59 protein-coding genes (2 of these 59 only partly in view) are annotated in these 56,352 nt (G+C 53.0%); 43 read left to right on the top strand and 16 right to left on the bottom strand.

Annotated elements, in window-relative coordinates:
- From D467_RS0110095 to D467_RS19165, 4 genes are all read left to right on the top strand, one after another.
- On the top strand, positions 1-618 hold the 3' portion of the coding sequence (locus tag D467_RS0110095; RefSeq protein WP_018917399.1) for a cobalamin-binding protein. The gene continues 306 nt to the left of window position 1, outside the view; the window shows 618 of its 924 coding nt (coding positions 307-924); its start codon lies beyond the left edge, outside the window; its stop codon occupies positions 616-618.
- A complete protein-coding gene (locus tag D467_RS0110090; RefSeq protein WP_018917398.1) occupies positions 618-1,601 on the top strand; it encodes a FecCD family ABC transporter permease in 984 nt (327 codons plus the stop codon). Before D467_RS0110095 ends, D467_RS0110090 begins: the two co-directional genes overlap by 1 nt.
- Positions 1,601-2,365, top strand: coding sequence for an ABC transporter ATP-binding protein (locus tag D467_RS0110085; RefSeq protein WP_018917397.1), 765 nt, complete (start codon positions 1,601-1,603; stop codon positions 2,363-2,365). Before D467_RS0110090 ends, D467_RS0110085 begins: the two co-directional genes overlap by 1 nt.
- Positions 2,366-2,599: 234 nt before the next feature.
- The gene (locus tag D467_RS19165; RefSeq protein ID WP_018917396.1) at positions 2,600-3,211 is read left to right on the top strand and encodes a Yip1 family protein; all 612 of its coding nucleotides are present in this window, start codon (positions 2,600-2,602) and stop codon (positions 3,209-3,211) included.
- A gap of 183 nt (positions 3,212-3,394) precedes the next feature.
- On the opposite strand, the gene D467_RS0110075 is transcribed toward D467_RS19165, so the two are convergent.
- The 3 genes from D467_RS0110075 to D467_RS0110065 form a co-directional block, all read right to left on the bottom strand.
- Positions 3,395-4,282 carry an NAD-dependent epimerase/dehydratase family protein gene (locus D467_RS0110075; RefSeq protein ID WP_018917395.1) on the bottom strand — a complete coding sequence of 296 codons (888 nt, stop codon included), beginning with the start codon at positions 4,280-4,282 and terminating at the stop codon, positions 3,395-3,397.
- Between the two features lie 80 nt (positions 4,283-4,362).
- The gene (locus D467_RS0110070; RefSeq protein ID WP_018917394.1) at positions 4,363-5,127 is read right to left on the bottom strand and encodes an ABC transporter ATP-binding protein; all 765 of its coding nucleotides are present in this window, start codon (positions 5,125-5,127) and stop codon (positions 4,363-4,365) included.
- The gene (locus D467_RS0110065; RefSeq protein ID WP_018917393.1) at positions 5,124-6,179 is read right to left on the bottom strand and encodes a FecCD family ABC transporter permease; all 1,056 of its coding nucleotides are present in this window, start codon (positions 6,177-6,179) and stop codon (positions 5,124-5,126) included. Before D467_RS0110065 ends, D467_RS0110070 begins: the two co-directional genes overlap by 4 nt.
- Positions 6,180-6,581: 402 nt before the next feature.
- On the opposite strand from D467_RS0110065, the gene D467_RS0110060 reads away from it, so the two are divergent.
- Genes D467_RS0110060 through cobJ form a run of 9 tightly spaced genes read left to right on the top strand, consistent with a single transcriptional unit; the run spans position 6,582 to position 18,514 of the window.
- Positions 6,582-8,312 carry an AAA family ATPase gene (locus D467_RS0110060; protein WP_018917392.1) on the top strand — a complete coding sequence of 577 codons (1,731 nt, stop codon included), beginning with the start codon at positions 6,582-6,584 and terminating at the stop codon, positions 8,310-8,312.
- A complete protein-coding gene (gene cobO / locus D467_RS0110055; protein ID WP_018917391.1) occupies positions 8,309-8,902 on the top strand; it encodes a cob(I)yrinic acid a,c-diamide adenosyltransferase in 594 nt (197 codons plus the stop codon). Before D467_RS0110060 ends, cobO begins: the two co-directional genes overlap by 4 nt.
- Entirely contained in the window at positions 8,902-10,290 is a 1,389-nt protein-coding gene (locus D467_RS0110050) for a cobyrinic acid a,c-diamide synthase CobB (protein ID WP_018917390.1), read from the top strand. Before cobO ends, D467_RS0110050 begins: the two co-directional genes overlap by 1 nt.
- Positions 10,277-11,389, top strand: coding sequence for a cobalamin biosynthesis protein CobW (gene cobW / locus D467_RS0110045; protein WP_018917389.1), 1,113 nt, complete (start codon positions 10,277-10,279; stop codon positions 11,387-11,389). The genes D467_RS0110050 and cobW overlap by 14 nt, the downstream gene beginning before the upstream one ends.
- Entirely contained in the window at positions 11,389-15,249 is a 3,861-nt protein-coding gene (cobN, locus tag D467_RS0110040; protein WP_018917388.1) for a cobaltochelatase subunit CobN, read from the top strand. The genes cobW and cobN overlap by 1 nt, the downstream gene beginning before the upstream one ends.
- Complete coding sequence (locus tag D467_RS0110035) at positions 15,246-16,415, top strand: ferredoxin-like domain-containing protein (protein ID WP_018917387.1); 1,170 nt, start codon at positions 15,246-15,248, stop codon at positions 16,413-16,415. Before cobN ends, D467_RS0110035 begins: the two co-directional genes overlap by 4 nt.
- The gene (locus D467_RS0110030; protein ID WP_018917386.1) at positions 16,405-17,034 is read left to right on the top strand and encodes a precorrin-8X methylmutase; all 630 of its coding nucleotides are present in this window, start codon (positions 16,405-16,407) and stop codon (positions 17,032-17,034) included. Before D467_RS0110035 ends, D467_RS0110030 begins: the two co-directional genes overlap by 11 nt.
- Positions 17,031-17,768 carry a precorrin-2 C(20)-methyltransferase gene (locus D467_RS0110025; protein ID WP_018917385.1) on the top strand — a complete coding sequence of 246 codons (738 nt, stop codon included), beginning with the start codon at positions 17,031-17,033 and terminating at the stop codon, positions 17,766-17,768. Before D467_RS0110030 ends, D467_RS0110025 begins: the two co-directional genes overlap by 4 nt.
- Positions 17,765-18,514, top strand: a complete 750-nt coding sequence (gene cobJ / locus D467_RS0110020; RefSeq protein WP_018917384.1) for a precorrin-3B C(17)-methyltransferase — start codon at positions 17,765-17,767, stop codon at positions 18,512-18,514. The genes D467_RS0110025 and cobJ overlap by 4 nt, the downstream gene beginning before the upstream one ends.
- On the opposite strand, the gene D467_RS0110015 is transcribed toward cobJ, so the two are convergent.
- A complete protein-coding gene (locus D467_RS0110015) occupies positions 18,515-19,252 on the bottom strand; it encodes a cobalt-precorrin-6A reductase (protein WP_018917383.1) in 738 nt (245 codons plus the stop codon).
- Between D467_RS0110015 and D467_RS0110010 the strand changes: the two genes are divergently transcribed.
- From D467_RS0110010 to rho, 10 genes are all read left to right on the top strand, one after another.
- Positions 19,251-20,459 (top strand): bifunctional cobalt-precorrin-7 (C(5))-methyltransferase/cobalt-precorrin-6B (C(15))-methyltransferase, encoded by a 1,209-nt coding sequence (locus tag D467_RS0110010; protein WP_018917382.1) that lies wholly within the window; start codon positions 19,251-19,253, stop codon positions 20,457-20,459. The two genes, D467_RS0110015 and D467_RS0110010, sit on opposite strands and share 2 nt — an antisense overlap.
- Positions 20,456-20,854, top strand: coding sequence for a cobalamin biosynthesis protein (locus tag D467_RS0110005; RefSeq protein ID WP_018917381.1), 399 nt, complete (start codon positions 20,456-20,458; stop codon positions 20,852-20,854). Before D467_RS0110010 ends, D467_RS0110005 begins: the two co-directional genes overlap by 4 nt.
- Entirely contained in the window at positions 20,851-21,648 is a 798-nt protein-coding gene (gene cobM, locus D467_RS0110000) for a precorrin-4 C(11)-methyltransferase (protein ID WP_018917380.1), read from the top strand. The genes D467_RS0110005 and cobM overlap by 4 nt, the downstream gene beginning before the upstream one ends.
- Positions 21,645-22,409, top strand: coding sequence for a precorrin-6A synthase (deacetylating) (gene cobF, locus D467_RS0109995; RefSeq protein WP_018917379.1), 765 nt, complete (start codon positions 21,645-21,647; stop codon positions 22,407-22,409). The genes cobM and cobF overlap by 4 nt, the downstream gene beginning before the upstream one ends.
- Before the next feature lie 79 nt (positions 22,410-22,488).
- Positions 22,489-22,929 carry a YtoQ family protein gene (locus tag D467_RS0109990; protein WP_018917378.1) on the top strand — a complete coding sequence of 147 codons (441 nt, stop codon included), beginning with the start codon at positions 22,489-22,491 and terminating at the stop codon, positions 22,927-22,929.
- 678 nt (positions 22,930-23,607) lie between these two features.
- Positions 23,608-29,220 (top strand): P-loop domain-containing protein, encoded by a 5,613-nt coding sequence (locus D467_RS0109985; RefSeq protein ID WP_167324154.1) that lies wholly within the window; start codon positions 23,608-23,610, stop codon positions 29,218-29,220.
- A 703-nt stretch (positions 29,221-29,923) separates the two neighbouring features.
- Positions 29,924-30,886 carry a hypothetical protein gene (locus D467_RS0109970; protein ID WP_018917374.1) on the top strand — a complete coding sequence of 321 codons (963 nt, stop codon included), beginning with the start codon at positions 29,924-29,926 and terminating at the stop codon, positions 30,884-30,886.
- Positions 30,887-30,971: 85 nt separating this feature from the next.
- On the top strand, positions 30,972-31,400 hold the full coding sequence (locus D467_RS0109965) for a hypothetical protein (RefSeq protein WP_018917373.1): 429 nt from the start codon (positions 30,972-30,974) through the stop codon (positions 31,398-31,400).
- A gap of 97 nt (positions 31,401-31,497) precedes the next feature.
- Positions 31,498-31,896, top strand: coding sequence for a GFA family protein (locus D467_RS0109960; protein ID WP_026285707.1), 399 nt, complete (start codon positions 31,498-31,500; stop codon positions 31,894-31,896).
- Between the two features lie 86 nt (positions 31,897-31,982).
- Positions 31,983-32,939 (top strand): transcription termination factor Rho, encoded by a 957-nt coding sequence (rho, locus tag D467_RS19155; RefSeq protein ID WP_018917371.1) that lies wholly within the window; start codon positions 31,983-31,985, stop codon positions 32,937-32,939.
- A gap of 128 nt (positions 32,940-33,067) precedes the next feature.
- Here the strand turns inward: rho and D467_RS0109950 are convergent, their stop codons facing one another.
- Together D467_RS0109950 and soxR are read right to left on the bottom strand one after the other, a co-directional pair.
- On the bottom strand, positions 33,068-34,255 hold the full coding sequence (locus D467_RS0109950; RefSeq protein WP_018917370.1) for a DEAD/DEAH box helicase: 1,188 nt from the start codon (positions 34,253-34,255) through the stop codon (positions 33,068-33,070).
- 298 nt (positions 34,256-34,553) lie between these two features.
- The gene (gene soxR / locus D467_RS0109945) at positions 34,554-35,012 is read right to left on the bottom strand and encodes a redox-sensitive transcriptional activator SoxR (protein WP_018917369.1); all 459 of its coding nucleotides are present in this window, start codon (positions 35,010-35,012) and stop codon (positions 34,554-34,556) included.
- Positions 35,013-35,107: 95 nt separating this feature from the next.
- Between soxR and D467_RS0109940 the strand changes: the two genes are divergently transcribed.
- The 14 genes from D467_RS0109940 (at position 35,108) to D467_RS0109870 (ending at position 43,554) form a co-directional block, all read left to right on the top strand.
- Positions 35,108-35,533: a VOC family protein gene (locus tag D467_RS0109940; protein WP_018917368.1), complete on the top strand. Its 426-nt coding sequence runs from the start codon at positions 35,108-35,110 to the stop codon at positions 35,531-35,533.
- Positions 35,534-35,578: 45 nt separating this feature from the next.
- On the top strand, positions 35,579-36,139 hold the full coding sequence (locus tag D467_RS0109935; protein ID WP_018917367.1) for a flavodoxin family protein: 561 nt from the start codon (positions 35,579-35,581) through the stop codon (positions 36,137-36,139).
- Positions 36,140-36,821: 682 nt separating this feature from the next.
- Complete coding sequence (locus D467_RS0109925) at positions 36,822-37,376, top strand: GNAT family N-acetyltransferase (protein WP_018917365.1); 555 nt, start codon at positions 36,822-36,824, stop codon at positions 37,374-37,376.
- Positions 37,377-37,453: 77 nt separating this feature from the next.
- Positions 37,454-37,771: a quaternary ammonium compound efflux SMR transporter SugE gene (sugE, locus tag D467_RS0109920; RefSeq protein WP_018917364.1), complete on the top strand. Its 318-nt coding sequence runs from the start codon at positions 37,454-37,456 to the stop codon at positions 37,769-37,771.
- 218 nt (positions 37,772-37,989) lie between these two features.
- Positions 37,990-38,367, top strand: coding sequence for a VOC family protein (locus tag D467_RS0109915; protein WP_018917363.1), 378 nt, complete (start codon positions 37,990-37,992; stop codon positions 38,365-38,367).
- A gap of 40 nt (positions 38,368-38,407) precedes the next feature.
- Positions 38,408-39,151 carry a class I SAM-dependent DNA methyltransferase gene (locus tag D467_RS0109910; RefSeq protein WP_018917362.1) on the top strand — a complete coding sequence of 248 codons (744 nt, stop codon included), beginning with the start codon at positions 38,408-38,410 and terminating at the stop codon, positions 39,149-39,151.
- Positions 39,152-39,200: 49 nt separating this feature from the next.
- The gene (locus D467_RS0109905) at positions 39,201-39,647 is read left to right on the top strand and encodes a GNAT family N-acetyltransferase (protein ID WP_018917361.1); all 447 of its coding nucleotides are present in this window, start codon (positions 39,201-39,203) and stop codon (positions 39,645-39,647) included.
- 61 nt (positions 39,648-39,708) lie between these two features.
- Positions 39,709-40,182: a L,D-transpeptidase family protein gene (locus D467_RS0109900; RefSeq protein ID WP_018917360.1), complete on the top strand. Its 474-nt coding sequence runs from the start codon at positions 39,709-39,711 to the stop codon at positions 40,180-40,182.
- A 64-nt stretch (positions 40,183-40,246) separates the two neighbouring features.
- Entirely contained in the window at positions 40,247-40,522 is a 276-nt protein-coding gene (locus D467_RS0109895) for a putative quinol monooxygenase (protein ID WP_018917359.1), read from the top strand.
- 187 nt (positions 40,523-40,709) lie between these two features.
- On the top strand, positions 40,710-41,132 hold the full coding sequence (locus D467_RS0109890) for a hypothetical protein (protein ID WP_018917358.1): 423 nt from the start codon (positions 40,710-40,712) through the stop codon (positions 41,130-41,132).
- Positions 41,133-41,220: 88 nt separating this feature from the next.
- Positions 41,221-41,700, top strand: coding sequence for a YehS family protein (locus tag D467_RS0109885; protein WP_018917357.1), 480 nt, complete (start codon positions 41,221-41,223; stop codon positions 41,698-41,700).
- Between the two features lie 188 nt (positions 41,701-41,888).
- The gene (locus D467_RS0109880) at positions 41,889-42,620 is read left to right on the top strand and encodes a glucose 1-dehydrogenase (protein ID WP_018917356.1); all 732 of its coding nucleotides are present in this window, start codon (positions 41,889-41,891) and stop codon (positions 42,618-42,620) included.
- 48 nt (positions 42,621-42,668) lie between these two features.
- Positions 42,669-43,067 (top strand): fosfomycin resistance glutathione transferase, encoded by a 399-nt coding sequence (gene fos / locus D467_RS0109875; protein WP_018917355.1) that lies wholly within the window; start codon positions 42,669-42,671, stop codon positions 43,065-43,067.
- Positions 43,068-43,149: 82 nt separating this feature from the next.
- Complete coding sequence (locus D467_RS0109870; protein WP_018917354.1) at positions 43,150-43,554, top strand: DUF4019 domain-containing protein; 405 nt, start codon at positions 43,150-43,152, stop codon at positions 43,552-43,554.
- Between the two features lie 45 nt (positions 43,555-43,599).
- Here D467_RS0109870 and D467_RS0109865 read toward each other — a convergent pair whose 3' ends face one another.
- The 4 genes from D467_RS0109865 to D467_RS0109850 form a co-directional block, all read right to left on the bottom strand.
- On the bottom strand, positions 43,600-44,343 hold the full coding sequence (locus D467_RS0109865) for a class I SAM-dependent DNA methyltransferase (RefSeq protein ID WP_026285705.1): 744 nt from the start codon (positions 44,341-44,343) through the stop codon (positions 43,600-43,602).
- Positions 44,344-44,448: 105 nt separating this feature from the next.
- Positions 44,449-44,637 carry a YrhK family protein gene (locus D467_RS0109860; protein WP_018917352.1) on the bottom strand — a complete coding sequence of 63 codons (189 nt, stop codon included), beginning with the start codon at positions 44,635-44,637 and terminating at the stop codon, positions 44,449-44,451.
- Complete coding sequence (locus D467_RS0109855; RefSeq protein ID WP_018917351.1) at positions 44,637-45,089, bottom strand: carboxymuconolactone decarboxylase family protein; 453 nt, start codon at positions 45,087-45,089, stop codon at positions 44,637-44,639. Before D467_RS0109855 ends, D467_RS0109860 begins: the two co-directional genes overlap by 1 nt.
- A gap of 51 nt (positions 45,090-45,140) precedes the next feature.
- Positions 45,141-45,944, bottom strand: a complete 804-nt coding sequence (locus tag D467_RS0109850) for a helix-turn-helix transcriptional regulator (RefSeq protein WP_018917350.1) — start codon at positions 45,942-45,944, stop codon at positions 45,141-45,143.
- A 152-nt stretch (positions 45,945-46,096) separates the two neighbouring features.
- On the opposite strand from D467_RS0109850, the gene D467_RS0109845 reads away from it, so the two are divergent.
- The gene (locus D467_RS0109845) at positions 46,097-46,519 is read left to right on the top strand and encodes an MAPEG family protein (protein ID WP_018917349.1); all 423 of its coding nucleotides are present in this window, start codon (positions 46,097-46,099) and stop codon (positions 46,517-46,519) included.
- A gap of 26 nt (positions 46,520-46,545) precedes the next feature.
- Here D467_RS0109845 and D467_RS0109840 read toward each other — a convergent pair whose 3' ends face one another.
- Both D467_RS0109840 and D467_RS0109835 read right to left on the bottom strand, forming a co-directional pair.
- Positions 46,546-47,529, bottom strand: coding sequence for a GlxA family transcriptional regulator (locus D467_RS0109840; protein WP_018917348.1), 984 nt, complete (start codon positions 47,527-47,529; stop codon positions 46,546-46,548).
- Positions 47,504-48,070: an isochorismatase family protein gene (locus D467_RS0109835; RefSeq protein ID WP_018917347.1), complete on the bottom strand. Its 567-nt coding sequence runs from the start codon at positions 48,068-48,070 to the stop codon at positions 47,504-47,506. The genes D467_RS0109840 and D467_RS0109835 overlap by 26 nt, the downstream gene beginning before the upstream one ends.
- A 186-nt stretch (positions 48,071-48,256) precedes the next feature.
- Between D467_RS0109835 and D467_RS0109830 the strand changes: the two genes are divergently transcribed.
- Positions 48,257-48,574, top strand: coding sequence for an antibiotic biosynthesis monooxygenase family protein (locus D467_RS0109830; RefSeq protein WP_018917346.1), 318 nt, complete (start codon positions 48,257-48,259; stop codon positions 48,572-48,574).
- A 6-nt stretch (positions 48,575-48,580) separates the two neighbouring features.
- On the opposite strand, the gene D467_RS0109825 is transcribed toward D467_RS0109830, so the two are convergent.
- Complete coding sequence (locus D467_RS0109825; protein WP_018917345.1) at positions 48,581-49,183, bottom strand: YqaA family protein; 603 nt, start codon at positions 49,181-49,183, stop codon at positions 48,581-48,583.
- A gap of 8 nt (positions 49,184-49,191) precedes the next feature.
- Entirely contained in the window at positions 49,192-50,007 is an 816-nt protein-coding gene (locus tag D467_RS0109820) for a DUF1206 domain-containing protein (protein ID WP_018917344.1), read from the bottom strand.
- 165 nt (positions 50,008-50,172) lie between these two features.
- Between D467_RS0109820 and D467_RS0109815 the strand changes: the two genes are divergently transcribed.
- Positions 50,173-51,015: an AraC family transcriptional regulator gene (locus D467_RS0109815; protein WP_018917343.1), complete on the top strand. Its 843-nt coding sequence runs from the start codon at positions 50,173-50,175 to the stop codon at positions 51,013-51,015.
- On the opposite strand, the gene D467_RS0109810 is transcribed toward D467_RS0109815, so the two are convergent.
- The gene (locus tag D467_RS0109810; RefSeq protein ID WP_018917342.1) at positions 51,004-51,597 is read right to left on the bottom strand and encodes a LysE family translocator; all 594 of its coding nucleotides are present in this window, start codon (positions 51,595-51,597) and stop codon (positions 51,004-51,006) included. The two genes, D467_RS0109815 and D467_RS0109810, sit on opposite strands and share 12 nt — an antisense overlap.
- A gap of 193 nt (positions 51,598-51,790) precedes the next feature.
- Here D467_RS0109810 and D467_RS0109805 point away from each other — a divergent pair, with 193 nt between their 5' ends.
- Both D467_RS0109805 and D467_RS0109800 read left to right on the top strand, forming a co-directional pair.
- Positions 51,791-52,654 (top strand): methylated-DNA--[protein]-cysteine S-methyltransferase, encoded by an 864-nt coding sequence (locus tag D467_RS0109805; RefSeq protein WP_018917341.1) that lies wholly within the window; start codon positions 51,791-51,793, stop codon positions 52,652-52,654.
- A gap of 33 nt (positions 52,655-52,687) precedes the next feature.
- Positions 52,688-53,200, top strand: a complete 513-nt coding sequence (locus D467_RS0109800) for an O-acetyl-ADP-ribose deacetylase (protein WP_018917340.1) — start codon at positions 52,688-52,690, stop codon at positions 53,198-53,200.
- 10 nt (positions 53,201-53,210) lie between these two features.
- Here the strand turns inward: D467_RS0109800 and D467_RS0109795 are convergent, their stop codons facing one another.
- Positions 53,211-54,131 carry a glutaminase gene (locus tag D467_RS0109795; protein WP_018917339.1) on the bottom strand — a complete coding sequence of 307 codons (921 nt, stop codon included), beginning with the start codon at positions 54,129-54,131 and terminating at the stop codon, positions 53,211-53,213.
- A 588-nt stretch (positions 54,132-54,719) separates the two neighbouring features.
- Between D467_RS0109795 and D467_RS0109790 the strand changes: the two genes are divergently transcribed.
- Positions 54,720-56,352, top strand: partial view of a S8 family serine peptidase gene (locus D467_RS0109790; RefSeq protein WP_026285703.1) — the 5' portion only. The gene runs 578 nt beyond the window's last position; 1,633 of the gene's 2,211 nt are visible here — the first part of the coding sequence; its start codon is at positions 54,720-54,722; its stop codon lies off the right edge, out of view.

The following is a 56,352-nucleotide window of genomic DNA, read 5'->3' as shown; positions in this document are numbered from 1 at the left end:
TTGATAAGCCTTGCGCCTGACCTGGTCGTTGGCTGGGTCACGGGCAATCCAGCCGAGCAGTTGGAAACGCTGGAAGCGTTAGGCCTATCGGTTTTTTATATTGAGCCCCGCACAATTGAGGGCGTGGCCAGCACGATTGAGCGCATAGCGCGATTGGCCGGTACCGAAGCCGCCGGGCAGCGTGTCGCTGATGGTTTTCGGCGCCAGATGGTAGCGCTTGAAAATCAATATGAACACCGTGAGCCGGTCAGTACGTTTTACCAGGTGTGGGACGAGCCGCTTATGAGCGTTAATGACCAGCATCTTATTGGTCAGGTCATTCAGCTGTGCGGCGGGTTTAACGTGGTGGGAGAACAGTCACGTTTAGTACCACGCCTTGATGATGAGGCCGTGCTGGCAGCCAATCCTGAAGCTATCGTGGCTGGTGGGATGGGTGAAGAGAACCGTCACTGGCTGACCCACTGGGAGCAGTATCCGTACCTTACGGCGGTGATCAATAACCATCTGTTCTTTGTACCGCCTTCGCTTATTCAGCGCCCGACGCCGCGCATGGTACAAGGTGCCAAGATTCTGTGTGACCAGCTGGATAGCGTTCGCCGAATGCGTGGGGCGAGGTAATGAGGAAAGTAGCGCAAGGCAGCCTAAGTGCGCCCTTGGGAGTGCTTGTCCTTGCCGCGCTAATCGCTTTGCTGTTTGCCGTGAGTATTGGCAGCGCCTCCCTCTCAGTTGCTCAACTGTGGGCAGTTGCCCAGGGGCAGGGCGAGCTTTTAGCCAGCACGCTGGTCTGGGAGCTGCGTTTGCCTCGAGCGCTTTCGGCGTTTGCTGTGGGTGGCTTGCTGGCGGTAGCCGGAGCGCTGATGCAAGTACTGCTGCGCAACCCTTTGGCTGATCCTTACGTGCTGGGGCTTTCTGGCGGAGCCTCTATTGGCGCGCTGGCAGCCATGCTGGTGGGTCTGGGCGGGTTCCTGGTATCGGGGGCGGCATTTGTTGGCGCGCTGTTTTCAACGCTGTTGGTGTTTGGTTTGGCGCATGGCCGCGGCGGCTGGAGCCCTGCAAGGCTGCTGTTAACCGGGGTGGTAGTCGCTTCAGGTTGGGGGGCTGTGATTACGTTGATGCTGGCGATGAGCCCTGCCGAGCGTCTGCCGGGCATGCTGTATTGGCTGATGGGCGATCTTTCCTATGCGCGTACCCCCTGGCCGCCGCTTTTACTGCTGCTGGCAGTATGCCTGCTGCTGGTACCTTTGGGGCGAAGTCTCAACGTGCTGGCCCGTGGCGCACCCCAGGCTGCTGCACTGGGGGTTAACGTGCGCCCGCTGGAGTGGGGTATCTACATTCTTGCCAGCCTGCTGACGGCAGCGGCGGTCACCACCGCAGGCAGCATCGGGTTTGTGGGTCTTGTGGTGCCCCATATGCTGCGTTTGCTATTAGGCAACGATCAGCGGCTTATTCTACCCGCCTGCGCGCTGGCGGGCGGCACGCTGCTGGTGTTGGCCGATACCTTAGCGCGCACCATGATTGCCCCTGAACAGCTGCCGGTTGGGGTGATTACCGCGCTTTTGGGCGTGCCCACGTTTTTGTTTCTGCTCCACCGGAGCCGCTAATGAGCATATTGACCACTCAGCAGTTGGTGATCGATGTGCCTAATCGCCCAGGCGGAACACCGCTGAATTTAACCATTCAACCAGGGCAAGTATGGGGCGTACTAGGGCCCAACGGGGCGGGTAAAACTACACTTCTGCACACTCTGGCGGGGTTACGAGCGCCGCGCTCCGGGAGCGTTCATCTCAACGAAGCACCGCTTGCCAGCCTACGTCGCCGCCAGGTCGCGCAAACGTTAGGGGTCGTGTTTCAGGAGCGAATGGATAGCTTTCCGGCTACGGTGATGGAAACGGCGCTGATTGGCCGCCATCCGTTTCTTTCCGCTTGGCAGCGGGAAAGTGGCGCTGACTACACCCTTGCAGAGCAGGCGTTGGCCCGCCTGGATATCGCTTCCTTACGCGAGCGGCTGGTCAATACGCTTTCCGGGGGCGAGCGCCAGCGCGTTGCTCTGGCCACGGTGCTTACTCAAGCTCCCGCTATCTGGCTTGCCGATGAGCCGACCAATCACTTGGATCTTCATCACCAAAGTGCCGTCATGGCGTTAATGGCCGAGCAGGCGGCAAGCGGCAAAAGTGTGGTGATGTGCCTGCATGATCTTAATTTAGCCGCCCGCTGGTGCGACCAGATACTGCTTCTGTACCCTGATGGGGAAGCCAAGTGGGGCCCACAAGAAAGGCTGCTAACCGCCGGTACGCTCGAAGCGCTCTACCGTCAGCGGCTCATGGTCGTTGAGGTCAATGGTGCGCCGGTATTTGTACCGATATAGAGGACACAGCGCTGTCGCTAAACGCGTGAGGGGGAGTAACGGTTGGCAGAAAAATATCTTTACTGAACAGCGGCCATTAAGCGTCATAAATAGACCTGGTGATCTACACTAAAAGTGGGTTTGGGCCTTGATGATTGACCCCACTGATCATCACCTGATCTCAAGTCTGATCCCAGCAGCTGGTCCCAGGTGCTGGTTTCAAGTGCTATGCCTTTGCATTAGCGGGAGGTCGTTATGATCCACCATGTTTGGGGGCTCCTCCATCATCCTGACGTAGAGTGGCATAAAATCAGTGACGAGCATGAATCCGTCAGCCATCTCTATGCCCACCATGTGCTTATTCTGGCGGCTATACCTGTGGTCTGTGCGCTAATCGGCACGACCCGTCTGGGTTGGACCTATGGCGGTATCGATACCTATAAAGTCTCTATTACCAATGGCCTGGCGCTAGGTGTTGCGTTCTATGCGCTGATGTTAGTGGCCGTTGGTTTGGTCGGCAATGTGATTTACTGGCTAGCCCGCAAGCTGGAGAGCCGTCCTAGCCGCCGCGACTGTATTATTTTCGCGGGATACATTGCCACGCCGATGTTTCTGAGCGGTGTTTTTGCGCTTTATCCGGTTTTCTGGTTTTGCATGTTGGGCATAGTGATTGGCCTACTTTACAGCGCTTACCTGCTCTACAAGGGAACGCCCAGTTTCCTGGGTATCAGCCATAAGCGTGGCTTTATCATGTCAACCGCGACGCTATGCATCGGCGTGCTGGTATTAGAAGTGCTGCTTGCGATCGTTGTGCTGCTATGGAGCATGGGATCTGAACACAGCGTGGTGTGGCGGTTCTTACGATAGCAAAATAGATAGCAAGATAGATGGCCCCGGAGGTGCAGTCAGCAGCACTACGCACGAGGCATATTGCCAAGCGCGTAGTCCTCATGCACTGATCAGGAATCTTACAGGGAATCCTTTTCTGAGATAGTGAGGCGAGATAGTGAGATGAGAAAGTAAGACAAGAAAGTAAGACGTGTTGATTTACTACTCCAGCTCAGCTCGCCAAGAGTGACGCGGTTCGAAACCCACCAGGCGCCGCGCTTTGTCGATACTGTAGAACGTCTCATATTCTCCCATTGCGTGCTGTACAGGTACGCCAGGATAGAAGCGCTCAATCACCTGGGCATTGGTAAGCCCTACCGATAGATCCTCATTGGCGACGTTAAACACCTCGTAACCCAAGCCATCCGTTTTCAGACAGCAGTCGACCATCTGACCCAAGTCGCGGGCATCAATATAGGCGAAGATGTTGCGTCGGCGCAGCGCCGGGTTATCCATATACGCCGGGAAGTTTTGGCGGTACTCGTGAGGCTCGATCACGTTATTGATACGCAGGGCGTAAATGTCGATGCCTGAGCGCGCTTGAAACGAACGCGCGGTTACTTCGTTGACTACCTTGCTCATGGCGTAGCTGTCTTGCGGCACAGTGGGGTGCTCTTCATCGATAGGCAGGTAGTCTGGCAGCTTCTCGCCATCGGCAAAGCAGATGCCGTAGGTGGTTTCGCTGGAGGCAAAGATTATCTTGGGGATGCCCAGCCGGGTGGCAGCATCCAGAATATGGTAGGTGCTTAGCGTATTGATACGGTAGGTTTCGTTATCCGGGCGGTGCAGAATGGCGGGGATAGCGGCAAAGTGAACGATGGCATCGTAGCGTGGCATTCCAGTGCCCGGCTCCAGCTCATCGAAAGTGGCGTAAGCTTGGCACGCATTGAACACTTGGCCCGCGTCGGTCAAGTCTACCTTCAGCGTGGTGATGCCCGGCACATCGGACGCTACCCAGTCCAGATTGGTGATGCTGTGACCCTGGTCGCGCAAATACGCGGTCGCATGACGGCCAGCCTTGCCACTACCACCGGTAAACAAAATACGCATGTGGAGTTCCCGTTTATTGTAAGAGTTCGTTACAAGAACCCACACCTTAGCAAAGAAAGCGTTATACCGCCGAAAAGCGTTTAAACCGCGCTTCTAAAACGCATGATCCGTTTGCCGTCAATGGGATCATCCAGCACGTGGGCATACACACCGAACGTCTCTTGTAAGCGCTCGGTAGTCAGCACGTCATGTGGCTGGCCGCTGGCGATCAGGCGTCCACCGTCCATCACGCCAATACGGTCGCACTCCATGGCCTGATTCAGATCGTGCAGGGAAATTACCACGGTGATGGGCAGCTGCCTGACCAGCTCAAGAATCGACAGCTGGTGGCGAATATCCAGGTGGTTGGTGGGCTCATCCAGCAGGAGGATTTTGGGCTGCTGGGCAAGCGCCCGGGCAATATGCACGCGCTGGCGCTCGCCGCCGGAAAGCGTGTGCCAGAGCCGGTCCGCCATATGCGCCATATCTACATCGCTCAGCGCCTGATCCACAATGGCGTCATCCTGAGCTGACCACGGGCGCAGCGCCGAAAGGAACGGCGTTCGGCCCAGCCCCACGACCTGGCGCACGTGGATCCTGTCGGTGGTTTCCGCCTGTTGCTCAACCAGCGCGATGGATTGCGCGATATGCCGCTGGCGCATTTTGGCAATCGACCGGTCGTTTATATGTACGCGGCCTGTTTTAGGTTTATTCAAACCTGCCAGCAGGCGTAATAGCGTAGTTTTACCGGAGCCGTTCGGGCCAATCAGGCCGAAGGTCTGGCCGGGCGCTACATCAAGACAAACGTCTTCTAACAGCGTGCGCCCATGTACGCTCCACCCCAGCTGTTGTGCAGTTAATTTCATCGGTTCCTCGTGCCGCGCACAAGAATCAACGCAAAGGCCGGCGCGCCAATCAACGAGGTAATCACCCCAATCGGCAGTACCTGGCCGGGCACCAGAATGCGCGAAAGAATATCTGAGCCAATCAAAAACACGGCGCCAGCAAGTGCCGAAGCGGGCACCAAACGAGTATGTTGGGTACCCACGATAAAACGCATGGCATGGGGAATTACCAAGCCAACAAAACCAATAGCGCCGACCATCGATACCATAATGGCTGTGACCAGCGCCACCGCGATAATTAATAACCCGCGGGTCGGGCGAACGGCGATGCCCATGGAAGCCGCGCTGTCGGCGCCAAAGGTAAAGGCATCCAATGCGCGGCGGTGCCAAAGGCAAATCAACAGGCCGCCCAAGGCCGCTGGGAGAGCAATCATCACATCAGCCCAGCGCACGCCGGAAAGATTGCCCAGTAGCCAGAACATAATGCCGCGCGCCTGCTCGGCACTGGCCGACTTGGTAATGATGAAGGCGGTGAGCGCATTAAACAGCTGAGAACCTGCAATACCCGCCAGAATGATGGCCCCGGCCGCCTGAGTACTGCGCCCACCGCCGGTCCCGCTGCTGGCCGCATGGGCAAGCAGTACTACCAAACCAAATGCAAGTCCCGCTCCGGCAAATGCTCCGGCAGATAAGGTGAAAGCCCCCGCGCCAAGGCCCGCCACCGTAACGGCTACGGCACCGGTTGAGGCGCCGGCCGAAATACCCATCAAGTAGGGGTCAGCCAAGGGGTTGCGCAGTAACGCCTGGAGCACAACTCCGGCCAGCGCCAGCGCGGTGCCGCAGCACGCCGCAACGATGGCGCGGCTTAGCCGGTAGTTCCAGATAATCCCAGCATCGATACGATCAACGGCGTAGTTAGCACCCAGAAGATGATTAGCCAATACCTTGAGAATCGTATCCACGGGAATCGCCGTTTCACCAATCGCCGTACCGGCAAGCAGCGCGATCAGCAGCACCAAGGGCGCAAGCCAAAGCCAGTGCGCCTGAGTGCGAGCCATCGGGGCGCTTTGCATGGCAATGGCTTTCATTGTGTGAAAGGCGTATTAAATAGGGCGGGGGCGAACTTCATGAGATGGTGTTCCGGGTACCGATGGACATAAAGCTCGACAGACTGCCGAAGACGAGAGGATAAAACACTAAAAAACCTTTGATATTGACGACTTGCTGAAGTGGCGAGGTGGCTTCCACCTGACGCCATCCTCTATAATGCGCGGTTATTGTAGCCACTTTCACGGGGTTTGGCTCTATCGTTATTCTCGTGTCAGGGATGAATAACTTTCACGTGTATTGCAGTGTCCATGCGCTGCTTAATGTATTAGTTTTACCCGCTTGTAAAGTATGCGCTTTACGCGCTTGTTGCGGCTCTCAGTCGCTCAATATCTTCTTGTTAAATCAAGTCAATGTTCCTTTTACCCATGGTGATGCCTGTGGTTGAGTTTCCCTTTACCGCCGTCGTCGGCCAGGCATCGCTTAAGAAAGCGCTGCTTTTAAACGTAATCAACCCGCGCATTGGCGGGGTGCTGATTAGCGGCCCGCGAGGCAGCGCAAAATCAACCCTCGCCCGCGCGCTGGCGGCACTGCTGCCCGAATCTGACAAGGGCGGCAAGTCGCCGTTTGTGACCTTGCCGCTAGGCGCCAGTGAAGACCGCCTGACCGGCAGCCTGGACCTGCAAAAGGTATTGAACGAACGCGAAGCCACCTTTCATGAAGGGCTTTTGGCCAGAGCGCATGGCGGCGTTTTGTACGTTGATGAAGTCAATCTGCTCGCCGATACCCTAGTCGACCTGCTGCTGGATGTAGCCGCAAGTGGGGTCAATATCGTTGAGCGCGACGGTATCAGCCACTCTCACGCGGCGCGTTTTAGCCTGATTGGCACCATGAACCCGGATGAAGGCGAGCTGCGCCCGCAGTTGCTCGACCGGTTTGGCCTCTGCCTTGAACAGCCCGCTTCAATGAGTATCGAAGAGCGCATCGCCATTGTGCAGCAGCGCGATGCCTTCGACCGTGACCCCGAAAGCTTTATTGCCGACTACGCTGCAGAGCAGTCAGCCCTGCGTGAACGTATCGAGCAGGCGCGCCGCACGCTTGCTGCCGTTACCGCACCTGACTGGGTTTACGCGCACATCGCCAGGCGATGTGAAGAGGCAGGCGTTGAAGGCCTGCGGGCCGATGTTACCTGGCACCGTGCCGCTCAGGCCCATGCCGCTTGGCGGGGGGGCGATACGATCACCCAGGACGATGTCGATACCATTGAGCCTTGGGTATTGGCCCATAGGCGTACGCATGAATCTTCCACACCGCCACCGACACCGCCAACAACGCCGCCGTCTTCGTCCACGCCAAATGAAAAGCCTTCTGGCGGTCAATCGTCTGCCGGTGGGCATTCAGGCGAGCAGGGGCAGTGGGGCGCCATGCCGCCCATCGCGCAGAACATGCTGGATAGCCAGCCGCTGAATCTCCCTGCGCTTACACCCATCAACCGGCCTGCGGCTAAGCAGCTGCTTTCACTTGGCGGTACGCGTAAGGGCACCGAGTTAGGCCAGGGGCGAGCTAATAAACCACCTTCGTCTACCTCTCGCCCCGACTGGTTCGCCACGCTGATCGCCAATCGTGGTCAGTGGCCCTGGCGGCAGTTGCGTTATCAAAAAGCGCGCACTGGGCAGCCGGTGCTGCACCTGGTACTGCTGGACACCTCCGGCTCGACGCTGGGTAAGCGCCTGTTGGGCCAGGCCAAGGGCTGGGTGGATAGCCTGACCCGCCAGGCATACAGCGCTCGCGAGCAGATGGCCGTGCTGGGATTTGGCAACAATACGGTGACACCGCTACTCACCCGCCAGCGTGCGCCCAAAAGCCTGGAGGCTACGCTAAACAGTGCCGGTGGCGGGGGCGGTACGCCGCTGCGTAAAGCGGTTGAGGAGGCAGGAAAGTTGATTCGTCAGTGGCAGCGGCGTGAACCCGGCCTTCATATACGTACCTACTTGATCACCGATGGGCGCACTCGCGAATCCGTTGCAGACCTGCCAACGCTTGGCGATTGTGTAGTGATGGATACCGAACACTCATTTGTAAAACGCGGCCAGGCGTCGCGCCTTGCCCAGCAGCTGGGCGCCTTGTATTGGGCACTGCCCACCCAGGAGTCAGCATGAGCGATAGCAATCACCAAAACCGCATGCAGCGCAAAAAAGAGGTGGTCGATGAGCGCATCAGTCGCGCGACTGAAGAGCGCGGGGTATTAATCCTGCTCAAAGGCAACGGCAAGGGTAAAAGCAGCTCGGCGCTCGGTACGCTGGCGCGCTCGCTGGGGCATGGTCAAAAAGGCGCGGTCATTCAGTTCATTAAAGGGCGGCGTGAAACCGGCGAATACCTGTTCTTTCGCGATCACCCAAGGCTTGACTGGCACATCATGGGCCAGGGCTTTACCTGGGAAACCCAGGACCGCGAGCGCGATATTCAAGCCGCCGAAGCTGCCTGGGAAATCGCCAAGGGCCTGTTGGAAGACCCGGCCTACAACATCATCGTGCTGGACGAAATGAGCTACATGTTCAAGTACGGCTACCTGGACCCGGTGCCGGTGGTAGAAGCTTTGCAGCGCCGCCCGGCGCATCAGAATGTGATTATTACCGGGCGCACCATGGCGCAGCCGCTTCAGGAAATTGCCGACACTATCAGCATCGTTCAGGATGAGCGCCATGCGTTTCGCGGCGGCGTTAAAGCCCAGGCGGGGATCGAGTACTGATGAGTACACCTTCTACCCGCTGCCCCGCGCTGTTTATTTCAGCACCTGCCTCAGGTCAGGGCAAAACCACGGTAACCGCCGGGCTTGCGCGGCTGCTGCGCAATCAGGGCAAGGTGGTGCGGGTATTTAAAACCGGGCCGGACTACCTGGACCCGCAAATACTCGCCCAGGCCTCTGGCCAACCGGTTGACCAGCTCGATTTATGGATGGCAGGCGAAGCCTACTGCCGCCAGCGCTTTTATGAAGCCGCTGTTGAAGCCGATTTGATTCTCGTGGAAGGCGCCATGGGCCTGTTTGACGGCGAGCCTTCCAGTGCCGATTTAGCCGCGCTGTTCGGCATTCCCATGGCCATCGTGATGGATGTTAAAGGCATGGCCCAAACAGCCGCTGCACTGGTAACGGGGCTGGCTGGCTTTCGTGACGACATTCAAATTGCCGGGCTGATTGCCAATAACTGCGGCTCCCAGCGCCACCGGGAGCTGATTGAAGGCGCGCTGCCCGCAGCCATTCCTTTTTTAGCTGCCGTACCGCGTGACCCTGAGCTGGCACTTCCCGAGCGTCATCTGGGCCTGGTGCAGGCGGAAGAGATTCGCGACGATCTGGAAATTCGCTTTGAAGCCGCGGCGCAGGCGCTGGAAGCCGCAGGGCTGTTGGACGCGCTCGCCACGCTTTCGCCGGTCAGCTTTAGTGCTTCTACTGAGGCGCTTCCTGCTGTGCCGCAGGCACTGGCTGGGCAGACAGTAGGCGTGGCCCGCGATGCGGCGTTCAGCTTTATTTATCAGGCCAACCTGGACCTGCTGGCGCAGATGGGTGCGCAGGTGCGCTTTTTCTCACCACTGAGCGATGCCGAACTACCCGAGTGCGATGCCCTTTGGCTACCTGGCGGCTACCCGGAGCTTCATGCGCAGGCGCTTGCGGCGAATACCGCCATGCGCGATGCCATTAACGGCTTCTTTAGCGCGGGTAAACCCATCCTCGCCGAGTGTGGTGGCATGCTGTATAGCCTGGAAACGCTAACCGACTATGCCGAGAACACTCACCCCATGCTCGGCTTACTGCCGGGGCACGGTGCCATGCGTGGGCGGCGCGGCTGCCAGGGCATGCAGACCGCCGAGCTGCCCGAAGGGCCGGTTCGTGGCCATGCCCATCACCGCTCGATGGCCGAGCAAATGCCTGAACCGATGGCTTACGGGCGCCGCCAGCGCCACCCCGCGCCTGGCGAGCCGATCTACCGTGCCGGTCGCTTAACGGCGACGTACTTACACCTGTTTTTCCCGAATAATCCTGCTGCGGTAGCGCGTCTGCTTAGCCTCGGTCTTGGCAACGATTCAGCGCAGGCCACGGCCGCAAGCCCCCAAATTGAGGAATCCTCGCATGCAGTTAAATAAAATTCCCGCCACGGTTGTGACTGGCTTTCTAGGTAGCGGCAAGACCACGTTGCTGGCCAATATTCTGCGCCAGATTACCGGCAAGCGGATTGCCGTGATCGTCAATGAGTTTGGCGAGCAGGATATCGACTCAAGCCTGCTGCGTAGCTGTGCGCTAGGTTGTGAAGACGGAGCTGAAGAGGGCGAGCAAGTCGACGCCGGTGAAGACGGCAGTATTTACGAGCTGGCCAATGGCTGCATTTGCTGCACGGTAGAAGAAGAGTTTTTGCCGGTGATGAAAAAGCTGGTGGCGCGGCGTGATGATATCGACCACATCCTGATCGAGACCAGCGGGCTGGCCTTGCCCAAGCCGCTGGTGCAGGCGTTTAACTGGCCGGAAGTCCGCCAGCACTGCACCGTGGATGCCATTATCACCGTGATCGACGGACCTGCCGTAGCCGCTGGCCGGTTTGCCAACGACGAAGGAAAAGTGGCCGCCCAGCGGCTGGCCGATGATAGCCTGGACCACGACCCCAGCCTGCGCGAACTGCTGGATGACCAGCTAAGCGCGGCGGATTTAGTGCTGGTCAGTAAAACCGACCTGCTGAACGCCGACGAAAAAGCCCGGGTTGAAGCGCTGGTACAGGCGCGGGTGTCCGCATCGGTCAAAACGCTGTTTATCGACCAAACGCTAGCGACTGACACGGCCCAGCTGGAAGCCCTGATGGGCATTGGTGCGGCCAGTGAAGAGCATATTGACAAGATTACCAACCATCACGACAAGCACCATGCCGAAGGCGCCCACCACGACCACGCCCACGATAACTTTGATTCCTGCGTCATTACGCTGGGCGAAGTCGATGGCGATGAGCTGGCGGCCAGGCTTCAACAACTGCTGAAAACCCAGGAGATCTATCGCGCCAAGGGTTTTGCGGCCATTCCCGGTAAGCCCATGCGCCGAGTCATCCAGGCCGTTGGCGAGCGCCTGGACGGCTATTTTGACCGTTTGTGGCGCCAGGACGAGGCGCGCCAAACACAGCTGGTGATTATTGGTAAAACGCTGAACAGCGATGAAATCCATAAGGCGCTGGCCAGCGCTGAGACGTCGGTAAGCGCCTGATGCATCTTTTCGCCGCCAAACCGGGGGGCTTTGTTGATGATGAAGGCATCATCGACCTGCAGCAAAGCCCTGCCGAGGTTGTCATTATGTCCGCCGCTGACAGTAACTTGTCGGCGTTGGCCCAAGCGGTTGATCGCCTGGGCGATGACTACCCCTCGGTGCGGCTGGCGAACTGGATGAACCTGGTGAAACCGGCGGCGTTTGATCTTTACGAATACCGCGTGCTGGAAAAGGCCCGGCTGGTGGTGGTGTCACTGCTGGGTGGAAAGGGCTATTGGCAGTACGGCTACGAGCGGCTTCTGGCCTGGGCGGCTGCCAAGCCCGAGCGCCAGCTGATTTTGGTGCCCGGCTGCGACGCCCCGGACGATGCTTTGCTTGAAGACTCAAGCATAGCCTTTGACGATGCCTATCGCGTGTGGCGCTATTTACGCGAAGGCGGCGTGGACAACGCCGAGCAGCTGCTGCGCTTTATCGGAAGTGAATGCCTAGCGCACGAGTGTCTAACACATGAGTACTTGGCGCATGAGTATGCGTGGCAAGAGCCTAAAGTGATTCCGGCGGCGGTAATTTACGCACCCCAAGCCAACGGTCAGCAGGCGGTCAGCCTAAGCGAATGGCACAAGCAGCGTATTGCAGAGCGCCCGGTGTGCTTGTTGCTATTTTATAGAAGCCACCTGCAGGGTGCGAATACCGCTGTGCTCGACGGCATGATCGACGCGCTGAAAGCCGAAGGGCTTGAGCCGTTAGCCGTCGCGGTGGCCTCTTTAAAAGAAGGCCACTGCATCGCGTTTGCCAACCATCTCATCGAGCAAACTGGCGCTATGCTGGTGGTCAATACCACCAGCTTTTCAGTAAACCGTACCGCCGATGACGCCACTGCCGCAGATGAACTGGGCAGTAATCTTCATGAAAGCCTTTTTGTCGGGCGGCCCGTCGTACTTCAGGCGATACTCGCCAGCAGCACTTTGGATGACTGGCAGGGCATGGCCGCAGGCCTGCATAGCCGGGATGTTGCCATGCAGGTAGTGCTACCCGAAATGGACGGGCGGATTATCACCCGCGCCGTTGGGTTTAAAGCTGAGGCGCACTATAACGCCCGCGCCCAGCTCTCAGTTACGCACCACACGCTGCACCCGGAACGCGCTGCCTTTGTGGCCAAACTGGCTCGGCGGTTTTGCGCGCTGCGCCAAACGCCCAACGCCCAAAAGCGCGTCGCGCTGATTATGGCCAACTACCCCAATCGCGATGGGCGTATCGGTAACGGGGTAGGGCTGGATACACCGGCCTCTACGCTGCAAATTCTAAACGCTCTGAAAAGTGCCGGTTATCCGCTAAGCCAGTTGCCGGAAAGCGGCGATGCGCTGATTCGCCTGCTCCAGGGCGCGGTTACTAACGATCATGACAGTCTCGATCAGCGTGCCTGCTGGCAAAGTATTAGCGTTGAGGATTATCTGGCCTGGTTTCAAACCCTGCCCGCCGCGCTTCAAAAAACGATATGGACCCGCTGGGGCGCGCCGCAAGACGACCCCAAATGCCGTCAGGGGCGGCTGATGATTTCGGGTATCCGCTTTGGCGAAACCTTCGTGGGCATCCAGCCCGAGCGCGACTTTATTGATGACCTGACCCAGTCCTTCCACGATATGGAGCTGGCGCCGCCGCATAGCTACCTGGCGTTTTACCTCTGGCTGCGCGAGCACTATCAGGTCGAGGCGGTTATTCATGTGGGCAAGCACGGTAATCTTGAGTGGCTGCCGGGTAAAAGCACCGCGCTAAGCGCCGAATGCTGGCCGGATATCGCGCTCGGGCCGATGCCGCATTTCTACCCGTTTATTGTCAACGACCCCGGCGAAGGCGCCCAGGCCAAGCGCAGAAGCCAGGCGGTAATTATCGACCACCTGATGCCGCCGCTGGCGCGCGCTGAACTTTACGGACCCATGGCCGAGCTTGAAGCGCTTACCGATGAGTATTATCAGGCGCTGGATATGGACCCGCGTCGCGAAGCGCTGATTCGCGAGCAGATACTTTTGCATCTGCGGGCAACTGGCATCGATCAGGAGCTTGCCCACGCGGTGAACAGCAGTTGTGACAGCGAAATTCTCAACGAGCTGGACACCTTTTTGTGCGATATCAAGGAAGCTCAGATTCGCCACGGCCTGCATATACTGGGCACGCTTCCGCCCGAGGAGAAACGGGCGGCTACGCTGGTAGCCCTGTTAAGGCTGCCGCGTGGTGAAGCGGTGGCAAGCCGTGGCTTGCTGCACAATCTGGCTGCTGACCTGGCGCTGGGGGAAGACTTCGATCCGCTGGCGGCGGGCAGCGAGCCTTGGCTTGGTCCTAAACCGGCTGTGCTGGCAGGCAAACTAACCACTGCCTGGCGAACCGGCGCCGATACTCGCGAGCGGCTGGAGCTGCTTGGTGAAGAGCTGGTGGCCGACTATGTGCTGGCCCAAGGGGATTTGGCCGCGCTTGCCCAGGTGTATCCCGCCACGGTCGAGCAGCTTAAATTTGCCCGCGAGCAGCTGTGGGCCGCCATGCAGCAGGGCGTAAAGATGGAGATTGGCTCGCTGCTGGATGGGCTTGAGGGAATTTTCGTACCCGCCGGGCCGAGCGGTGCGCCGAGCCGGGGGCGGTTGGATACGCTGCCCACCGGGCGCAACTTTTTCAGCGTAGATAACCGCTCGATCCCATCGCCCGCCGCCTGGACGCTGGGTGAAAAATCCGCCCAGGCGTTTGTCGAACGCTACCTGCAGGATCACGGTGACTACCCGCGCCGCTTGGGGCTCTCCATCTGGGGGACCGCGACCATGCGCACCGGCGGCGACGATATCGCCCAGGCCTTTGCGCTGATGGGCGTGCGGCCCAAGTGGTCATTGGGTTCTCAGCGGGTGATCGATTTTGAAGTAATCCCTTCGATGCTGCTTAACCGCCCACGGGTAGATGTCACGCTGCGCGTATCGGGGTTCTTTCGCGATGCCTTCCCCAACGTGATTCGCCTGTTTGATGCCGCCGTGCAAGCGGTTGCCAACTATGCAGAACCAGGTGATAGCAACACCATTCGTGCTGCCGTGCTTGAACGTCAGCACGCCCTTGAAGCTCAAGGGGTGAGTGCCGAAATGGCCGCCCAGGAAGCGAGCTACCGTATTTTTGGCAGCAAGCCTGGCGAGTATGGGGCAGGCCTGAACCGGCTGATTGAAAACCGTAGCTGGGGCGATGCCGATGACCTGGCTGAAGCCTACCTGGGCACCGGTGCCTACGCTTACGGGCAGTTTGCGGATTCCGGCACCGCCGCACGCGGCGCCTTTGAGCAGCAGATCAAAGGGCTGGATGCGGTGATGCAGAATCAGGATAACCGCGAGCACGATATTCTCGATTCCAACAGCTACTACGCTTTTCAGGGCGGCATGGCTAACGCCACCCGCGCGCTTGCCGGCCAGGCGCCGGAGATCTATCACGCCGACCACGCCAACCCCGCCGTACCCAAAATTCGCACGCTCAAAGAGGAGCTTGCGCGGGTCATTCGCTCGCGCGTGTTGAACCCAAAGTGGATCAACGCCATGCGCGAACACGGCTACAAGGGCGCGTTTGAGATGGCCGCCACGGTCGACTACCTGTTTGCTTACGACGCCACCACGGATTTGGTGGCGGATTACCAGTACGCCCAGGTGAGCGAAGCGCTGGTGCTTGATGAGGCTAATCAGCAGTTTTTACGTGAGCATAACCCCGCAGCCCTTGAAGAGATGGCCGAGCGGTTGCTGGAAGCCGCCCAGCGCGGCATGTGGCAAGAACCCGGCGAGCACGGCGACGCGCTGCAAGACCTGCTGCTGGAAATGGACGAAGCCAGGGAAACCGCCAGTTTATGAGCACTAGTCCGCTGATCAAAGGCTGGTGCCCCGGCGCCTGGCGGCCCATGGAAACCGGCGATGGCTGGCTTGTACGCGTGCGCCCACCGCTCGGGCAGCTTTCCAAGGTGCAGGTGCTCGCGCTGTGCGACGCAGCAGAAACCTTCGGCAACGGGCTGATTGAACTAACCAGCCGCGCCAATATTCAGCTGCGCGGCGTCTCAGAAAGCACATGGCCGCTGCTAATGGATTTTTTGATGGCGCATGAATTGGTCAGCGCGGACCCAACCATTGAGCAGCAGCCTCAGTGCCTGCTGGCGCCCGGCTGGCAGGTGGGCGATGACACGCATCAACTTGCCTGCTTGTTACAGGCGCGAGGCAACGAACTGGCCGCGATGCCCAGCAAAGTCGGTATTGCCATTGATGCGGGTGAGTTAGCGGTACTGGGAGATACCGCCGCTGATTTTCGAGTTGAGCGCTCAATCGACGGCGGGCTGATAGTGCGCGCCGAAGGCCAGCCCTGCGGTACGCCGGTGGGCTCTATTGAGGCTGCCGTTGAGCATTTAATACGCCTGACGCACTGGTTTGTAGAAAGCGGCGGAAATGACGCCGGTCGGATGCAGCGGCATAAAGTGCCGCTTCCCGCGTGGTCACCTGCTAAAATGCGCCCCGCAAGCGCTTGTGTAAGTGCGGGTGAAATGCCAGGCGCGGCGTTGGCGCTTGGCAAGCATCAAACGGGCATGGTTTACGGGTTGCCGTTTGGCCGCGCAGCCGCCGCTGCATTGCGGGCAGCGGTAACACCTGCGGCGGTGAGCCATGTGCGGGTAACGCCGTGGCGACGGTTATGGGTCAAGGGCGCAAGTGAGCCGGTTAAAGGGTTGATCAATGATAACCAGGATACGCGCTTATTGATGGATGCCTGCCCCGGCGCGCCTTACTGCGCCCAGGCAAGCGTTGCTACCCAGCTGCTGGCCAAGCGGTTAGCGCCCGACGTTAAAAGACATAGCGTTCATATATCCGGCTGCGCCAAGGGGTGCGCCCGCCGTTCATCGGCCGATGTGTGCCTGGTCGGTCAGGCAGGCCGATTTAATCTTATTGTTAAGGGTGGTGCCCAGAGCACGCCCGTTAAGACAGGCCTCACCGAGACTGAGGTCGTCGAATATTTGGAGAGTTTGGGTGCCCTATAAGTACGAAACAAGTGGCCCGGCGATTTACCGGGAATCCTTCGCGATTATCCGCAGCGAGGCCGACCTTGCGCGCTTTTCAGCCGAGGAAGAGACCGTTGCCGTGCGCATGATTCACGCCGCCGGGCTTGTCGAGTTGGCCGCGCATATTCACTTTCAAAATGACGCGGTCAATAAAGCGCGTTCAGCACTCGAACGCGGCGCGCCGATTCTTTGTGATGCACGCATGGTGTCTGAAGGCATCACCCGCAAGCGGCTGCCGGCCAATAACGAGATTATTTGCACCCTGAACGATGAGCGTACCCTACACCTCGCCCAGGAAATGGCTAACACCCGTTCGGCCGCGGCGCTTGAATTATGGCGCCCGCATTTAGAAGGCGCCGTGGTGGCAATTGGCAACGCACCCACCGCGCTGTTTCATCTTTTGAACATGCTGGAAGACCCAAACTGCCCGCGCCCAGCGGCGGTAATCGGCTGCCCGGTAGGCTTTGTAGGCGCCTCTGAGTCCAAGGAAGCGCTGTGGGCAACATCTGAAATTCCCAGCTGCATCGTACGTGGCCGCTTGGGTGGCAGTGCAGTAACGGTCGCGGCCATCAACGCCATGGCGGATCGCGTCGAATGACTCAGGCATCCACACAAGGCACGGTTTACGGCGTTGGCCTAGGGCCAGGTAGCCAGGACTTGATGAGCGTGCGCGCCGACCGGCTGATTCGTGGCGCTACACATATCGCCTATTTTCGTAAAAAGGGCCGCAAGGGCCATGCGCGCAGCATTGTTGAAGGCCTGTTAGCCCCCGGCACCATTGAGCTGCCCATGGAGTACCCGGTCACCACGGAAATTCCCTTCGACGACCCGCAGTACAACGCGCTGCTCTCAGAGTTTTACTCGCGATGCGTGGCCCAACTGATCGAGATAGCCAACGCCGGTTGCAACGTGGTGGTGCTCTGTGAAGGCGACCCGTTCTTCTACGGCTCGTTTATGCACCTATATACGCGGCTGCTGAATCAGGTGCCGGTATCGGTAGTGCCGGGTATTACCGGCATGTCGGCCGCCTGGACGGCGACCGGGCAGCCTATCACTTGGGGCGACGATATTCTCACCGTGCTGATGGGCACGCTGCCGGAAGAAACGCTCGTTAAACATATCGCTGATACCGACGCGCTGGTGGTCATGAAGATTGGGCGCAACCTGAACAAGCTACGCCGAGCGCTTAAACACGCGGGCCGGGGAGATCAGGCGTGGTTGATTGAGTACGCCGCCATGGAGCAGCAGCGCGTGTTGCCGTTGGTAGACGTTGGCGAGAGCGTGCCTTACTTCTCGATTGTGCTGATTCACGGCAACGGGAGGCGCCCATGAGCGGCTGGCTAAAAATTGTCGGCCTGGGGCCGGGCGCGGATGCGATGATTACCCCGGAAGTAACGGCCGCGCTTAGTGACGCCACGGACGTGGTGGGCTACGTACCCTACGTGAACCGAGTAGCACCGCGCGATGGCCTGACCCGCCACGGCTCAGACAACCGCGAAGAGATTCGCCGTGCCGAGCAGGCATTACAGCTGGCGCTTGAAGGGCATCGAGTCGTGGTGGTTTCCTCTGGCGACCCCGGCGTATTTGCCATGGCATCCGCGGTGTTTGAAGCGCTGGAGGCGGGCGATGCCGTGTGGCGCGCACTGGATATTCAGGTGATGCCAGGAATTTCTGCCATGCTCGCGGCCAGCGCCCGTGCGGGTGCACCGCTGGGGCATGACTTCTGCTGCATCAATTTATCTGACAATTTGAAGCCTTGGGCGCTGATCGAAAAGCGCCTGCGCCTGGCGGCGGAAGCGGATTTTGCGATGGCGTTTTATAACCCGCGCTCAAAATCGCGCCCGGTAGGGTTTGAGCGCACCCTAGAAGTGCTGCGCGAGGCGTGTGAGCCTGAACGGTTAATCATCTTCGCCCGCGCGGTTTCAACGCCTGACGAATCAATCCGCGTAACGGCCTTAAAAGACGCCACACCGGAAATGGCGGATATGCGCACGCTGGTGATTGTTGGCTCCCGGCAAACCCGGCTGATCGAGCGAGACGGCGAGCCGCTGGTGTATACGCCGCGTTCGGCGCTTTGATCAGGAACGATCGTTAAGCCAGGCAAGCACCTGATCAACGCTATGCACTTCATGGCGAGCGGGCAGCGCCGGGCGGTCAATCATGACGACCAGCACGCCAAGCGCGCGAGCGGCGTCAAGTTTTGAAACGGCACCTTCGCCGCCGGCGTTTTTGCACACGATGCGCTCGATACGCTGAGTTTTGAATAGTGCTAAATCGCCTTCCAGCGTGAACGGGCCTCTGTCCACCGTGGTGGTGAAATGGGCAAGCGGCGGCGGGGCGGTTGGCTCGTCAACCAGACGAAGCACATAGTGGTGTTGAGGCTGCGCGGCAAACGCGGCAAGGTGCATGCGGCCGATGGCGAGCAGCACGCGCTGGGGCGGGCCCTCAAGGGCGCTAACCGCATCTTCAATGCTCGCCACGCTCTGCCAGTCATCATGAGCGGTGGGCGCCCAGGCCGGGCGCGTCAGGGCAATCGCCGGTACGCCGGTTTGCTGGGCGGCGGCCAACACGTTATAGCTCATCTGCGTGGCAAACGGGTGGGTCGCATCAATAATATGAGTAATGCGCTGTTGGGTAATAAAAGCCGCCAAACCGTCGGCGCCGCCGAAACCGCCCACGCGGGTGGGCAGGGGTTGTGTTTTAGGCGTTTTAACGCGGCCTGCATAGCTGAAGATGGCGGGGATGCCGCGCTGACTAACGGCGCAGGCTAGCGCACTGGCCTCGCTCGTACCCCCAAGAATCAGGACGTTTATCATGGCAGAGGTTAACAAGGCTCCGTGGCTCACACTGTTAGGTTGGGGGGAGAGTGGCACAGCGGGCCTGACAGCGGCAAGCCGCGAGCAGCTTGAGCGTGCCGAGATCGTGTTTGGTGCCCGCCGTCACCTGCGCCTGCTTCCCCCGTTAAACGCGGATATCCGCGAGTGGCCGGTACCGTTTGCTGACGGCATTCCCGCACTACTCAACGAGCGCGGCCGCCGGGTGGTCATGCTGGTATCCAATGATCCGTTCTGGTTCGGGGCGGGCACCAGCCTGGCGCGCCACGTAGACGCCAGCGAATGGGTCGCCGTGCCATCGCCCTCGACCTTCAGCCTGGCGGCGGCCCGCTTAGGCTGGCCGCTTGAGCGCTGCACCTGCCTGGGCCTGCACGCCAAACCGCTCACCCGCATTCGGCCCTACCTGCAAGGCGGCCGGCGCCTGCTGGTGCTGTTGCGCGATGGCAGCGCCGTGGCTGAATTGGCCGCGCTAGTGAAAACATTCGGCTTTGCGGATTCTCAACTCCACGTGCTGGAAGCCCTGGTCGGTGCGGATGAGCGCATCCGCAAGCTGCGCATGGATGACTCGCTACCTGACGATATCGCCCACCCGGTGGCGGTAGGTATTGAAGTCGCCGGCAACGGCCCCGCGCTTCCCTTAACGCCCGGCTTGGCCGATAGTTTTTTTGAACACGACGGGCAGATCACCAAGCAGGCCGTGCGCAGCCTGACGCTTTGCGCACTTGCCCCCAGGTTTGGGGAGCGGCTGTGGGATATCGGCACTGGCTCTGGCTCCATCGCCATTGAGTGGCTGCTGGCCCACCCGGATAATCAGGCCATCGGCTTCGAGCAGCACCCAGAGCGCGCCGCCCGGGCACGCCGCAACGCAGAAAACCTGGGGGTCGATTGGCTGGAAGTAAACGAAGGCCGCGCCCCGGAGGTACTTGAGAATGCACCACTGCCCGATGCGGTGTTTATCGGCGGTGGGCTTTCTCAGAAACTGCTGGACGCTTTATGGCAGGTGTTGCCCCACGGCACGCGGGTGGTGGCCAATGCGGTCACCCTGGAATCCGAAGCCTTGCTTGCCCACTGGCAGCAACAGGCGGGCGGCGAGCTGCTGCGCCTGGAACTGGCCCACGCCGCCCCCATGGGCACGCGCCGAGGCTGGAAATCCAGCTACCCGATCGTGCAGTGGCGCGGCGTTCGATGACTACGCAAACAATAGCGATGAATGTGGCAGGTTTCGGCTTTCGCCGGCAGGCAACGCGTGAGTCGCTTGAACAGGCGCTAGATCAGTTGATTGCCGAGTACGGCCCTATTGATCAGTTGGCGGCAGCGCGCAGCATGCTGCCCCTGGTTCAAGCGTTAGGGAGCAACCTTAACATATTGGTAATCGGCGTACCGGACGAAGCATTACCCAGCGCCACCACGCTGACGCATTCCGCCTATAGCCTGCGCGAAAAAGGTACCGGCAGCGTGGCCGAAGCCGTGGCGCTGCTGGCCGCAGGCCACGGGGCGCGGCTTTTAGGTCCACGCATGGTTTCAGACGATAGAAAGGCCACGGCCGCGGTGGCGACCACAGCGGCGCAAGGAGTAGGATTATGACGGTTCATTTTATTGGCGCAGGCCCCGGCGCGCCGGATCTACTCACGCTGCGCGGGCGCGATTTGATTGCCGCCTGCCCGGTGTGCCTATACGCAGGTTCCTTGGTGCCCGAGCAGATTCTCGAGCACTGCCCCGAAGGCGCGCGCATCATCAACACCGCGCCGCTGTCACTCGATGACATCATGCAGGAAATTCAAACCGCCCACGCCGCAGGCCAGGATATTGCCCGGCTGCACTCCGGCGATTTATCGGTGTGGTCCGCCATGGGCGAACAGCTGCGTCGCCTGCGGGCGCTGGATATTCCCTACAGCGTCACCCCCGGCGTGCCTTCCTTTGCGGCGGCGGCGGCGACGCTTGGCCAGGAGCTCACGCTACCCGGCGTAGCGCAGTCCGTGGTGCTGACCCGCACGCCGGGCCGGGCCAGCGCCATGTCGGAAGCTGAAACGCTTGCCAACTTTGCCCGCACGGGGGCAACGCTTGCCATTCACCTCTCCATCCACAACCTGGCCCAGGTGGTGGAAAGCCTGACGCCCCATTACGGTAAAGAGTGCCCGGTGGCGATTGTATGGCGGGCCAGCTGGCCGGATGAGCACGTGGTGCGCGGACGCTTATCCACGGTGGAATCGCTGATCGACCACACGCTCCAGCGCACGGCGCTGATTCTGGTAGGGCCGGTACTCGAATCCGACAACTTTCAGGAAAGCAGCCTGTACGCGGTAGGTTACGACCGCCGCTTTCGCCCCCAGTCCGCCGATTCGCCGTTTGCCAGTAGCGATGAAGAGGGCAGCGTATGATCACGCTCTCGCTGATCGGCATTGGCACCGGCAACGTTGACCACGTAACACTCGCGGCAGTGCGTGCCCTCAACGAGGCCGAAGTGATTCTGCTACCCCGTAAGGGTGAAGCAAAATCAGACCTTATCGACCTGCGCCGCGTGCTGTGTGAACAGCTCCTTAATGACACGGCCAGCACACGTATCGTCGAGTTCGATTTACCCACCCGCGATTCCAAGTGCGCGTACCTAAGCGCAGTAGACGAGTGGCATAACGCCATTGCCAGCGTGTGGGCCGAGCTGATGGATAAGCACCTGTCAAACGGCGGGCGTGTAGGAATGCTGGTATGGGGCGACCCTTCGCTTTATGACAGCAGCCTGCGCATCGCTAAACGCCTGACCGATAGCGGCCGCGCCGTTGAGGTCAAGGTAGTGCCGGGCATCACCAGCCTGCAAGTGCTCACCGCCGAGCATAAAATCCCCCTTAACGCGCTCGCCGAGCCAATCCAAATAACCACCGGCCGCCGCCTGCGCGAACGCGGCTGGCCGAGCGATGCTGCTACGGTTGCCGTAATGCTCGACAGTGGCGGGGCGTTTACCACGCTGCCGCAAGACGACACCTATATCTGGTGGGGCGCCTACCTGGGCATGGATAAACAGTGCCTGATCAAAGGCCCGCTAAGCGAGGTAAGCGACGAGATTATCGAGCACCGCGCAGCGCTGCGTGAAGCGCACGGCTGGATTATGGATATCTATCTACTAGCCAAACAGCCGCTACTGTAACGTCGGTATGAAATTGGAATGTTTTTCCATAAAATGGCTTTACAGAGTTACCTGATAGTCAGCATCCAAGGAGCAAGCCATGAGCTTTTACGTCTACCTTTCCGGCGAGATTCACACCGACTGGCGCGACGAAATCCAGCGCGGCGCAGAAGCCGCAGGCCTGGATATCGTCTTTACCGCCCCAGTCACTGACCACGACGCCTCTGACGCAGCAGGCGATCACCTAGGCGAGCAGAGCAACCAGTTCTGGCGTGACCACCAATCCTCCAAGGTCAACGCCATCCGCACCCGCACGCTGATCGAACAAAGTGACTTGGTAGTCGTGCGCTTCGGCGACAAATACAAACAGTGGAACGCCGCGTTTGATGCGGGTTACTGCTCCGCACTAGCAAAGCCCTACATCACCCTGCACAGCGAAGATATCGTTCATCCGCTGAAAGAAGTAGATGCCGGTGCGCAGGCCTGGTGCACCACCACCGACCAGGTAGTGGAAACCCTCAAGTACGTGCTCAAAGCGTAAGCCAGACCCAAAAATACCCTGCAGGCCTTCACGGCCTGCAGCCTCCGCTTTCCCCAACCCAGCCAACACACCGCCCCCCGCGTAGGAGCACGCTTCAGCGCGCGACGATTACGCCACAGCAGCCAGCAACCCCGTAGCGCGGCGTAACGATTTGGCGAGGCACGAGCCAATAAGGCACCCGCGAAGGGCAGCGCTAGCTGCCCCGATGCCTTCACAATTAACGCATCATCCTACCGCTCTCTATAAACAGGTGTCACTACTTACCGAACGTCCCAAATCAGAACTATCTCTACGACCTATTGCTAAGCGGCGTCATCAAATTACCACGTGACCGAAGGTAAATTTGTGAATAGAGTATGATTGAAATGAGCAAAACGAGCAGGCACGCGAATAATTAATATGCTGCCTGGGAGTTTTGAGAAACTATATGAAACAGTGAGTTATGTTTTTTGTGTAGGCTGTATAACATCAAGGAAGGTGCTGGCGCGTTTATTGATGTTATGTGGCTGGGCGTATAATCATTGTTAGCGAGCCGAAGTCATAAGGAGGATACTTCTTTTGGTCACAACCTCCAAAATTAAACCATCGCAACTAACTCGCGTTGGGTACACGTACCAAGACCTTATGTGTATTCGTACACTGATAAATTGGTTTCACAAACCAGAGAAGTATCAATGGATGAGCATAGAGGGTAATCAAGGGCTTGGCCATGTAAAGAGCCTTGATGATATTATTTGCTTTACAGTCAGTGGAGAATATGAGCTCTACCAAGTCAAATTCACAATTGATTCTGAACGTGAAGATTTGCGTTTAGATTTTGACTGGCTACTCAAGAAAAAGGGCAATGGCACATCTCTTATAGAAAAATGGTCAGCCGACATCGAGAAGTTTGGTACTTCTAGCACAATATCCATTGCCAAGCTTATTACAAACAGAATGCCTGACCAGATTGTTTCACATTGTCTAAAAGAAGACAAAATAGACTACTCCCTCATACCCGATGATATTAAGTCCAAAATATCTGGCCAGCTAGGAACAGAACAAAAGGCTAGGAATTTTTTCGCAACACTAATTTTTGAACATAGCCAAAAGACGATTGACGACTTAGAACTTAAACTACATGACTCGCTTGTACCAGACCATGCTAGCAATGAAAGCTGGCTCCAATTATTGAAAGCTATTGAACGCTGGGCTACAAGAAAAAACGAACCATCACCAGATGGCAAAATTTATCTTAGACATATAAACGAAATCTTATCTCTGGGAACTAGAAAAACAATTTCCCAATTTTTTGAAATTCCAGGAGGATATACACCTCCCACAGACGATTTTCATACCGAAATATTGAATAGAACAGCCAAGCAGGGTAGTTCAATTATCTCAGGCCTACCGGGTATGGGCAAAAGCACATATTTGTCATTCTTAACTGACGAACTAATTGAGAAGAAGACACCTGTAATTAGACACCACTACTATTTATCACCCCAATTTATAGGGGACAGAATTGCTTTTAATAATGCAGCTCAGTCTTTACAAAGTCAGATCAAAACCCTTTATCCCAACGACTTCGATAGTGACAAATTTGACCCCCAGCAGCTAGAGACTTGGATAAGTAAAGCGGCAGATAAAGCTGCGGAAGACAACAAAACTCTAGTTATAATTATTGATGGGTTAGATCATATTTATCGTGAAAGATCTGATATAAGCCAACTCGAACACTTAGTTAATCGGATTATCCCCTTCAAAGATAAGATTTGTTTGCTATTCGGAACGCAGCCGATAAGCGACGAGCATCTTCCCAATTCACTGTTACGCTCAGCACCAAGGGATAAATCCTGGCTAGATATCCCCTCCATGGGTCTTGAAGCCATTAAGTCAAGAATTGACTTCCTAGTGTCTAGCGAAGAACTTAATGTAATTGGTGATAATGAGCATCAACGTAGTGAAATTGTAGAAATATCACAAGCGTTGTTGGACATTTCTCATGGATACCCTCTCCATATTCTTTATTCCCTGAATAGCCTGCAGCTAACAAAGAACAAAATAAATAAATATGATGTGGAGAAACTTCCGACCTGCCCAGACGGAAACATACATGAGTACTACGAGAATTTATGGGTAAAGCTTTCTGAGAGCGCAAAAGAAATTCTTCTTCTTATAGCGAATGCCGATTTTTCCTGGCCAGACAAAACCCACCTAGGCTACTGCTTTCACGACAGCCTTATTTTTCAAAACAGTTTTTCTGAAATCCAACACCTCGTAGAGCAGAGACTAAGCGGAATAAACCCTTTTCATAGCAGTCTATTCGTATATTTAAAGCGTAAGGATGTTTTCGCTCAATCAAGAGATAGGCTAAATAGAATCTCTCAAACCTGGATCAATACACATGCGCCTGAGTATTGGAAGTGGGGCTGGGAGTGGATTATTGAAGCCAATCTAGGGAATGCAGCCCCGTTATTACAAGGAACCACTAGAGACTGGCTGGTACAATCGCTTTGTAAGGGCTACCCCTTAGAGCACATCGAGCACATTTTTAACATCGCCGAACGCATCGCTTTTGAAAGAAGTCTATATCCAGAACTATTAAGACTAAGGGTATTGAAAACGAGACTACTGAATGGGCCGCAGTTTCAGATTCAGGACTTTAGTGATTTTCTCGATTGCTCACTTAGTATCTCTCAAGACAATTTTGGGCTTCTTTGGCGAGCCGACAACCTAAGAATTATTTCAGACAATGAAATCGCAATTGTAGCCAAACATTTCCAAGACAAAGACGAAAGGGTCGTTGATGCCTGCGCCAAGGAAATCTATCGAAGAATTCGTTTTTATGCACGCCAGGAAGACTCAAATCATTACCAGACTCTAAACACTCTAGTCGATGACTATCTTCATACGCTGACTAGCTATAACAATCCTGATTTAGACCGCATAAACGATTTCTATGGAAGGCTGAATGATAAGGCTTCTTTCTTCCGAAAAATCGTTGAACTACTTGTTCAATATGGGCATAGACACTTACTCCTTGATTTATCCCGCTTTGAAATTCCAGAAGATATTGTTCCGGCCATCTACGATGAAATAGTTTTAGCGGCAAGTATTGAAGGCGCCGCACTCGAAGCCATTAACCCTAAAGTTGGAGACACGAAGTCCAGCATATATCTGCTCTATCAACTTTTAGCTGGAAACGATCCTCAAATAGGCGAACTTGACGAAATTGAATGCCCTGTTGAGTACGAAGACACCCGCCATCTTCCGTTTTATGATTACTTTTTTAGCATACTCGTATCAAACTTCAATAATTGCCCAGATATTGAAACTCCGAAATTCACTAATCCAACGAATCTTCAGGAATTTCTCAAAAACGCATGGTTAACCCTCCGTTTTGCATCATTGAATACTGCTAAAACACTCAAGCAAGGAAAAGAATTCAAGATACATGATTTGTATGATTCTTTTGCCATTCTCGAACGCCCAGATAATTTTTTAATGGGCTATCAAATCACAGCAGTCCTATTCAGCATTAGAAAGGCATTAGCCAAAATTTCGATTCATCTAAACATCTTATGCAACTCTATTGGTGAATTCGGAAACCTTAATCAAGATCAGCTAGGCGCCCTGTCCAAAAGTATTTGGTGGGATTCTCGCGCGTTTTTTGATGTTGCCACTCAAAACTCAATCTTCAATTTCCCTAAAGAAGCTGCATCTCTAGAATTCTCAAAACTATTTGATGCCGAGATACTCCGTAGAGATGATACTGCAACATTGGCAAATGACAGTCTTGATCTGGCAAAGTTGGCAGTCAACCTTGGCCTTTACGATGAAGCCGCGAAATTTCTAGAACGTACCGCGCTCAATACAGTCGGTTATGGCCATAGAAAAGACATTACTTTACATGAGGTATTTGAAGCGATACAGGAATGCTCTGATTCAAACTGCCCCCAAGTTTCTTATTGGCTAAAACGAGTAACAACTTTTACAAGTGATGTCTTTGATTTTTCAGAGCGAGAAATTCGACATATTCCCGGATGGTTCACTAAATTATTGGCAAAGCACAACCCAGAACGCCTTGTAGACGAATTTGATTATCATCTATCAGAAGAAAATTGGCATAATACACGTGTTATACTTGAAAGTTTCGTAAAGTCATCTCCACTTTCTACGCAGCCAGAGCATTCATTTTTAAAGTGCATGACAACATTTGATGCAATGATAGCATTAGATGAAAGAAGCAAAGATAATGATATTCTGAGAGGTATTTACGAAGACCAGTGCCACGTTCTTGGAGGCATGCCTCCACCGCCAAGAGAGCGCTCTTCCACTAACGAAGATGTCAACACAGAATGTCCTGAACCATCCACTATACACCCCACCAACCTTACTGATTTTACGGCAGCCTTACATTCAGTTTCATACCAGATTCGTGAAAAGTTTATTTCGGACTGGATTAACTATTGGGCTGCTCAAGGCCAAGCGAGCTCTATCCTCACTACATTCAGCGACTACTATGACCAAAGCAAATCAGATTACGAACTGAATAGGTGCTTACATCATATTTTCTTGCTAAGCACAAAAACCGAAGGAAAGAACGCAGCTTATAAGTGGGCTGTCAGGAATATCAAACTAAACAATTGCTGGAACCCTTATTTTTCTTCTGGATCAGAAGAGGCATTAAGGGAGTATGGCAATACTTACAGCATGCATTGGGAAAACCTCCTTCGCGATACGATGGCACCAGGCTCTTCCAGCCTACAGAGGGATGAGAATATAGTCGTTCCTTCTACGCAGCTTGTTACTTATTTGATCTCAGCGGGACAGATTGCCCTAGCGGCCGAGATTACTGAAACTATGGTAACTAGCCTTGAAGGTGATATAGCGCATCTTCCTTTGACCAAACTGTATTGGTATGACGACCCTGTATCAATCCAGAATATTCCATTCCATCTAACTCTATTGCACTTCAAGTTGCCCGATAGATACGCCCGACTCCTAACAGCCAAGCAAATAGCAGCCCTCTTACAAGATGACTCAAATATCGAATTTCGCGCCTTATATTTACATTATTTGAATCAGCAACCCTACGAGGCTGATATCGTAGATTTTTTATCTGTATTGTTACTTGTCGAAACTCCCCCCTTTACCGAAGAAGAGGTTACAAAAGCAATTCAATACCCTTCACCTATTTCCGATGCACTATTGAAGTCATTAGATTTGATGGATGAAGACCGAGATGACTTATCAATTCTATATTCTATTTTCTCCGATAACTTAACTCCAAATAAAGCCAAGTATGACAAGTTTGCCAACGGCGTTCCCTTGAGATTTATAGGTATTATTCAAGAGCTTGAACAGGAGCACAATGTACCGCTTGAGAAGCATTTCCTTCTTGAATGGGAGAAAGTATGGGAAAGAAGGCCATGCTACATGTTTGACCCATATGATTTTTGCGGCGATCAGTTTTACCGTCAGGATAGAATCCAAATAAGCTTCTCATGGCGTGCAGAGACCTCCATAGTGTCTGCATTCCTTCGTACATTAGCTTATGCTATGCACAAGCACTCCATCCCTTCCGAGGTTTGCTATTCATATGCACAAGAGGCATTACCATTTGGCTTTATTGCTGTAAATCTATGTCCTTCCGATCCACCATACAGTTGGCCCGTATTAGGCAATTTGAGCAAAGATGATTCTTTGCCCGGGCAGAATGAACTTGAGAGATATTTAGCAGGTTTTGCCGCTTCTCCTGATGAAATATTACTTCATGCCAACGGCCCCATCCTAAGAAACCACACTGGAGTATGCCTTGATCTAAAGGTCATTCTAATTCTTCTTCAAAGCTCTGAAATTGACGACCCTAGGATGATTTTTGATTCAATTGATCATGTGCGAAATTCTGAGCAAGGCATATTTCCTTTAGCCAAATGGACATGGCCTTCCTCCTTTGGTAGGTGGGAAACTGATTGGCTATCGAGAGGCTATTTTCGACCTACCTATTCCGTAGGAGACTTACCAATCATCACAGTAAACCAAAGCGAATCTAGCGTAGAGTATTTCGGCGGCAGCATAAGTAATGGCGCTTGGAGATACTGGGTAAACCAATGGTATCCAGTCCATCACCGAGACGTAGGCAACTCTCTCGGAACCTATTTTTCAGTATCGAAAGATTTTTTTGAAAAGTTCAAAAGACAAACTGGCGGCAATTATTATCTAATTGCCGAGATGACTTGTGTTGACAGGCGTGATTTTACTCACGCTTCGGAGCCAATTAAAACGTTTGCTATTTCGCCAATTTAGTTTTATTAAAATATTTAATATAGTTCATTCTTTAAAGTTAATTATTAATGTTTATTGAGCTAGATACTGGAGCTAACAAAGCCAAGCACAGCGACAGCTTTTCCGTTGCGGCTTCGCCTTCACTTCAAAGCTGCGCGTGTTGGCGGCGTTAGGTGCGCATCGGAGACCGATATGGAGCACAATTTCGAAAGGCTGAAAGCTCACATACTTCCGCTCTCGCGGTCAGATAAATTCGAGATAGCCCGTACTGAGTGGCACTTGATAAGTGTCGACATCACGGAAGAGTCGACCACTGCCCATGTGTGCAAGAGATCAAAGAGCACTGCTATATAACAAATCGCATCACAGGCGAATCGACTTACGTAGGAAACGTTTGTATCAATCGGTTCATTGGCATCGACACTGGCAATTTGTTCGACGGCCTGAAACGCATTGCGAAAGATCCATTTGCAACGCAAACTTTGACGTCATCGAGCATGGTCGAAAAATGGGCTACATCTATGACACCGAGTCCGAATTCGTGGTTAGCACTCGCCTCAAGCGAAAGCTATCCGAAAAAAAGCTTGAGTGGAAGCGCAAGATCAATCGCCGCATTACGCAGCAGATTTCGGTGCAGCGTCGCAAACGCACCTAACAATTTATTCAAGCCGACACCGCTTTGCGGTGCGGATTAATTCGGGCATTAGCTTTCAGGGCGAGAAATATGATGCAGAATTCAATATTAGTCGTAAATGAAGAGCCATACTGTATTTGGGAAATAGATATAGCCGAAAGAAACAGTGAGTTTCTTGATGGAATCGACGTAAAATACTTTGATTATTTGCTCAATGCGTATCTTGATTCTGAGGACGAAAAAAGAGCAGCTATAGCACTCAGGGCTACTCTGCATCATGCAATGGAAACTATGTTTTCATTGTTAGGGGCATACATTCAGGCACCAGACTGCGCATATGCTTGGATAGCCAAATGCTCAAACAATAACTTACGGCAATTAGTAAAAAATATTGGTAGTTATCCCAATACGCTGTTTACAAAGCTGAATATTGAGCAAGTGTCATGGGAGTCTATTTCAAAAAAAGTATTCCAATGCTACAAACCAGATAGTGATAAAAACGCACAAACAGCAAAATTATTTGCCTTACTATGGCAAAGATTATCTCATGAGTTAAGTGATGCGAATCATGTTAACGAATATAACAGTATCAAACATGGCTTTAGGGTTCGTTCTGGAGGTTTTTCTCTCGCAGTAGGATTGGAGCATGAATATGGGGTGGCTCCACCCGCCGAAGAAATGAAAATGATTGGCTCATCCGAGCATGGATCTTCATTCTTTAGAATAGAACCTGTAGGGACATCAAAGCGCAATAGAAGCATTAGATCCAAAAGAACCTCAATAAATTGGAAGGTTGAGAAAGTCATCTTACTTATTCAACTAGTATCAATGTCGATAAACAATATCGTTTCAGCATTGAAAATTGCCAATGGGAAAACAGCAGAAACATGCAAATTTCTGCGCCCTGAGGAAGATGATTTTTTCGATAAACCATGGTCTTACGGTACAGGCGTTATAAGTTGCAATATAGATTTTGTTATTAGTGAGGATGATGTTTTTTCTACAACGAGAAAAGAGCTGTTGGAAAGGCTTAATGAGCACAAGAAAAGCTAATAAGACAAATTTACTCGGACAGTAAAAGCGCCGTTCCTTCGTCGCTCTGCTTTTTTTTCTGCCGGTGATTTGAGGCATTAACCATATGAACCAAGAAGAACGTTGGAATCACATCTTGTCCCTTGATAACGAGCTTTTAAAAGGCGGTGTCATCTTATCGGAATGGTGCTCCTTCATCGTTCGAGAATCTGATCTGGCATTTGTGCATGGGGCGAACCTCGCATCAATATTGACAGCAGTTTCAGGTATCGAAACCTATCTGAGGTCCGAGTATGCCGGGAAGGAGCGCAGCAGCCTCTTTGAGTTAATCGATAATACTCCTATAGCAAACGATCTTCGGTCGGATTTGCATAAGCTCCGAAAGTACCGAAATAAATGGGTGCACGTAAATGACCCGTGGGGCGATCAAGAGTTGCTTGATAATCCAGAACATGCAGAAAAGGAGTTGGGAGAAATGGCTCTGTTTGCCGCTATGGCGCTGAGAAGGACCATTTATGAGAACCCATGTGTGTAAAATGGCTAACCAGGCGATTAAGTTCGCTCCCTTCGGTCGCTGGATGCTCGTTCCTCGCGCCGTTTATTGCGGGCGTTATCAAATAGCGAGTTAAAAAATGACCCTATCAGGCAGCTGCCTCAGCGGCGGCATCCAATACGTAATAACAGGCGCCCTTACCGACGTTTATCACTGCCACTGCTCGATGTGCCGCAAGCTCCACGCGGCCGCTTTTCGAATCTGTGCCAAGGTGCAGGCCAGCGACTGGCGAACCGTCATAGGCGAAGAACTGCTTAAAACGTTTGAGTCGTCCCCGGGGGAGTTCAAGGTGCTCTGCTCGACCTGTGGGTCCAGCATTCATACCCGGTTCACTGAAAAGCCGGAGATTTACGCGCTTCCCCTTGGCACCCTAGATACCGACCCCGGTGTGCGCCCGGGCCGCCATGTGTTCGTGGGCAACAAGGCACCGTGGTACGAGATTGCCGACGATTTGCCCCAGTTCACCGAGAATGACTGAGGCAGTGTTGCGCGCGCTCGATACCATTTTCAAAGCCTAGCCATTACTCTATGCACTCAGCTTACCCAAGGCGATCCATCGATCTTATGACGAGAAAAACACTCGGTTTGAAGGTAAAACGTCAGGTAGAAACCAAGCCCGCCGACGAAGTGGAAGGTCAATTCCCCGATGACCCCGAAAAACGCTTTCTAAATGGCGTTGCCATTCATCCTTCCCCACGCATTCACCTAGAGCCTGGTTCCAGCCAGCGCAGCGTGCGGGCGATGGATTTGATCACGCCCATCGGGATGGGCCAGCGTGGGCTGATCGTAGCGCCCCCAGGCTCCGGCAAAACGACGCTGCTCAAACATATCTGCCAAGCCGCGGCCGAGGCGCATCCTGAGATAAAGCTGTATGCCTTGCTGATCGATGAGCGCCCGGAAGAAGTGACGGACTTCAAGCGTAGCGTGTCGGCAGAGGTACATGCGTCGTCGTCAGACGAAAGCTACACCCATCATGTGCAAATGGCTGATAAGCTTCTTGAAACGGCGCGTAGGCAAGCGGGCGAGGGGCATGATGTGATGATCGTGATCGATTCACTGACCAGGCTCTCGCGCGTTCATAATGCCGAGCAGCGGGGCAATGGCCGTACCATGTCCGGCGGGCTGGATAGCCGGGCGATGGAAATACCTCGAAAGCTGTTTGGCGCCGCGCGAAAGATCGAAAACGGCGGGTCGCTCACGATTCTGGCCACCGTGCTGGTAGATACGGGCAGTCGTATGGATCAGGTGATTTTCGAGGAGTTCAAGGGTACGGGCAATATGGAAATCGTGCTGTCACGCGAGGTGGCCAATCAACGGATTTTCCCGGCCATCGATATCGCCAAGAGCAGTACCCGTCGAGAAGAGCTTTTGATTGATACAAAGGATATCGAAAAAGTACGCACACTGCGCCGCGCGTTGATACAGCTCAAACCAATCGAAGGGGCGCAGAAGCTGTTTGAGCTATTGGAGAAATATCCAACCAATGCCGAGTTGCTGGAAGCGTTTTCAGCCGCCGAGTAGTAAGAGCGAAGTGTGTCGGCCCCAGTGCTTATCAATGTGTTGGTGAATGGACTCCGGTTTAAAAAAACAGCAGGGAAGCTCACCTTTTATTCATTCAATAGGTGAGCTTCTTTGTTATGTATTAGCGATTACTTCTTTTTATAGTTCAAGTTTGAAGCGGGTACTGCTTTTTTAACCGGAAAGGCTTCGATTTCCTTACGCTCAATGATGCTGTTCAATCGCCTTTCAATGGCACAAAGATTCTTGAAGTCACTGATGTCGACCAAAGAGATGGCTTCACCTGAGGCACCCGCACGGCCGGTTCGGCCAATACGGTGGATGTATTCTTCTGGCTGAAAGGGTAAATCGTAATTCACTACACGGCTCAGTTCACCGATATCCAAACCACGACCGGCCACCCCTGTAGCGATCAGGTACTTGAGCTCGCCGGATTTGAACTGACCTAAAACTTGTTCGCGCATGGCCTGGCTTCTACCGCCATGAATGGAATCTGCGATGATGCCGCGTTTTTCCAATTGGGCAACAAGCTTCGCGGCATTGTGTTTTTTCTCGGTAAAAATAAGCGCCTGGTCCCACTCTTGCTCGTTGATCAAGTGACTCAACAAGGCCGACTTGGCGTCTTTGTCTACCGCGATTAGCCATTGCTTGATGCTGGCGGCGGCGCGCTCGTTGGGAGAAATGGATATTTCAGACGCTAGATCGGTCATCTTGCTGTCTGAAAAACCATAGGCCAGCGCCCGAACGTCGCCAGTCATCGTTGCCGAAAACAACAGGTTCTGACGGTTTTCAGGCAGGCGTTCTATAATTTTGTTGATATCGTCGACAAAACCCATGTCGACCATTCTGTCTGCTTCGTCCAACACCAGGGCTTTAAGTTCATCAAAATGTAGCGCACGCTGATGAGCCAAATCCAGCAATCTGCCCGGTGTGGCGACAAGAATATCAACCCCTTCAATCAAGCGCTCTTTTTGAGGTTCGCTATCCACACCCCCATACACCGCCATAGACGTTAAGCGCAGGTGTTTAGCGTATTGAGCCACACTGGCTTCGACCTGAATCGCTAACTCACGGGTCGGCACCAGGATCAGCGCACGTATGCGTTTGCCGCGTAGCGTTCCCGCTGTACTGAATCTTTCCAGCAGAGGCAGAACAAAGGCAGCGGTTTTGCCGGTTCCGGTTTGTGCGGTGGCGATTAAATCTTTACCCGAAAGAATGGCAGGAATCGCTTGTTCCTGGATGGGCGTTGGCGTTTTGTAACCTAGGTCGGTAATCGCTTGAACAAGAGGATTGGATAAACCGAGTTTTGCAAATGACATAATGGGGCTCTGACAGATCGTCGTAAGGGGTGTCGAAAATAAAAAGTGGTGCAGTATAGCGTAAAAGCAGCCGTTCGTTGCTCGAATAGTGAAACTGACTTGATAGTATTGAATGGCGATTTATGTAATGAACTTAAACTGTTAATTACAACGAATTTTAAGTAATTTTGCAGTTTTTTTTATAATCTTATTTTGTTCATTATGAGTGCCGCGTATTAGGTCATAATCAGTTTATTAAATAGCTTTTTTATAGAAACAAATAAAGTACTTAATCTAATATAAATAGGATTTTTTTAGACTATAACCGAGCATTCTCCTCCGCCTGATCCAAAAGTACCGGTCCGCTACCCAGCTCAGCCAGTTGATCATCCGGGTTATACAGCGGGCAGCTGGTCATGCTTAAACAGCCGCAGCCGATACAGCCACTCAGGTTATTGCGCAGCGTTTGCAGGTACGCAATACGGCCATCCAGCATGCGCTGCCAGTTCTTGGAAAGCTGCTGCCAGTCTTCTACCGTGGGCGTGCGGTTATTGGGCAGTGACTCAAAGGCCTGCTTGATCTCATCCAGGCTAACGCCAACCTTCTGCGCGGCTTTGATTACCGAAATGCGCCTTAGCACTTCCGGTTTATAGCGGCGTTGGTTGCCTGTATTGCGCGAGCTTTGAATCAGCCCTTGCTGCTCATAGAAGTGCAGGGCGCTGATATTAATGCCGCAGCGCTTGGCCACCTTGCCGACACTCCAGTTCGCATCCGCCATTCTCGCTCCCATTTTTATGCTGGTTCAAAAAAAGCTTTACCTCAACTTGGGTTGAGGTTTTAACCTTTTATCCGAACCTACGCAAGGAGAACAACATGTACCTGGAACACGTGAATCTGGTCGTTGCTGATATGGATGCCATGCTGAATTTTTATCGCGCCGCTTTCCCTCACTGGCATATACGCGACGAGGGGCATGGCGAGTGGTACGGCAAACCGCGCAAATGGGTGCACTTTGGTGATGACCGGCATTACCTGGCGTTAAGCGATCATGGCGAAGGACAAAACCGGGCGCTGGAAGGCCATAGCGTGGGCCTGGCCCACTTTGCCTACGTGACCGACAACCTAGATGCCGTGGTAGCTCGATTAAATAACGTGGGCTTCGCCGTTGCCAAGCCGGGTGCCACCGAGCCGTTTCGTAAAAACGTCTACTTCGTTGACCCGGCCGGGTTTGAAGTGGAGTTTGTGGAGTATCTGAGTGATATACCGGCAGAGCGTAATTTAAATCGCGATGCGCTTTAATCAGCAGTGTAGAAAGAATCAGAGCAACTGTAAGGGGGGAGTGTAGTGAAAGTCGCCGTTGTTTTTCATTCTGCTACAGGCAATACCAAAAGGTTGGCCCAATCGGTTGCATCAGGAGCGGCAATTGAATCTGGTGTTGAAGTGGTCGCAGTAGAAATTGTGGGCGCCGATATTGTTGAAGGGCGTTTCGTTAACATTGAGCTGCTGCGGAGTTTAGATACTGCTGATGCGATTATTTTTGGCTCCCCTACTTATATGGGCTGCGTATCAGCGCAGTTTAAGGCGTTTACGGATGCCACAAGTGAGTGGTGGGCAACGCAAGTATGGGCAAACAAAATAGCAGCTGGTTTTACCATTGGCGCTAACTTAAGTGGTGATCAACTGAATACCATTCAGTACCTGCAAGTGTTCGCTAATCAACATGGTATGTTTTGGGTGGGGCTGGATATACCCGGCAACTATGATCCCGCAAAGCGAAATAGGCTTGGTGCGCAGTCTGGGCTTATCGCTCATTGTGTAGATACTGAGCTCAATGAAACGGATTTACTTGCTGCACGGTATTTAGGTCAGCGGGTAGTGCAAGTTGGGAAAAAGCTCGCGGCGTGAAGTAGGAAAAAGTGCAAATTTATGCAACGGAGTCGCTTTTGCCCAGCAAATACTCAGCGCGGATATCGACAAGTACCGCAATGCAAGCGCCTGTGACGTGATGTTCTTTGATCGCGGGGTGCTTGATGCGTTGTATATGCTTGAGGCAAAAGCGCGTTAACGCACAGCGAAACTGCGGAGTACGTTCAAGCATTCCCGTATAACAATGTCGTCTTTCTTTTGCCTGCATGGGAGGAGATTTTCGCTAAGAATTCAGAGCGCGATCAAACGTTTGATGAGGCCATTGAGGTGTTCGAGGGAATGAAATCGATGGTATCAGCAGTGGGGCTACGAAACTCCGGAAATTCCGCACGGCAGCATCGAAGAGTAAGTGGCGTTCATACTGAAGAAGGTAGAAAAGCCTTGGCAAACCGCTGAAATTGAACGTCTATACCGCTACCCTATGTGGTTGTAAATCGAGCTTAGCGATATGAATCAATCAAATACCGGGATTTTGTATCGATGATCACTTGCTAAGTTAAGTACGTCATCGATCCTAAGAAGGTCGATTGTATCGTCAGCTATGAACGCAGCTTGTTCAGGCCTGTATTGGATTGAAGCAGTACTGAGCCAAACCTGGTTAAATCGTTGCTGCGCTTCATGTTTGCCGAAGAGCGTGGCGCTATTCTTGTAAGGGCAGTGTATGTCGAAAGATTTATTCTTACCCGTGATTGAAACCGAGCGATTAACGCTGAAGCCTCTCGTCCTAAACGATTCGCAAAGCCTGCTGGAGATTTTCTCCGATCCAGAGGTCATGCGTTATTGGAACACGCCCTCCTGGTCCACTCTTCAGGACGCCCTTGATTTCATCGATGAGAGTGCCGCTTTGATGCATCGTCAAGAGGCGCTTGTACTCGGCATCTATTTGAAGTCGACAGGTGAGTTGGCGGGAAAATGTATGCTGTTCAGTTATGACCGGGAATCCAAACGTGCCGAGATAGGTTTTGGATTGGGTCGTGTTTATTGGGGAAAAGGTTATATCAGTGAGGCGGGGGAGGCGTTAATACAGTACGGATTTACTTCGTTGGGGCTTCGGCGTATCGAGGCCGAGATCGACCCGAATAATCATTCTTCTGCGAAGGCGCTGGAGAAACTGGGTTTTTTAAGGGAGGGCCTGCTACGAGAGCGTTGGGAAATTAATGGCATCGTCTCGGACTCGGCTATGTATGGCAGGCTGGTGAGTGATCACCGAACATAGTCGCCGCTTTAAAGTGAGGACGACCTCACCGCTCGATTTTCGTCAGGGGACGGCCCCGGTACTTAAAAGAGGAATACATGAGCTGGTTTATCTTGTTTGTCGCGGGCCTTTTAGAGATCGGCTGGGCCATCGGGCTGAAATATTCGGAGGGCTTTACAAAACTCTGGCCCACCGCCTGGACGATATTCTCGCTGGCGGCGAGCTTTCTATTGCTGGGCCTGGCGCTAAAAACTTTGCCCGTGGGCACTGCCTATGCGATTTGGGTAGGGATTGGCGCGGTGGGAACCGCCATTTTAGGCATCGTGCTGTTTGGCGAATCGGTGGGCGTACTCAAACTGATGAGTTTAACGTTGATCGTTGCGGGGCTTGCGGGACTTAAACTCGCCCATGCATAGCAGGGCGTTTGATCTGATGATCCGCTGAGCATTTGATGAAAATGGCTTGTCAGGTATGGCTATTCAATAGTGTTGTGCCGGTTTCAGTCTAGTGTTTTTTCTGTAGAAGCTTTTACTTGTAACGTCGTCAGAGAGTAGCCGTTCGATATCTGACATCTATCTGTAAGAGAAAAATTCGAGTATGAAGAGATAGACAGTCTTCATCGTGGGAGCAGGCAGTGATCGATCACACCGGAATCAACGTATCCAATATTGCCCTGAGTAAACGCTTTTACGAAAACGTCCTTGAAACACTTGGGTATAGAATTTGCCTGGATCTAGGCACATCGGTCGGATTCGGGGCGCAGGCAAATAAAAGCGACGATCCTGGCGGTGATTTCTGGATTTCAGAACAGACGCCTCATACGCCGAGGAGCCATATCGCTTTTCGCGCCAACACCCGCGAAGAAGTCAGGGCATTTCATGAGATGGCAATAAGATATGGGGGTGTGTGTAATGGCACTCCTGGGGTCAGGTCTCAGTATCACTCCAGCTATTATGCTGCCTTTATTCTGGAACCCGATGGCTACAATATCGAAGCTGTTTGTCATAAATAAGCCAGCACTTAGTTAGCACTCGGCCGCAAGGGATGCACATATGTCACAGTATTTTGCCGATACCGGCGTCGGGCAGCGATACAATAAATACCGTCCGAAAACCCACCAAGCCCTCTTTCAGATCATGAAACGGCATCTGCCCGCCGCACGCTTTGGCCGGGCAGTGGACGTAGCGTGCGGCACCGGCGACTCTACCGTTCCACTTCTGGATATTGCCCAGGAGGTCATGGGTATTGATTCCTCAAACGAGATGCTGGCCATCGCGCAAGGGCGTGGCTTAACCGTGAGAAAGGCGGACTACACTGAGCTGCCCGAGCAAGGCCGCTTCGATCTCATCTCGACGTGTATGGCGTTTCACTGGTTCGATACTGCCCAAGCACTGGCTGCCTATAAAACCGCATCCAATCCTGGGGCTATCTGGATCATCTATAACTTCGCGTTCGCGGGGCACTCGACTTCTGACACGTTCAATGATTGGCTCAGGCATCAATACTTTGAGCGCTTCCCATCACCGCCTCGCATACGTTATGAAGATATGAAGCTTGGCGATGACCTTCAGCTCTCCGCCCTGGCAAGTAAAAAGGGCTGGCTGCCGGTAACGTTCACGCTTGAATCGCTGGTGGGATATCTCACTACTCAGTCGAATATCGAAGAGGCAGTGCGAAAGGGCAGGGCATTGGATTCAATAGCGGCGGAGCTACGTGGAGACCTATCTCGTATCGACCTTACTGGCGCATTTAAATACGCCTACTCTTACGAAATTCTCCAGTACGCGGGTCGTTGATAAAACACATCGTACTGCCGCTGGGTATCAAGTATTTCTGAGGTGAAAAGTGAGCTATCTGGAAGTAGGTGTCAGCGAAATTCCCATCGAGCTTTTGCTTGAAGCGGACCCTTCCGAGGAAACCATAGCATCCTACCTGGAGGGCGCCTGGTATTTTGCCGCGAAGCGTGATGAAAAGGTCATTGGCGCGTGCATCGCCAAGCCGATCAATACCGGTACCGCCGAGATATTCAATATTGCGATATATCCGCAATTTCAACAGCAAGGGGTTGGGTCTGGCCTACTGCGATTCGCCTTGAATGAGCTGAAGACCAAGAATATGCAGTGGGTGGAGTTAAGCACCGGCACCTTTGGGTATCAGCTTACCTATTATCAGCGCCATGGGTTTAGAGTTGACCGGGTAGTTAAAAACCATTTTCTAGATAATTATCCCGAACCCATTTTTGAGAACGGCATACAGCACCAGGATGCGTTGCGACTATACGTTGCGTTTTAATGCTAGAGCCCTTTAAAGCCTATCCAGTACACTCTTAAATCTTTATCTGACGGTTTAAATAATGAACAAAATAGCATGGCTGCTGATCTTCCTCGCGACTCCGGTGCTGGCGGGTGTCGATTTGGTGAAAGTAGATAAATCAGACAACCGCATGTATCTCCTTGAGGGAGACGAAGTGGTCAGAGAGTTTCACGTCGCGCTTGGCGGAAGTCCGCAGGGGCATAAGGTGCAGGAGGGCGATCAGCGAACGCCTGAAGGCCACTACGTTCTGGACTATAAGAAAGAAGACTCCTCTGCTTACCGCTCAATGCATGTGAGTTACCCTAACGAAGCCGATGCGGCTAATGCAGATAGCCTGGGAGTTTCGCCGGGCGGTTTTATTATGGTGCACGGCCAATTTAACTGGCTTGGATGGTTGGGTCCTATTACGCAACGCTTTAATTGGACCAATGGCTGTATTGCATTGACCAATGCCGAAATGGACGAGTTTATGGAGCTGGTAAAGGTGGGTACGCCCATTCATATTGAGTGGTAATGCTCAGCTTATTCAGGCGGGATGTCTTCCAATTCAATGGGCTTTATATAAAAAGGCTATCTCAGTGGCAAAAGTAACCTTAAAAGGTTTTATAACCGTCCCCGAAAGCGATCTTGAAGCCGTGAAAGCCGGGCTTATTCATCACCGACAGCTCACCTTTGAAGAGCCAGGCTGCATAATGTTCGAGGTCACTCAGGATAAAGCCGATCCGTATCGTTTTAACGTCTATGAAGAGTTTATCGACCGAACCGCTTTTGAACAGCACCAGCAGCGTGTGGCGAACTCCGACTGGGGAAGGCTAACTGGTAACGTAAAGCGCCATTACGAGGTGTTTGAATAAGCTATAGAGCGCTAGTCCCATCAAGCCGATAAGGCAGCGAGTGAACAAACGCACGCGCCCTGAACGCAGCAGTGATAAAATAACAAATTGGCTGTAGATCGCGCGCCTTCAAGAATTTTTTATCGCTCAATAAGCTAATAAGTCGGTTTATTTTCATTTTTTGTTTTCAGAAACAGGGTTGTGGTTAATGATTAATACCAAGATTTACAAGGCGGTCTACGAGTTGGCTGAAAAGCTGATGAGGGCGGCTGACAAAGAAGATAGAGAGGCTTTTGATTCGCTCTATGCCGAGCTGAAAGCTATTTGCATCGAGAATGAAAATACCGATAAAGATCATCCAGAGCAGTGGGAAACGCTGGCGGACTTTACCGAGGAGTTGGATGACGCGCTGGTGGGCTATGGAAAAGCGCTGGAAAAAGCCGTTGCGATCAATTCCAAAGAGCATATGTCATCCATCGCTCTTTCCATGGCTAAATTGCAAATGGAGCTGGGCCAGACGGAGGCGGCAATTCAAAGCCTGCAAAATGCCAAGGCCAGCGCTAATAAAGTGCATGATGAAGAGCTTAAAGCCGAGATTGATGAGCTGCTTGTAAAGCTATCAGCAAGCTAGTTTGGCTACGTAAGATACAAATTTATGCTGAACCTAAAGCACATGAACATTGATTGTGCTGGATTTCCCTAAGACTAGGAGCTGTATTTTGATCAATAATGATATTCTGCGCCGTATACGGTATGTCTTTGATTTAAAAGATAACGCCGTAATGAAAATTTTTTCTCTGGCAGAGTTTGATGTCACCCAGGAGCAGGTTTCTGCCTGGTTGAAAAAAGATGACGACGCAGAGTTTGTTAAGCTGAAAAATAAAGAATTAGCCGCGTTTTTGAACGGCTTTATTAGCTTTAAGCGGGGCAAGCGTGAAGGCCCGCCGCCCGCGCCAGAACCCGATTTGAACAATAATATGGTATTCCAGAAGCTGCGTATTGCGTTGAATTTAAAAGCTGAGGATATTTTAGCTATTTTTGAGCTGGCCGAGTTTCGCTTAAGTAATCATGAGTTAAGCGCGTTTTTCCGTAAACCCAGTCATAAGAATTATCGTGAGTGTAAAGATCAGGTGCTGCGCAATTTTTTAATGGGCCTTCAGCTCCAGCTGCGCCCAGAGTCCAAGGGCTCAGAAGCCTGAGTTTATACAGCGGGCATTAGTTGTATTTCACAGCAAGGTAGAGGAGTTGTCGCCTTTGCCTTACTGGTTCAGTGAAGCAACGTATGAAATATCTAGCCCTACATTCATGCGTTCAAAAAGCCTTACCTGCTATACGCTAGCATTCACGGCGCGCTTATCGATTGCCCACCACCCAATGGAGAACCAGTGTGAATAAAGTCGTTGTCGTAACGGGAGGAGGCCGCGGCATCGGTGCGGCTACGTCAGCCTTACTGGCCGCTAAAGGGTACGCCGTTTGTATTAACTACCTGAAAAATAGTGCGGCAGCGGAATCTGTCGCGGCCAGCATTCACGAGGCCGGTGGAAACGTACTCACGTTTCAAGCGGATGTGTCGGTAGAGTCAGACGTTGAGGGGCTTTTTAAGGCAGCGCACAAGGCGTTTGGGCCCGTTACGCATCTGGTTAATAACGCGGGTGTTTTGTTTACGCAGTCTGAGTTGGCGGATATCAGCCTTGAGCGCTTTCAAAAGGTCATGAATGCGAATGTGACGAGCGCATTTCTATGCTCCAAAGCGTTTATCAATCAGGCTAAGGGTGTGGGTGCCATCGTTAACGTCTCTTCTGGCGCGGCGCGCACGGGTTCTCCGTTTGAATATATCGATTATGCGTCGTCCAAAGGGGCAATGGATTCGATGACTAAGGGCTTGTCGATTGAGTTGGCCGCCCGAAATATTCGCGTCAACGGTGTGCGGCCGGGATTTATTCATACGGATATGCACGCGGATGGCGGAGAGCCTGGGCGAGTTGAGCGGTTAGCGCCACAAATCCCGTTAAAGCGTGGCGGTACGCCTGAAGAGGTAGCCCAGGCGATTGCTTGGCTGTTATCTGACGAGGCGTCTTATGTCACCGGTTCCTTTATTGATATTGCAGGTGGCAGGTAACCTCTCGAAGATCGGTAGAGCGCATAGCGAGGTGAGGGAAGTGCTGCAATGATTACTGGATTGAACCATATTACCCTGGCCGTCAGCGATTTAGAGCGCTCATTGCACTTTTATATCCAAGTGATGGGACTGAAAGGGCATGTGAAATGGGATAAAGGGGCTTATCTGTCGGCGGGCGATTTATGGCTGTGCCTCTCTTGCGACGCGCCATGTCCTAAAAATGATTATACCCACGTTGCGTTGGATATCGCGGCCCCTGATTTTGATGACTATTGCAAGCACTTGAAAGACGCTGGCGTGCCGCAGTGGAAGGTAAATAAAAGCGAAGGGCGTTCGGTGTACATACTGGACCCTGATGGCCACAAGCTGGAAGTTCACGTGGGCGGCCTGGAGAGCCGTTTGGGGGCTCTAAAATCAAAGCCGTATAGCAGGCTTGTCTGGTTATAATGATTTATTCCTAAAGAAATTCCTCCTGGTTCCGATAATTACTTAAGCCCGTCAACTTCTTTATCGCCGCCAAGAGTTATTCATGCCAAAAATGCTGACCTGTTTTATCACGGCTTTGTTACTGATAGCACCCTATGCCCAGGCGAATACCGATGCGGCAGAAGCAGCAGTGCTGGCATGGCTTGAAGCAATCGACAGCGGCGAGTTTGAACTGGCTTGGGAAGAGTCATCACCGCTGCTTAAGCGCCCGCTTTCACCCAGCATGCTGGAACGGACCATTAGCGCGGCACGGCGTGATTTCGGGTCGGTGGAATCGCGGCGCCGCACACGCGTTATCAGCGAAACATCCATGCCCGGTGCTCCTAAAAATGATTACAAGGAGTTCACCTATCAAACGCGGTTCACCAATAAGCCCAGCATTATCGAAATTATTACGCCGCACCTGGAAGGGGGGGTTTGGAAAGTAAGCGGTTATTATGTCAACTGAGCTTATTAGCTTTATTGATTAACTACGAGCAACCCTTGTTAAGCGCTAAACTTTTACGCAGACAAAAATAGCGTTCCCCGAGGTAGTGTTCCACGGCGTGATAGCTTCAAAGTTGTGCTCGAACACATGAACTTCAAAGTAAGGCTCAAGAAGGCTGATTAACTCGGCAAAGCTAACCGCGACCATGGGATGTTCGTCATTCCATATTTGGGTGTCGCGCGCATTGGTTTTTTCAATGCTGAGTTTAAGGGCCTGCTTTTCACCACTGCCGCTGTAATACCATCCCGAGCGGAACGTGAATGCATCGTCGGCTTTTTTAGCGGTGTGTTTCACAAACAGATCGTTATCGATTTTATCCTTATCGACTGCGTTAAAGCAGAAAACCCCGCCCCGTTTTAAGGCGCTATGCGCACTTGAAATACACGCCTTGAGCTTTTCAATCCCGTCGCTGTAGTGAATCGAATACAGAAAACAGGTAATCAGATCCTGCGGCTCGTTTACCTGAAAGCTACCCATATCCTGGCATGTAAACTGGGCTTCGGGGCAGCGTATAGCGGCGATATCCAGCATGGGCTGGTTGATGTCCAGGCCGCTACTCAAGTAGCCATGATCAATAAAATGACGAACGTGGGGGCCGGTGCCGCAGGCAAGATCAAGATGAGCATTACCGCGGTTACCGAAAATTTGATGAAGCCTGCGAACCGCGTCACTTTGCGCCGGGTAGTCGATGTCCTCGCACATTAAATCGTAATAGCCAGAAAGATCGGTATAGAGTGCATTAAAGGACATGGCGGCCTGGGTAGCTTGGAATTGAGGGTGGCGCATAGTAAACGAGTGGGATGGGTTTGAGAAGTAACGCGCCCTGTTGGCTAGGCGCGTTACAGGTGAGCGAGGTTACCGTCCGCTTCTTATGTTTATTAAATAGATAATAAACATAATCAGTGACCCCGCCACAAAGCACCAGACACCGATGGTTGCGTAGGCTGCAAACGTGGGTAGAAACATAAAGCTGCCAAAGAAAAAACACAGGCTGGACAGAATACCCAGCAGGTTAGGCAGCTGTTGGCGCAGCGTCATTACCATCAGTTTATCTCCGGTGTGAACTGAAAGCTCACTGCTATGCGGTTCCAGCTGTTGATCTCCAGAATAACGCTGGTGAGTTCCATCAGGCCTTGTTCGCCAAACGCGGTGACGGCGTTTTGATAATCGTCATCGCTGACCATTGCCTGGCTGATGAGGGTAAGTGCTTCCGCCCAGGCAAGCGCAGCACGCTCTTCAGCAGAAAAGCAGGGCGCTTCTCGCCAGGCGGGCAATACATCCAGACGCGCCTGGCGCTCGCCATCATCGCGCGCCTCTTGGCTGTGCATATGCTGACAGTAACAGCAGTGATTGATTTGTGAGACGCGTAGGTGAACCAAATGAATTATCGTTTGATTTATGACTGAACCAGCCTCGACCTTGCCCAAGGCAATAAGATGTTTGGGCAGGCGAGGGCATAGACTATAAACGGCTTCAGGTGATAGACGTTGCAGCATGGATATGCTCCGGTTAATAAGTTGAAATACGAGCTTAAAACCGGAAGACTTCTACGCCTTGTAAATTTGCGACAATTTGCGCTTTCGATAAGCCGCTGGGGTTTCATAGGTGAATTTATGAAAGGCGTGAGAAAAATGCGCTTGGTCGAAGTAGCCGCACTGTAGGGCTATCTCCGCGAGGGGAAGGTGGTTAGTGGTTAACAGCTGGCGGGCATTATACATCCGGGCATAGCCCACTAAATGGCCGGGTGAAACGCCTACCTCCTGCTTTAATTTGCGCTCCAGCGTGCGCCGAGTAAATCCCAGGTTGGCCATTAGCTGCTGCAAAGGCAGTTGTAGCCGGCTAATTTCGTAAGCCAGGTTTTGAGTGCGGCTATTGCTGGGCGATTGGCATTCCAGCCGGCTCATCAGCCAAGCCTCTAACAGTGCAAGCCCTTCTACTGTATTAACTTGGTACAGGCGTTCGACAACCGGCATCAGGCTATCCAGCCATGGCGGTTTATCATCAATGCCTAGTGAATGATGGATATCTGAAAACTGCTGTGGTTCGAGGCCCAATAGAGCGTAGGCGCCTGCCGCCTTGAATCGAATGCTTAAGCGAGTTTCTGCCGGATTAAACGTTTCAAGCAGGGTGCTTTTATTAAAGCAAAACGTGATGGTTGGCTGGGAGCTGGCAAGTCTGATCGTAAGGCTGGAACCGGCATCAGGGTAGAGCTTTTCCGTTTTAGGTGGAACAACACTGCCTTGCCCAGTCATGGACCAAAGACATTGTACCCATGGGCGAAGACGCGGGTCAGGCAGGCGCTGTTGTAAATTCAAACAGGCAGCGTTGCTGGGCAATATAAATAGGGCCATGGCGTCACCCCTTTGTCGTTGATGAACGGGCCTCATCGCATGATCTGCATTAAACCGCAAACACATGGGCTCTGAAAGTGGCTATGCTTGAGCAGTGAAGCTTTAACTACGCAATCATGCGTTAACCAGGATTGAATCTTACCGGAGGCATTATGGATGAGGCCGTTTATTGGTATGCGCTGGCGACGGTGCTGCTGTTTGCAAAGATGTTTGCCACGTCTTTATATCAAGGCTTTCACCGCATCACGAAAATGACCTTTAAAACGCCAGAGGATGCGGCAATGGCGGGCAAGTCGCCTGCGCAAGAGGAGTTGCCGCAGGTACAAAAGGCCAGCAAAGCCTGGTCGAATGATCTTGAGAACATTCCCATTTTCCTGGGGCTGGGCGTTGCTTACGTTCTGGTGGGCGCCTCTTCAGGGCTTGCCATGTGGCTCTTCATGCTATTTACCGCTTCGCGCTACTGCCATACGCTGTGTTATCTGAACTCGCTTCAACCTTGGCGAACAATTTCCTATGGCGTGGGGATCCTGTGCATGATCATCATGTGCATTCAAATCCTGGTTACGCTGTTCTAGCCATTGGCGCTGCTGCTAAAGGTGAATTAAATCGGTAGGGATCGCTGGGAGCGGCGCCATACGCCTGGCGACGTATCTTCCTGGCGCGACCAGGTTCTGCGCAGCTGGCGCTCGTCACCAAACCCTGATTCAGCGGCAATACGGGCGAGTGTCCAGGTGGTTTCGGTCATTAACGCTTTGGCGCGCTGAAGTCTTAAACCCACAATGTAATCGCCTACCAGCATGCCGGTGAGGTGTTTAAATCGTCGCCGAAAGTGACGTTCGCTCATGGCGGCTTGTGCGGCGAGCGTTTCCATCCGCCAGGGTTGTGAGGGGGCCGCACAAAGAGAGTCTTGCACCCGATGAATTCGTTCATCTACGTGGTTGCGCCCTTCAAGCCAGGCGCCCAGTTGGGGTTCCTGCCCGCTGCGGCGAAGGTAAAGCACCATCTCCCGGGCAACGCTCAAGGCCAACTGATGGCCGCATGTGCGGGTAAGCCAGTAGAGCATGGTATCCACGCCGGTCGAGATACCGGCACTGGTTAAATAGTGCCCGTCTTCGATAAAGATGCAGTCGCGCTGTACCTTGGCCAGAGGCGCGTTGGCTCGTAGCTGGTCAAGCAGCGTGTGGTGCGTGGTGCAGCGTCGCCCATTCAACAGGCCCGTTTCAGCAAGCAGCAGGGTGCCTGAGCAAACCGTCATCAGCGTATCGGCATACTGGGCATTCGCCTTGAGCCAGCCGACACACGTTTGCTGTACCAATGGCTCAATGCTGTTGCGATACTGCCCGGGGATTAGCAGCAAATGCTGATGGGGTAGCTGCTCTGGCAGTGGGTCTATGCCGCTAAGCGATAGCGGCCCGAGCCATTGCAAGGCGTCCTGCGGGCCGATATAGCGTACGTCAATCTCGATTGACAGGCGGCTTGCGCATTGCAGTACCTGAAGCGGACCAATCAAATCGAGCGGCACTTGCCCCGGCATCATCAATACTGCAATTCGTAACGGTTCACTCACGCTGGGTTTGCCACTCATTGATTAAATCCAAGGTGCTGATGATACGCGCAAAGCGCTCTTCAAGTACCAGCTCCGTGCGTGCCTTGATATCTTCCGCCGACCAGGTGATGCCTTGGCGCGTCATGGGGAAGGTCAGCGTTGCATCGCTGACGAAATCGACGCTAAAGCCCAAATCTGACCCAACCCGCGCCGTTGTTTCACAGCACTGTTCGGTGCGAATACCGCTAATCACGAGTTGGGTAATCCCGCGTTCATGCAGCCAGCTTTCAAGTGCCGTATCGCTAAAGGCGTTATGGACACGTTTGTTAAACGTGACCGCCACCGCATCGTTAAAATTTTCAAGCGGACAAACCAGGCCATTTGCCGGGTCAAACGCGCCTTGGCTGCCGGGCGCTTCATGCAGTATCCGCACAACGGGAATCTGATGCGCTTTGGCTGCGTTTAACAGGGCGCGCTGGTTTGGCCGCCACGCTTCAGCCAGCGATTCTACCCAATAATCACGCGCGGGAAAGGAAGATTGCACGTCGATCATGAGTAGCGCGGTGTTTGAGAGTGACATGGTAGGCCTCAGTTGCATGTAAGTGAGGCTACAGCCTAGAGGGTTCAGGTAGTGCTAACGATACGCTGAGCGGTCATGAAGCGGACAATATCGGACATTGATGCAAATTAGATTATTGCGCTAGACAGGGCTCATCAAACCATTACGATACGCGTACCGACATAGCTTTAGCCCAAGAGAGATTCCATGCCCCTTATCGCTACTACCCCTGAGCCGCCTTACTACGCAGTGATTTTTACCTCTGTGCGTACGGATATCGAAGATGGCTACGATGACATGGCGGTACGCATGGTGGAGCTGGCCGCCCAGCAGCCGGGGTTTCTAGGCGTGGAATCAGCGCGCAATGAGGTGGGCGTTACCGTTTCCTATTGGGCGGATCTGGACTCGATAAAAGCGTGGAAAGCCCATGGCGAACATAAAGAAGCGCAACGGCTTGGGCATCAGCAGTGGTATCGGCATTTTAAAACCCGGATTGCCAAAGTGGAGCGGGATTACGGGTTTTAGGGCTGACTATATTACCAGCCCAGCTAGGAACTGCAGGCCGAGTACAAGCAATAGAGCCGCCACGCCGCCCACAAGGCTTGCGGCCAGTGCGTGACGTTTCCAGAGAATAAGTACGCCGTGGCCAAACCGATAAACAAGCCAGGCCAAGCCGAAATAGCGCAGGCCGCGAGCAATAAGCGCGGCTAGAGCAAATAGCAGGATCGGATAGCCTGAGAGGCCGGCGGTAATCATGGCTAGCTGAAAAGGGATTGGCAGAATGCCAATGACCAGGATCGACACAAAACCGTACTGGTTAAAAAGGGTCTGGAAGGTTTGATAGCTATCCTGCAAGTCCATGAAGCCGATAAACCAGGTGCCTATGGATTGGAATAGCAGCATGCCCACGCCGTAACCTACTAGTGACGCAACCAGGCAACCCGCGGTGATGACTGCTGCCATGTGCCAGATACGTGATCGGTTGGTGGCCATCAGGGGAATCATCATCAGCTCAAGAGGAATGGGCAGGATGATGGTTTCCAAGAACGAAAGAACGCCTAATAGCCATAGCATATGCCTTGAGCGGTTAATGCGCTCGAGCCACGCTTTCATACGTCTTGATGCAATGACCATGAAGAAACCTACATCGCCGGGTTGATGCGGCGATAAATAGACGCCAATACACTATAGGCGCCAAACGCGAACAGCCCAATAGCGACAAAAACCAACAACCACTGGCCATAGGCCTGACTTCGCAGCGTACTGAATACCTCTTCTGTGCCGCCTGCTTCGCTAGGGCTTATCTGATAGGCGGCGATAAGAAAGAAGCTGCCGACAATAATAAATACCAGACCACGAATCGCTAAGCCAAAACGGCAAACCGGGTAAGCCCAGCGTTGGGTTTGCCGCGGCATGTCAAAGTTTTTATCGAATTTGGCTTTTAAGCCCTTGAGGCCATGGGCTATACCCGCGCCAATAATCGCCAACCCCACAGCACCTACCAGCCAGCGTCCAAAAGGCTGTTGCAGCAACCAACTGACGATGCCTTCAGATCCACCCGAATCACCAGAAGAGCTGCCCAGACGAAAGATCAGACTAGCGGCGTAGAAGGCCAGCAATATATGAGTGACGGCACTGACCAATAGTCCTGCCCGGATGGCGAGCCCTTTCGCATTAGTGCCGTGGTGATCAGCATCCTTGACTGCCTGGATGGTGCGCCACATCGCGTAGCCAATAAGCCCCAGGGCTATGATTGCCAATAGAATTTTACCAAAAGGCGCGGTTAATACGCTTTCCAGAGCGCCCCGGCTGCCCTCGGTCTGGCCACCTTCGCCCAGCGCGGCAAGTGCGGCAAGGCCGCCGACCAGTAAATAGACAACACCGCGAGCCGCGTAACCCATACGGGCAAACAGAGTAATAGCATCCCGATGATCACGCACAGGTGTTTGTTTGGCCATGGTGTCCTCCTGACTGAATGGCTTTATTCAATATCCGTATTAATCGGCTGTCCATACTGGGCCGGTCGCATGTTATTGTCTAGCGTGAGTGATGAGGTAGCTGATATCGAAGCGTTAACGGCCATTTTGCTATCCATCATTTCACTATTGGCTTGGATATAACCTATGCCCCCACGCTCTTCTTCTTTAGCGGCCCCTGTTTTTTGGCGTCACCCTGGGATACCGCATATTGAGCTTCGCAAAATCAGCGATGCCCGTCAGGTATGTTATGCGCCGCATAGCCATACTCATTGGTCGTTTGGAGCAGTCACCGCCGGTAAAAGCACGTTTCGTTATCGCGATTCGTCTTATCAAATTAGCGCGGGCGACTTAGTGTTGATGAATCCACATTGGGTGCATTCATGTAATCCTATTGAAAATGAGCCTTGGGCTTATCTGATGCTGTATGTGGATACACACTGGCTTACCGACTTGCGTTATCAGGCAGGGCTTCTGGCTTCCTCCGACTGGGAGGATATTGCAACGGCGGTGATATCGCAGCCAAGGTTTTATCACGCTTACCGGGCGATGGCCGCTTGCCTACTGGATAATCAGCGTAGCTTGCTTGAGAAGCAAACGGTAGTAGTCGATTATTTGTTGGAAGTATTGCAGTGGCTTGCCCGAAAGCCCCATCAGCCGCTACAAAAAGTGCCAAATGAGCTTTTGGCAGTAGCCGCGTATTTGGATGCAAATGCATCAAAAGAGTTATCTCTAGCGGATCTTTGCAACTTCTCTGGGTATAGCGCTGGGCATCTTATTCGTACGTTTAAGCAACACTTTGGTTTAACGCCCCATGCGTATCTGGTAAACCGGCGAATTCAGCTCGGCCAGCGTGAGCTCAAGCTCGGCAAACCCATCGTTGAAACCGCCTTGAAGGTAGGCTTTAACGACCAGCCCCATTTTCAAAGGACCTTTAAGCAGTTGGTCGCAGCTACTCCCAACCAGTATCGACAATCGCTAAGTGAATAATAAATATAGGCAGCTTACGGCCAATAACACTGCGAGCAGCCGGTTAATGGCGACTAGTAGCCGAGGGGTTTGAATATAGCGCTTTAAAAAAGCGCCCGCGTAAACCCAGCTTGCTAGCGATAGCCAACAAATGGGTAGGTAGAGCGCGGCGAACATGGCAATTTGTGTCAGGTCATTACCACTTGTATAAGCGCCAATACCTGAGGCGGAGGCAATCCATGCCTTAGGATTGAGCCACTGCATAAGCGCACCTGTCATAAATCCAGGCGGTTTGGGAGTTGCCTGCTCAGGCAGCGTGCCGTCATCCATTGCTAACTTAATACTTAGATAAAGCAAAAATGCTATCCCTGCCCACCGGAGTAGCTCTTCAAGTAAAGGCACTGTGGTAAGTAAAGAGTAAAGCCCAGCGCCAACGCCTATAAACAACGCTATAAAGCCTAGCGTGGCGCCGGTCACAAAGATTAACCCTTTAGCGATAGGGTAGTGAGTACCGCTACTTAGGCATACCAGATTCACCGGGCCAGGAGAAATAGACGCTGCAAGGGCAAAGGCTGACATAGGTAGTAATAGTGAAACGCTCATGATGATCCTCCAAAACAGTAAGAGGAGTGTGCGATAACGTGAGGACTGCGTATTGTATAAAATTGATATGCGCAAGATTCGGGTCGGCAGGTGGGCATGAAGCGCTTACGCTAGAGGGTACTTGTAGATAAAAGCACTTGTAGATAAAAGTACTTGGATAAAAGTGCTTGGGTATCAAGCAGAGGAACCGGCAATGGATGATTACGCGCGTATCGAAAAGGCGATGGCCTACATGGTGGAGCGAGCCAAACTGCAGCCCAGCCTGGATGAGGTTGCCGCTCATGTCCATTTAAGCGCCTATCATTTTCAGCGTCTGTTCTGCCGCTATGCTGGTATTTCGCCCAAGCGCTTTTTGCAGGCCCTAACCTTGGAACGGGGTAAGCAGCTATTAAAAGAACCCCGCACACTGCTTGATGTGGCTCACGAGCTTGGCCTAAGCGGGGGCTCACGGCTTTACGATCACTTTGTGCAGCTGGAAGCGGTGACGCCTGGCGAGCATAAGCGCCAGGGGGAGGGTGTACGTATCGAGTACGGCGTGCATGCAACGCCTCTGGGTACCGTGCTGGTAGCAGTCACCCCACGTGGCATCTGCCGCATGGGTTTTGTGGATGCCACCAGTTCCGATGAGCTGCTGGCGCGGCTTGCTAAGGAGTGGCCGCGAAGCACGCTCAATCATCGTCCTGAGGCGACGGCGTATGTAGTCGATGCGCTTTTTGCAAAGCCTGAAGCCAAGCCCGGTACGCTATCGCTTCACGTGACCGGCACCAATTTCCAGGTGGCCGTATGGCGAGCGTTGCTCACCATCCCAGAGGGACAGCTGGCGAGCTATACGCATATTGCCCAGGCACTTGGCATGCCTAAATCGTCGCGAGCCGTGGGCAATGCGGTGGGGGCCAACCCAATTGCACTGTGGATTCCCTGCCACCGGGTTATTCAACAAAGCGGTGCGTTAGGCGGCTACCGTTGGGGCATTGCTAAAAAACAGATGGTGCAAGCCTGGGAGCTTGCACAGCTAACGGCTCAAACATCTGAAGCAGAACCTGTCACTATCTACTAACTTTCCACCTAATCGTTAACATGGAGGTTATAAATGAACATCACCGCTATTCAAGCTGATATCACCACGCTTGATGTTGATGCCATCGTCAACGCTGCCAATACCTCGCTTCTGGGCGGTGGCGGCGTGGATGGCGCCATTCACCGTGCCGCTGGGCCTGAACTACTGAAAGTTTGTCGAACGCTGGGTGGATGCTCAACTGGCGATGCAAAGCTGACCGAGGGTTTTAAGCTACCGGCGCGCTACGTGATTCATACTGTTGGCCCGGTATGGAATGGTGGAACGCACGGTGAAGCTGAGCTGTTGGCATCGTGCTATCAACGCTCCTTGGCACTAGCTGAATCGGTCAGTGCGCGCTCGGTAGCGTTTCCAAGTATCAGCACAGGTGTATACCGTTATCCTATTGAAGAAGCTGCAAGGATTGCTGTATCAACGGTGAGCGAGGCACTGAAGCAGGGCTCGACCGTTGAGACGGTTACGTTTTGCTGCTTTTCTTCCAGGGATTTGGCTGTATATGAAGCGTGTCTTGGCCAATTAAAACCCTAATAAGCTAGGCTCAATGGCCAAACACCGACCAACCGGTACGCTGAACAAACATTTCAAGCGCTTTCGTACCCAGCAGGCTATTGCCGTAGTCATCCAGGCCCGGTGACCAAACGGCAATCGAGCCCTGGCCTGGGGCTATCGCCAGAATGCCGCCGCCAACGCCACTTTTACCCGGCAGGCCCACTCGGAAGGCAAATTCGCCCGATGCATCATAATGACCGCACATCATCATCAGCGAATTAATACGCCGTGCCCGTTGAGGGGAAACCACACGAATATTGCTGGGCTGGTTGACGCCATCGGAGGCCAGAAACAGCCCGGCGTGGGCGAGCTGCTCGCAGTTCATGGCGATGGCGCATTGGTGGAAATAGGTGCCCAGGATTTTATCAACGTCATGGCGCAGGCGACCAAAGGCTTTCATGAAGTGAGCAAGGGAGGCATTGCGATCGCGATGCGCCATTTCAGAAGCGGCAACCACATGGTCAAAGCAAATACTTTCATCGTCAGCAATATAGCGTACGAAGCTTAGCAGTTCGGCAAGCGTCTCTTTGGGCTCATGGCCCATCATGATGGCATCAACCACGGCAATGGCGCCGGCATTGATAAACGGGTTGCGCGGTTTGCCGCCTTCATGCTCAAGCTGCACGATAGAGTTAAACGGATCACCAGATGGCTCACGGCCTACATTGGACCAAAGCGCATCACCCATTTTCCCCAGCGCAATCGTCAGCGTAAATACCTTCGAAATACTCTGAATTGAGAAAGGGGCGGTGGCACAGCCAGCGGAATAGCGCTCGCCCTTTACGGTAGCAAGAGAAATGGCAAACTTTTTGGGATCCACGTGAGCAAGCTCGGGGATATAGTCTGCAACTTTGCCACGCTCGGTTTCGGCAGCCATCGCATCAGCGATCTCATTGAGTAAATCTTGCATTTATAGCCGTTTGATATCAGGTAAGAGAAGCCTGCCACCGTAACCGAAAAAGGAGGGAATGTCTGCTAGAGGGCGTGGGAACGCGCGAATGTGATGCATGCTGCCAGGGGGTGTGAATGGCAAGTGATGGACCATTTTTTTAATTTCACATTTACTTTTGGCATTACAGAATCGTTAAGAATATTTTTATTCAGATTCTTGGGTAACCACATATTCATTTATTTGTGAAATAAGCCGTATAAATCGTATGATACATTGTATGTGTAACGAAAAGTAAAGCTCTATTATGTATAGTGCTAATATAAAAATTGATCTTAATATATTGTTATTTATAGTTATATGTCAGAAATAACTAATGTCGTCGCGTTTATATTAAAAAGTATGTTGCTAGTGAAAAATATTATCAATTTCAACTATAGTGTTGAACTTAAATACATTGCTTTAAACGTTACAGTTTGTTAAATGTAAACTTAGGTTGCTGACTGTAAGAAGTTATTGTTTAATGCTCGCGCATCCTCCCCGATGTCCTTATATATTAGCGAGTGTTAATTAAAATGACTCTGAAAGACCTCTTTCGGGTACCTACTCATGGGTAACCGAAATCCTCTTGTGCTGGCCATTGGAATGGCGCTAGGTACCATCTCTATAACAGGCTGTAGCTCCGGTGGTGGTGGTGATAGTGGCGTAGACCCTACTCAAGGTGTTCATAACGCAGAACCCAGCCTTGCTCGCAGTGACTTACCTTCCGGTACTATTTCCTTTAATGAGGAAAGTTCAGCTTCACCAACAGGAATACGTTTGGCGGTAGTTGATAGTGCTTTTGATATCAACAGCATACCTAATAACCGCTTGGTAATTGATACGCTTAATATTCATACCAATACTCGTGACGTAAGTGGTGATAATGAATGGCATGGCAATGCGGTGGCCTCGACGATTACAAGCGGCGCGCTAGGTAGTGCTCGACTTGATCTGATCAAGATTGAGCAAAATGGTGTAAACCGTAGTAGTGCGATTAACTACGCCATTGGTGAAGCCGCTCTGCGTGGCGCGCGTGTCATCAACGCCAGCTTTTCTCAGCGTTTACAGGCCAGCGATCCACGCCTTTCCTTTAATGGTGTAACTTCTCAGCAATCTTTTGCTCAAGTCGTTAATGCCAATGAGGGTAAAGGGGCTGTCTACGTCGTCAGTGCTGGTAATGAAGGTTTGGCTATCAATACGGCAGGCCGTCCTCTTTATGACAGCCAGCCAGAACTCTATGACATGACGCTGATTGCTGTCGGCACCACAAACGATGGCAATATTCATCCGTCAAGCTCATTCCCTGGTGATGATCAGCGGCTGCAGGAGCGGGCTATCGCCACCGATTATGTGTATCGGCAGGTAGGTGCCCAGGGTACGTCATTTTCTGCCGCGCGCATTTCTGAATACGCGGCAGGCATTTTAGCGCGCTGGCCGCATATGAATGCTCAACAGGCTAGCCAGCGGCTACTTGAAACGGCAAGCAAGGAAAGTGCGCTGTTCGGGAAAAGTGATTGTGGCAGCAACGCTACTACTAACTGTGGCACTTATTATTTTGGCCAAGGTATTGCCGATATCGATGCGGCGTTAGCGCCGGAAGGTAAGTTGGTGGTTGCCCAAAGTGAGCAGGTGGCCTCAGGTGGTGAGCTAGCTGAACGTTCTAATATTCTCTTATCAAGTGCTTTTGGTAACTCGTTCATTGAAGCGGGTGCGTTGGATAACGTTACCGCGTTTGATAGTTTGGGCCGGGATTATCAGATTGATTTAGGCGCGCGTGCCCAGCCACGAACCCGCCGGGCAACCCAGCTTCGTGGGCAGATGGAGCAGCTATCCAAGTATTCGGCTGCGTCGCTGCAAACGGAGTCGGTGAGCATGGGGCCTTATCGCTTTACCTCCAGTGTTAATGGAGCCGGTGATTTGCTCAGCAGCCGGTTCGATGGTGCTATAGGCAACGCCTACTTAAGCGCTTTCAATTTCTCGGGTGCCCAGGCAAGCCCGATGAGTGCTTACGCCGAATCGGGACTTATGCCGATGATCTCTTTTCAAGGTGGGTCTGCATTGACTCAGTCGCTTGAAAGCATCAATGGCGTAAAAGCCCATTACGGGTTGGGCGATAGCGTGAGCCTTGTTGCCACGCACTGGGCGGGCAATGAGTTGGACGCGGCGATCGATAGCGATTATCGAGCTAATCGCTCTGACG

It is taken from the genome of Vreelandella zhanjiangensis DSM 21076, from assembly GCF_000377665.1.
GTDB classification, from domain to species: domain Bacteria; phylum Pseudomonadota; class Gammaproteobacteria; order Pseudomonadales; family Halomonadaceae; genus Vreelandella; species Vreelandella zhanjiangensis.
This window is presented reverse-complemented; position numbering and strand designations above follow the sequence as displayed.

Excerpts from the sequence above, each read along its gene's own strand:
- D467_RS0110090 (WP_018917398.1), top strand. The coding sequence starts at position 618 with ATGAGGAAAGTAGCGCAAGGCAGCCTAAGTGCGCCCTTGGGAGTGCTT.
- D467_RS0110085 (WP_018917397.1), top strand. The coding sequence starts at position 1,601 with ATGAGCATATTGACCACTCAGCAGTTGGTGATCGATGTGCCTAATCGC.
- D467_RS19165 (WP_018917396.1), top strand. The coding sequence starts at position 2,600 with ATGATCCACCATGTTTGGGGGCTCCTCCATCATCCTGACGTAGAGTGG.
- D467_RS0110075 (WP_018917395.1), bottom strand. The coding sequence starts at position 4,282 with ATGCGTATTTTGTTTACCGGTGGTAGTGGCAAGGCTGGCCGTCATGCG.
- D467_RS0110070 (WP_018917394.1), bottom strand. The coding sequence starts at position 5,127 with ATGAAATTAACTGCACAACAGCTGGGGTGGAGCGTACATGGGCGCACG.
- D467_RS0110065 (WP_018917393.1), bottom strand. The coding sequence starts at position 6,179 with ATGCAAAGCGCCCCGATGGCTCGCACTCAGGCGCACTGGCTTTGGCTT.
- D467_RS0110060 (WP_018917392.1), top strand. The coding sequence starts at position 6,582 with ATGGTGATGCCTGTGGTTGAGTTTCCCTTTACCGCCGTCGTCGGCCAG.
- cobO (WP_018917391.1), top strand. The coding sequence starts at position 8,309 with ATGAGCGATAGCAATCACCAAAACCGCATGCAGCGCAAAAAAGAGGTG.
- D467_RS0110050 (WP_018917390.1), top strand. The coding sequence starts at position 8,902 with ATGAGTACACCTTCTACCCGCTGCCCCGCGCTGTTTATTTCAGCACCT.
- cobW (WP_018917389.1), top strand. The coding sequence starts at position 10,277 with ATGCAGTTAAATAAAATTCCCGCCACGGTTGTGACTGGCTTTCTAGGT.
- cobN (WP_018917388.1), top strand. The coding sequence starts at position 11,389 with ATGCATCTTTTCGCCGCCAAACCGGGGGGCTTTGTTGATGATGAAGGC.
- D467_RS0110035 (WP_018917387.1), top strand. The coding sequence starts at position 15,246 with ATGAGCACTAGTCCGCTGATCAAAGGCTGGTGCCCCGGCGCCTGGCGG.
- D467_RS0110025 (WP_018917385.1), top strand. The coding sequence starts at position 17,031 with ATGACTCAGGCATCCACACAAGGCACGGTTTACGGCGTTGGCCTAGGG.
- cobJ (WP_018917384.1), top strand. The coding sequence starts at position 17,765 with ATGAGCGGCTGGCTAAAAATTGTCGGCCTGGGGCCGGGCGCGGATGCG.
- D467_RS0110010 (WP_018917382.1), top strand. The coding sequence starts at position 19,251 with ATGGCAGAGGTTAACAAGGCTCCGTGGCTCACACTGTTAGGTTGGGGG.
- D467_RS0110015 (WP_018917383.1), bottom strand. The coding sequence starts at position 19,252 with ATGATAAACGTCCTGATTCTTGGGGGTACGAGCGAGGCCAGTGCGCTA.
- D467_RS0110005 (WP_018917381.1), top strand. The coding sequence starts at position 20,456 with ATGACTACGCAAACAATAGCGATGAATGTGGCAGGTTTCGGCTTTCGC.
- cobM (WP_018917380.1), top strand. The coding sequence starts at position 20,851 with ATGACGGTTCATTTTATTGGCGCAGGCCCCGGCGCGCCGGATCTACTC.
- cobF (WP_018917379.1), top strand. The coding sequence starts at position 21,645 with ATGATCACGCTCTCGCTGATCGGCATTGGCACCGGCAACGTTGACCAC.
- D467_RS0109990 (WP_018917378.1), top strand. The coding sequence starts at position 22,489 with ATGAGCTTTTACGTCTACCTTTCCGGCGAGATTCACACCGACTGGCGC.
- D467_RS0109985 (WP_167324154.1), top strand. The coding sequence starts at position 23,608 with ATGAGCATAGAGGGTAATCAAGGGCTTGGCCATGTAAAGAGCCTTGAT.
- D467_RS0109970 (WP_018917374.1), top strand. The coding sequence starts at position 29,924 with ATGATGCAGAATTCAATATTAGTCGTAAATGAAGAGCCATACTGTATT.
- D467_RS0109965 (WP_018917373.1), top strand. The coding sequence starts at position 30,972 with ATGAACCAAGAAGAACGTTGGAATCACATCTTGTCCCTTGATAACGAG.
- D467_RS0109960 (WP_026285707.1), top strand. The coding sequence starts at position 31,498 with ATGACCCTATCAGGCAGCTGCCTCAGCGGCGGCATCCAATACGTAATA.
- rho (WP_018917371.1), top strand. The coding sequence starts at position 31,983 with ATGACGAGAAAAACACTCGGTTTGAAGGTAAAACGTCAGGTAGAAACC.
- D467_RS0109950 (WP_018917370.1), bottom strand. The coding sequence starts at position 34,255 with ATGTCATTTGCAAAACTCGGTTTATCCAATCCTCTTGTTCAAGCGATT.
- soxR (WP_018917369.1), bottom strand. The coding sequence starts at position 35,012 with ATGGCGGATGCGAACTGGAGTGTCGGCAAGGTGGCCAAGCGCTGCGGC.
- D467_RS0109940 (WP_018917368.1), top strand. The coding sequence starts at position 35,108 with ATGTACCTGGAACACGTGAATCTGGTCGTTGCTGATATGGATGCCATG.
- D467_RS0109925 (WP_018917365.1), top strand. The coding sequence starts at position 36,822 with ATGTCGAAAGATTTATTCTTACCCGTGATTGAAACCGAGCGATTAACG.
- sugE (WP_018917364.1), top strand. The coding sequence starts at position 37,454 with ATGAGCTGGTTTATCTTGTTTGTCGCGGGCCTTTTAGAGATCGGCTGG.
- D467_RS0109910 (WP_018917362.1), top strand. The coding sequence starts at position 38,408 with ATGTCACAGTATTTTGCCGATACCGGCGTCGGGCAGCGATACAATAAA.
- D467_RS0109900 (WP_018917360.1), top strand. The coding sequence starts at position 39,709 with ATGAACAAAATAGCATGGCTGCTGATCTTCCTCGCGACTCCGGTGCTG.
- D467_RS0109890 (WP_018917358.1), top strand. The coding sequence starts at position 40,710 with ATGATTAATACCAAGATTTACAAGGCGGTCTACGAGTTGGCTGAAAAG.
- fos (WP_018917355.1), top strand. The coding sequence starts at position 42,669 with ATGATTACTGGATTGAACCATATTACCCTGGCCGTCAGCGATTTAGAG.
- D467_RS0109870 (WP_018917354.1), top strand. The coding sequence starts at position 43,150 with ATGCCAAAAATGCTGACCTGTTTTATCACGGCTTTGTTACTGATAGCA.
- D467_RS0109865 (WP_026285705.1), bottom strand. The coding sequence starts at position 44,343 with ATGTCCTTTAATGCACTCTATACCGATCTTTCTGGCTATTACGATTTA.
- D467_RS0109860 (WP_018917352.1), bottom strand. The coding sequence starts at position 44,637 with ATGGTAATGACGCTGCGCCAACAGCTGCCTAACCTGCTGGGTATTCTG.
- D467_RS0109855 (WP_018917351.1), bottom strand. The coding sequence starts at position 45,089 with ATGCTGCAACGTCTATCACCTGAAGCCGTTTATAGTCTATGCCCTCGC.
- D467_RS0109850 (WP_018917350.1), bottom strand. The coding sequence starts at position 45,944 with ATGGCCCTATTTATATTGCCCAGCAACGCTGCCTGTTTGAATTTACAA.
- D467_RS0109845 (WP_018917349.1), top strand. The coding sequence starts at position 46,097 with ATGGATGAGGCCGTTTATTGGTATGCGCTGGCGACGGTGCTGCTGTTT.
- D467_RS0109840 (WP_018917348.1), bottom strand. The coding sequence starts at position 47,529 with ATGAGTGGCAAACCCAGCGTGAGTGAACCGTTACGAATTGCAGTATTG.
- D467_RS0109835 (WP_018917347.1), bottom strand. The coding sequence starts at position 48,070 with ATGTCACTCTCAAACACCGCGCTACTCATGATCGACGTGCAATCTTCC.
- D467_RS0109830 (WP_018917346.1), top strand. The coding sequence starts at position 48,257 with ATGCCCCTTATCGCTACTACCCCTGAGCCGCCTTACTACGCAGTGATT.
- D467_RS0109825 (WP_018917345.1), bottom strand. The coding sequence starts at position 49,183 with ATGGTCATTGCATCAAGACGTATGAAAGCGTGGCTCGAGCGCATTAAC.
- D467_RS0109820 (WP_018917344.1), bottom strand. The coding sequence starts at position 50,007 with ATGGCCAAACAAACACCTGTGCGTGATCATCGGGATGCTATTACTCTG.
- D467_RS0109815 (WP_018917343.1), top strand. The coding sequence starts at position 50,173 with ATGCCCCCACGCTCTTCTTCTTTAGCGGCCCCTGTTTTTTGGCGTCAC.
- D467_RS0109810 (WP_018917342.1), bottom strand. The coding sequence starts at position 51,597 with ATGAGCGTTTCACTATTACTACCTATGTCAGCCTTTGCCCTTGCAGCG.
- D467_RS0109805 (WP_018917341.1), top strand. The coding sequence starts at position 51,791 with ATGGATGATTACGCGCGTATCGAAAAGGCGATGGCCTACATGGTGGAG.
- D467_RS0109800 (WP_018917340.1), top strand. The coding sequence starts at position 52,688 with ATGAACATCACCGCTATTCAAGCTGATATCACCACGCTTGATGTTGAT.
- D467_RS0109795 (WP_018917339.1), bottom strand. The coding sequence starts at position 54,131 with ATGCAAGATTTACTCAATGAGATCGCTGATGCGATGGCTGCCGAAACC.